Source organism: Glycomyces buryatensis, assembly GCF_004912275.1.
GTDB lineage: Bacteria > Actinomycetota > Actinomycetes > Mycobacteriales > Micromonosporaceae > Glycomyces > Glycomyces buryatensis.
In genome coordinates this window covers 7,443-65,113 of sequence record NZ_STGY01000016.1, presented here as the reverse complement: position 1 = coordinate 65,113, position 57,671 = coordinate 7,443, and the positions used below count along the sequence as shown (strand labels likewise).

The following is a 57,671-nucleotide window of genomic DNA, read 5'->3' as shown; positions in this document are numbered from 1 at the left end:
CGCATCGCCTCCACCATGGACGAAGAGCGCCACCATCTCGACCTCTTCAGAATCGTTCCCGGGCAGGGGAATCCCGATGCGGAACCCTGGCCCGTCGTACTCCCCTCGGCCGTCGTTGTCGAAGACGATGCCAGGCAGTTGCTCGACCAGGACCTCACGGACTTCGCCGACCATGCCCAGGCTCGGCGGCTCCCAGCCGCCGGGGATGTCCTCGACTTCCTCAACGTCCTGCGGCACTCGCATGATGTACACGTCCCAACTCATGCCGCGAGTCTAAATCCGTGTCGCACCTCCCGAGCCGGCCCGATTCGCGCAATGGAAACCCCTTCGGAAATCGGTGGCTTTCGGCGCCACGGGCCGTCGCCAGGTCCTGCCCACTCGACGGGTTCGAGGCGTCGGACCACAGCGACCGACCGCCGATGCGAAGACCGTCATGCAGCTGCAATGGGCGGCCCTGAACGGCCGCTTCGGCATTCGGGAATCCTGAGCCGGGCGCACGGCCGTCCGTTACGTCTGAGCATTCTGGGGCAGAACCCGCTAGTCTGCGAGGCGTGGACATCTTCGAGGAGCAGCGGGGCCTATTGCAGGCGGTGGCCTATCGCGTGCTCGGGACCGTCACCGACGCCGAGGACATCGTCCAGGAGGCGTGGCTTCGCTGGAACGGCGTCGCCGCCGACGAGGTCGACGACCCCACGGCCTACCTGGTGACGGTGACGACGCGGCTGGCGATCGACCGGCTGCGCAGCGCTCAGGTGCGGCGCGAGTCCTATGTCGGCCCGTGGCTGCCGGAACCGACCCTGACCAGCGGCGATGTCGCCGATGAGGTGGCCTTGGCCGACACGGTCTCCTCGGCGATGCTCCTGGTCCTGGAGTCGCTGTCCCCGCTGGAGCGGGCGGTGTTCGTGCTGCGTGAGGCCTTCGGCTACTCGCATGCCGAGATCGCCCGCATCATCGACCGCAGCGAGGAATCGGTGCGGCAGACCGCGAAGCGCGCCCGCGACCACGTGGAGTCGAAGCGCCGCAGGTACGACACCGACTCCGCGACCCGGCAGCGGGCGACCGCCTCCTTCATGGACGCCTGCGCGGGCGGGGATCTCGACGCCCTGATCGGCATTCTCGCCCCGGACGTCACGCTGGTGTGCGACGGCGGCGGCATCGCCCCGGCCCCGCGCAAGTCGATCCACGGCCGGGACCTGGTGGCCCGCGCGCTGGTCACGTTCGCCGGCCGGATGCCCGAGGACCCGCACGTCGAGTTCGCCGAGGTCAACGGCGGCCCGGCGATCATCGTCCGCTCCGGCACGCTGCCCGCGGCGGTCATCATGCCGCTGCTGGTGGACGGGGAGATCCAGGAGATCCACCTGGTCAGCAACCCCGAAAAACTCGGGGCAGTGTGATGACGGTCACAGCAACTCACGTTTTCGGGGCCTGTCCCGTCCTTGGGGCATGAATGACATCCTGATCATCGGCGCCGGTTACACCGGCATGATGGCCGCCGTCGGCATCGCTCGCCGCACCAAGGCCGCCAACGTCACCCTGCTCAACCCGACCGACCGCTTCAATGAACGCCTCCGGCAGCACCAGGTCGCCGCCGGACAGGAACTCGGCGACCACCGGATCCCGGATCTGGTCGAGCCGGCGGGTGTCCGGTTCGTCGAGGGCTGGGCCGCCGAGATCGACGCCGCGGGCCGCCGCGTCGTCCTCGGCGACGGGCGCGAACTTCACTACGACACGCTCGTCTACGCGGTCGGCAGCAGCACCCCGGCCGTGGACCACGCCTACACCATTGCCGACCCGAAACTCGCGGATGCGCTGCGCGACAACGCGACCGGCGTCCTCACGGTCTGCGGGGCCGGCCTGACCGGCATCGAAGCGGCGACCGAGGCCGCCGAGGCCTACCCGCGGATGACGGTGCGCCTGCTCAGCCGCGGCGAACCCGGATCGATGATGGGCCCGAAGGCCCGCGCCCACCTGAACCGGGCCCTCGACCGCCTCGGCGTCGAAGTCCGCACCGGCGTGACCATCTCCAAGGTCCTGCCCGGCGCGATCGAACTGGAAGACGGCGACCGGCTCCCCACCGACGTGACACTGTGGACGACCGGGGTGAGGGTCGCACCGCTCGCCGCGCAGGCCGGGATCACCACCGACGACACCGGCCGGGTCGTGGTCGACGCGACGCTGCGTTCGGTGTCGCACCCGGAGATCTTCGCGATCGGTGACGCGGCGGCCATCCGCCAGGGCTACGGGACGATCCACGGCACCTGCCAGAGCGGCATCCCGTCCGCGGCCCACACCGCCGAATCGATCACGCGCCAGCTCAAGGGCAAGGCCCCCAAGTCGTTCCGGTTCGGCTACATCCACCAGCCGGTCTCCTTGGGCCGCAAGGATGCCGTCATCCAGTTCACCAACCCCGACGACACGCCCGGACGCTTCTACCTCAAGGGCAAGGCGGCGGTCTTCTATAAGGAGTCTGTGAGCGGCAGCCCGCTGAAGTTCTACCGGATGCGCATGGCGGTCCCGGCCAAGCTGACCGGGCGGACCGGCGGCCGCCGCAACCGCCTGCCGTAGGGGCTGATCCCCGAGGCGGTTCAGCGGTGGTGGGCCAGTTCCTGGTGGGCGTTGGAGCTGCCGCTCGGGTCGGTGTGGATCGTGGCTCTCGTCAGTCGGGGGATCCGATGGATCAGGCGGTGCTCCGCCTTCGCCGCGATGGCGTGGGCCTGCGACACTGTCAGGTCCGCGTCCACCTCCAGGTCGGTTTCGGGCGTGGAGGCCGTCGGCCACCAGCGCCGCCGAGCCGATTCGCCTGCCGACGCCGATGCGGTAGCGGGCGACCATTTCATTGCCGATGAAGCCGATGAAGCCGATGAAGCCGATGAGCCCGGCGGCGGCGGCCACGGCCCAGAGATGGCCGACGTCGGCGGGACCCGTGAGCCGGTCGATCGCGGCGATGCCCGCCGCCACCGCCGATGCGGCGATGACCAAGACGATGAAGATCCCCGCCAGGTCCTCGGCCCGCCCGTACCTGTAGGTGTAGCGGCGATTGGCCGCTCGGCGTCCCACCAGGAATGCGATGCCCAGCGGAATCGCGGTGAGGGCGTCGGCGACATTGTGGAGCGTGTCGCCCAGCAGGGCGACCGAACCGGTGAAGAAGACGACCACCGCCTCACCGGCACCCCCCACCACGACTGATTCCGCCACGCATCCCCCGTTCGCGCACCGGTTCCCGAATTCAGCCATGAGCGCGGGACGAACGCGGCAAAATCCACATAGTTCAGCTATGAGGCCGGCGCGACCGGCCGGAGGGTAGGCGCGGCATGAACATTAGGGCACCAGTCGACATGGTCCTGGTCGAATTCCCCGGTAATCAGTTCCGAGGCGAGATCCTCGCCGAATTGGAACGGCTCGTGGACGACGGCACCATTCGGGTGCTGGACGCCCTGCTGGTCCGCAAGGACCCGGACGGCACCGTCACCTGGCTCGAGGCCGAAGACGCCGACGACGACCGCCTGGCCCGCCTCGTCGGTGACTCGATCGACCTGCTGGCCGAGGAGGACGCCGAGGCCATCGCCGATGAACTTGAACCGAACTCGTCGGTCGGCATGCTCGTGTTCGAGCACGCCTGGGCCGGAAAGCTCGCCGGGGCGATCCGGGGCACCGAGGGGCGAGTCCTCGACTGGGCCCGAGTTCCCCCCGCCGCGATCGACCAACTCGCCACCACGTCGAATTAGGGGGATTCACCATGATGCGCAGACGAGTCGGCCGGCCGGGCCTCATCGGAACCATGGCCAGGACCGCGGTGATCGCCGGTACCGCCGGTGCGGTCAACCGGTCGATGAACAAGGCCGCGAACAATAGGGCGCAGACCCAGGCCGAAGCCGAGGCCTATCGGGCGCAGCAGTCGACACCGGCGCAGCCCGTCCCGCCCGCGCCGCCTCCCGCGCCCACCGCGCCGGTCTCCAGCGGCGACGACGTCATCTCGAAGCTCAAGCAGCTCGGCGAACTGCACGCCGCCGGGATCCTGTCCGACGAGGAGTTCGGCGCCGCGAAGGCCAAACTGCTCGCCTGAGCCCGGATCCCGAGCGGCGTTCCGGAGCCGGACCAGAAGCAGGATTGCACGATCGCCGAGGGGACCGAGTCACCATGGACGTTGACCCGCTGAGCGACGGCGAACGCGCCGAGCTCGAACGGCTCCGGGCCGAGCGCGCGGCCGCGAAGGACGGGGCCCGCGTTCCGGGCCGACGCGGTGCGCGCTGGGCCGGCTCGACCCTCGTCATGTCCCTGGCCGCGCTCCTGGCGCTCGTCTCGGCCGTGGTCGTCTTCGCCCGGGACGAGGTCCTGGACACCGACCGCTATGTGCAGACCGTCGCGCCGCTCGCCGAGCACCCCGACGTCCGCGAGGCGATCGAGACCCGGCTGTCCACCACGATCAACGAGAAGATGGATTTGCGGGCTCTCACGACCGAGGCGATCGACTCGATCCAGGTCCGAAGTGATGCCGACGCACTGGCCCGGCTCGATCTCCTCGCCGCGCCGATCGCCTCGGCGGTGGAGGGCTTTGTCGGCGACCAGGTCCACACCGTCGTCTACAGCGATCGCTTCGCCCAACTCTGGGAGAACGCCAACGAGACCGCGCACCGCGGCATCGCCGCGATCCTGCGGGGCACGGAGACCGAGACGCTCGCACTCGACGGCGACATGCTCTACATCGAACTGGGCCCGGTCATCGAGGAGGTCAAATCCCTGCTGGTAGCGCGGGGCCTGACCATCGCCGAGCGGATGCCCGAGTTCTCGGTCCAGTTCCCGCTCATGGAGATCCGCGGCCTGGCCAACGCCCAGGGCATGGCCTCCCTGCTCTCCACGCTCGCCTGGGTGCTGCCGCTGGCCGCGCTGGCGCTGCTCGCGGTCGGCGTCTACATCGCTCCGAACCGGCGGCGGGCCCTGGTCATCGGGTCGCTGCTGTTCGGGGTCGCCATGGTCGTCTTGATCGTCGCCGTGGCGGTGGGGCGGGCGGTCACGCTCTCGAACCTGCCCGAGACGGTCCATTCGCCGCAGGCGGTCGCCGCGGTGTACGACATCATGGTGCGATTCCTGACCGCCAGCGCCCAGACCATGCTGGTGCTCGCGCTCCTCGTCGCCATCGCCGCCTGGCTGGCCGGACCGGGTGCCTTCGCCTCGGCCCTGCGCGGCGGACTGACGCAGCTGCGCGACGCGGCCGCGTCGGGACTCTCTCGGTCGGGACTCCAGCTCGGCCCGGCCGCGCGATTCGCCGCGCGAAACCGCCGGCCCCTGGAGGCCGCCGCGGCGGCGCTGGGCCTGCTGTGGCTGATCCTGTGGTCACACCGGGGCATGGAGGGGACCCTGTGGGTCGCGGCGACGGTCGCCTTGGCGGTCATCGTGATCGAAGTGCTCGGCAGAGTCGAAACGGTCGAACCGGTCGAAGCCGAGCCGCACGGGGCATGACGAAGGCCCGCCGTCCTCGGGACGACGGGCCGAATTCGGACTCGAATCAGGATGCGGTGCTGGTCTGCGCCAGCACTACCGCCAGCGCCCAGATGACGAAGACGTCGAGCGCGAGGACGACCAGCGACCACAGCGGGTAGTACGGCAGGAAGAAGAACTGGTCGATCGCCGACAGGACCGCCAGACCGATGCCGACGCCGTAGGCCCAGCTGTGTCCCATGAGGACGAATACGCCGACGAGGATCACCACGATTCCGATGATCAGGTGGATCCATCCCCAACCGGTGGTGTCGATCGCGTAGACGTAGTCGGCCACGTCCACGAAGACCTCGTCCTTGGCGATCGCGGCCATGCCCTGGAAGAGCTGGAACAGCCCGGCCGTGAGCATCATGCATCCGGCGAATATCGCGCCCGCCGTAGCCCAGGCGAGCCTGCCTTCCCCTTCATCGGTCATTTCGGACTCCCTTCACCCCGTGAGCCCGCAGGCGCGGGCGTCGATCGCGGGCGGAAAACCGTCCGCTCAGTCTTGTTTAACGCCTCAGTGGACATTCCGGGATGAATTACGGAAACTCCCTCAGACCTCGACCGGCAAGGTGAGGAGCAGGAGCGCCCCGCACACGAGCGCGACGATGCCGAGGGTCGTGAGGAACATGAGCGGGCGCTTCGCCCTGGCGCGCGAGCCGACGCCGGCGAAGAACAGGACGAGCGCGAAGATCACGGCGGTGAGCACGTAGTTGTCCGAGCGCTGGTTGGCCTCCCTGGCGGTGGCGGACAGGTCCTCTGCCTGATGCTGGAAGTCGTCGGCCACGTCCTGGGAGTCGAGTTGGTACTCGGGCATGTCGAACGGTGTGGGCGGGGCGTCCGGGGTGATCAGCGGCCGCGTGTCGAGCCAGGCTTCGACGGCCACCTGGAAGTCGGGCCTGAATCGCTCGAACATGAATCCGGAGGCCTGCCGAGCGTCGGGTTCGTAACTGCCATCGGGGGCCGGGGTCGTCCCGGCGAGGATCTCCTGGTTCAGGGCGTTGAGCCAGGAGGTGAACGAGACGACGTCCATGAGGCGTTCCTGGCCGGCATCGGTGGAGGCGCGATTGGACTCGACCCGGACCGCCCCGGCCTGGGCGTAGGAGTTGGCCTGCACGCCGCTCCACTTCGCGCTCTGGAATCCGGCCCAGGCCGTGCCGACGGCGGCCAGCGACATCATGATCGCCGGTGTCAGGTCGACCCAGCGCGGCACCGACACCGGCCGGTTCCCGTCCGCTTCCGGCGCCGCGGCGGCTTCCGGCACCGCTTCCTCATTCGGCTCCGAGTTCGCCATCGTCAACCCCCGAACACCCGGCACCCGCGGCCCTTGCGGGCCAGGGTGCTTTTTATCGGAGCTTATGGCCAGAGCAGACTGAACGGGATGAATCGCCCGGATCTGATAGGGCCGAGCCGAACGGGGAACTCCTCTGATGCCGGCCGAGTTCTTCGTTTTGCGGGGACCGTTGTCCCTGTTGGGGGAGGGTCGCCGCAGCGAAGAACTGAACGAGTACGAGAGCGAAGGAGTCAGCAATGTCAGCCGCAGACCGGAACCCGCAGAAGATCATCGTCGGCGTGGATGGATCGGACTCGTCCATCAATGCGCTGAAGTGGGCCTTCGGCCAGGCCGAGCTCACCGGCGCTACCGTCGAGGCGATCCACACCTGGCACGTCGACGCCGCATATGGCGCGGCCGCCCTCATGGTTCCCACCAACGAGTTCGCCCTCGGGGCCAAGAAGACGCTGGAGGAGGCCGTCTCCAAGGCCTCTGGTGGGACGCCGCCGGTGCCCATCGAGGAGCGCGTCTTCGAGGCGCCCGCCGCGAAAACCCTCATCGAGGAGTCGAAGCATGCGTCGCTGCTGGTGGTCGGCAGCCGCGGACACGGAGGCTTCGTCGGGGCATTGATCGGCTCGGTGAGCCAGTACTGCGTCAACCACGCCACCTGCCCGGTCGTCGTGGTCCGCAGCGCCGGCTGAGAACGAGACACCCAGAACGGGATCGGCGGCGTCAGCGAGGACGCCGGCCGGGATCACCTGACACCCCCTAGCGTGGAGGCATGGCACGAATTACCGACACCATGCTCGAACGGTCCACCGAGTTCATCTGGCTCACCGGCAGTGTCCTCGAACAGCGCCGAATGGAGCTGTTCCTGGGCGGCGGGAGCCGGGACGCCGCGCTCGCGGCACTGGAGGCGTACCGCACCGCTGACGGCGGCTTCGCCTTCGCGCTCGAAACCGACGTCAAAGGCCCGAATCCGCAGCCGCTCACGGCCATGACCGCCCTGGAGATCCTCGCCGAGATCGACGCGCTCGACCAGAAGGCGGCCGCGCCGATCTGCGGCTGGCTCACCCGCCACACCGCCGCCGACGGCGGCGTCCCCGACCTGCTGCCGACCGTCACGGCCTATCCGAGGCCGCCGTGGGTCGAGGCGCCGCCGCAGGATCGGGGCGGCCTCCTCACCACCGCCCGCATCACCGGCCTGCTGCTCGAACACCGAATCGAGCATCCGTGGATCGCGGGAGCGACTGCGTTCTGCCGCAAGGCGATCGACGAACTCGAGGCGACGCACCCGTACGAGGTCTACGGCGTCAATCTCTTCCTCGACCACGTCCCGGACCGGGACTGGGCGATCGCCGCCTCAAGGCGAATCGGCCAGATGGTCCGCGACGGCGCCCTGGTGCTGCTCGACCCGGCCAACCCCGATCGCATCTCCCCGCCGCCCGGATACGCGGTGGAGGAGTTCGCCTTCGCCTGCGACTTCGCGTCGCCGCACAGCCTCGCCGCCGCGTGGTTCACCGCAGACGAAATGCGGATCGCCTTGGACCACTTGGCATCCGAGCAGCGCGAGGACGGCGGCTGGCCGATTCACTACCGGCGCTGGCATCCGGCGATCGAGCAGCAGGCGCGGCCCGGGTTCACGCTGGCGGCATTGAAGACGCTGCGCGCCTGGGATCAAGCGGTCTGAGCGGCGAATTCGCGTGGGCTCGAGCGAGATCGGCGCCGCAGCTGGCGCAGTCGATCCATCGTTTCGGCGCGACCCTTGCGGGTTCAGACATGCCGGTGGGCGAAGCTGTCGCGGATCCTGTCGATGAGCCCCAGGCCGGGGTCGACGATCATATTGGCCGGCGGCTTGTGCGGAGCGTGGGGATGCGGCCGCGTGGGGGCGTGCTCCTTCGCGATGAGGACCTTCGCGCCCAAGTTGTCCAGTTCGCCCTGCGTGAGGCTCCGGCGCAGGCGGGGGAGGAGATCGGACTCCTCCTCGGAGACGTGGTGGCGGATGTCCTCGATGAGCTCTGCCAGCAGCTCTTCGAATTCGGGGCTGTCGGGCCCGAGTCCTTCGAGGCGCTTCATGACCGCTTCGGCCTCGCCGTGCGCTTGGATCGCGTGGTCGGCGACCTCGTCGCCGTCATCGAGCCGCTCGCGCGCGATCGGGTACATGTACTGCTCCTCGACGACGGCGTGGCGCACCAGCACGGCGATGATGTGATCGGCCAGCTCCTTGCGGCCGTCGGCCTGCCCCTTGTGCCGCTCCAGCTCGCGGAACACCGCTTCGATAACGCGATGGTCCTTGAGGATCACGTCGACCAGGTCGGTGTTGTCTTCAGCGTCGAACATGGCTCCTCCGATCCGCGCAGATGCGATCGCCTACGGTGTACCCGGGCTCGACCGGTGGAAACCCGGCCGGCCCACGCGTACTCCTCAATGAGGTCGCATCCCGGAGCGGGCGCGGCCGATCGAGGCCCGGCGGGCAACATCCGAGCACCGCGGGCCGACCTCACCAGGACTCGCGCTCCTTCCGCTCCGCGGGCGCGGGCTTGGGCTTGCGCGAAGGCACCCAGGGCAGCAGCACTCCCAAGGCGACCATCGCCACGCCGAAACCGACGTGCAGCCAGTCGTCGGCGGTGTTCATCGGCAGGAAGTTGCCCGCGTCGGAGCCGCCGACGAAGAACCCGTAGATCCCCAGCAGCAGGTACAGCAGCCCGCCGCCGAGCAGGAACAGGCGCGCCCCGGCGACGTACCACGACATGAACATGCCCAGCAGGCCCAGGAACAGGTGGACGAGGTTGTGCAGGACCGAGACCTCGAAGATCCCGAACAGCTGCGCCTCCGACTCGTGTCCGGCGAACGTGATCCCGTCGAAGCCGGTGGTGATCCCCGGTAGAAATCCGAGCACGCCGACGATGACGAACGCCAGGCCCACAATGACGGCCCCGTCCTGAACGGGCGCGGTCTCCCACTTCTTGAGTCGGGCACGGTGGTGGTGCCGCGTCGCCTCCATGGTTGTCGCCTCCTCGAACCGTGCGATGTCTTCGCGTCGCCCTGCACGGATACCCGCACCGACCTCGCCGGAAACCGCCCGGAGGCGGGCTCAGGAGCGAGGCAGGGTGGACAGAATCAGGTCCGCGTAGGCATCGCGCTCCGCTTCCTCGGATGCGAACGCTGCGAACATCCGTTCCAGCGCTTCAGGTCCCAAGATCGGCAGCGGCCCCTAGACGCGTGCATCGAACCGCGCCTCCTGAAGCAGCAGAACGGAGGCCGCGTCGAATGCCGGTGGCTCACGGCTCATGACTTCACTGCGTCATCAATGAGCGAATTCTTGGGTTCCCGTCGGCTCAGCCAGTACTACTGCGGCACTTGCGGCTCGGGACGGGTCCCGGCGCGGTGTGCTTACATTTCGGGGCGGGAACGGCTAAACGGCCCAACCCTCACATCCACCCCGAAAGGATCACAGTAGACATGAAGAGGAAGCATCTGATCCGCCTCGGTGCGGGCGTTGCCGCAGGTCTCGGCGCCGTCGCGCTCGCCTGGACCGGCATCGCCGCCAACGCGGACGAGCCTGCGACCGACGACGTCGAAGCCAAGATCATCGGCGGCCAGCCCGCCGAGGAGGGCGACTACCCGTGGCTCGTCGGCGTCGGCTCCGACGGCGAAGGCTCTCCTTACGAGCGGCGGTTCTGCGGCGGCTCGGTCATCACCGAGACCGTCGTCCTCACCGCCGCGCACTGCGTCGAAGACGAAGCTGCCGACGACCTGGCGGTCTTCTCCGGCTCGGTCGACCTCGAATCGGACTCGCTGGTCGAGACCGCAGTGGCGGACCTGCACGTCTCCGAGGACTTCAACGACCCGATCACCTTCTCCAATGACTGGGCGCTGCTGCTGCTCGAAGAGCCGATCGACGTCGAGTCGATCGAGCTCAGCCAGAACCCCACCGAGTACGACACCCTGGAGGTCGCCGGCTGGGGCGACACCGGTGAGGGCTACCCGACCGTCGCCCAATGGGTCGAGGTGCCCTTCGTCGATGACGAGGACTGCGCCGAGGCTTACTCCGACGAGTTCGACGACGAGACCATGCTGTGCGCGGGCGACCTGGAGAACGGCGGGGTCGACTCCTGCCAGGGCGACTCGGGCGGCCCGATCATGGCCCCCGCCGAGGACGGCGGCCTGATCCTGGCCGGCATCGTCAGCTGGGGTTACGGCTGCGCCGAGGCGGGCAACCCGGGCGTGTACTCCGAGGTGGCCGACTTCAACGACCCGATCGAGGAGGTCATCGAGGGCTGGGAGGACGGCGAGTAGTACCTGCGAGGGAACTGCTCAACTGAGCCGCTGAGGGGCCGGGGGGGATGCGTCCTCCCGGCCCCTCAGCGCGTCCGAACCGGGCGTGTTGATCAATGGTTCAGTCCGATCGACCGCCCGTCCCGCGTGTGTCAGACGACGGTGTCGGCCGTGACGGACTTGAGCCGGCTCACGCGCCCAGACTCGGGTGCAGGTCACGATGTCCCGTGTGGGCGCGAAGACGACGACCTACCAGATGAGTCCATCTAGATGGTTATGGCCAGAGAGCAGGCGAGCGATGCGGTCCTGCGCCGCTTCGCGTATGTCAGGCTGGGGGTGGTGTGCGTGTAGCGCGAGCTCCCTGTGCATGTCATAGAAGAGCAACCGCTCGCGCAGATGCTCGCGCTCGAACAGCTCCGGATACGCGCCGTACAGCCATCCGGGGACCTCGGTGAGTGTGGTCTCGTCGAGCCCTTGTTCGTCGGGTGTGGGTGGGTACTCTCGCGCTTTCGCGCACCAGCGCAGGATCGTATCGAGCTCGACATCCGCTGGCTGAGCCGACGCCTCCGCGAAGTCGATGAGACCGGTGACGCGTCCTTGGTCGACGATCACGTTGGATCCATGTAGATCACCATGGACGAGGACAGGTTCGTCGGCGGCAAACAACGCCAGCCGCTCCTGGATCCAATCGGCGACGTCCGCGAGCAGGCGCGAGTCATGACCGGGCAGTCGCCGGGCAGCCTCGACCTGCTGGAGCGCCGCACGCACTACGGGTGGGTGGAACGCAGCCCACGGCTTGCCGGCGAGCGCGTCGGCCAGCCAGGGCGGCAGCAGGTCGGCCGGGACACGAACACGGTGAAGAACGCGCAACGCCAAGCCGAGGCTCTCGATGATTGCTTGGCGCGTGTGCGAGTCCGCCGCCGGCCATACCTCGTACAGGGTTCGGCTGGGCAGGCGTTTGGAGACATACCACGGCCCGTCCGGGCCGTCGCCGTGGGCAAGGATCCGGGCGTGTGGGACCTCGCTGCCGGCGAGCAGATTGACGACCGTTGCCTCATGGCGATACGCGTCGCGGAACCGTCCGTCGTTGTTCAGTCGTACGACGTATTCGTCGCCGACCCACACGCGGCTCACCCAGCCGGCCTTTGGAAGAAAGCGCCCGGTTGCTGGCAGACCAGCGGAAGCCAGCGTCCTCAGCAGCGTCGGGTCGGTAGCCGGCTTGTCGACGAACGGTGTTGATTGGTCGCACACGTACCAAGCCTCGCACACATCGGTTCACTAGACCGTTAGCCGACCCAGACTCCGAGCAGAGGGACAGGCCCACCAAGGGCCTGGTCCCTCACTGCTATCCACCTTCAAAACCCCAGCCGGACCAGTACTGCGTGGCCCGCGCCGTTCGGGTCGGTCTTCAGGCGTCAGCGATGAAGAGGTGGCGGGCAGCCCGGGCGGGCGTTGCCGGCGTCCCTGTCCCGGTGTTGGGCGGGGTTCAGACGGGCAGCGACGGAAGGGTGGGGAGGGTGGCCCCGCGACACGCCCGACCGCGGGGTACGTGGCACTTGAGCTGGGAAAACACTCTACATTCACCCGATCGAGTGATGCCAGCGAACCCGTCATGTGTCACCATTGAGGCATAGAACAGGAACACTAAGACAGGCGAACTGTTCGAGACACAGACTCTCCGAGGAGGTGAGATAGATGGCCACCAGTCACACCACTACCGCACAGGCCGGTTCCGACCGGCGGGGCAAGTCCGAGGCCATCCACACCGTCCTCGATGAAGCCGCCTCGACCATCAACGCCTTGCACGCCACGGTGCTGGCCTCGGTGATCGATGCGAAGACCTGGAACATCCACCGCGACTTCGACGGGTTCTCCGCCCTGCGGGAATGGCTGGTCGCCACCTTCGACTTCCATCAGCAGATCGCCTCGGACCTGGCCGCGATCGCCAGGCGTGCCAAGAAGTTCGCCCTCCTCGCCACGGCGGCGACTTCGCAGGCGGCCAGGATCGACCCGGTCGCCTACGCGGTGCGGCAGTTGGACAAGACCCCCGCGATGCGCCTCTACGCGCGGACGCCCTACCGCGAGGCCGTGGCCTCCCCCTTCGACGGTGCGGTCTCCTGCGCGACCCCTGAAGCCCTGGTGGTCCAGTACTGCGCGCACGCGCCCTTCAAGGACCTGAAGGCGCACCTGGCCGAGATCGAAGCGTCCCTCGCTGAGAGTGCGGAGCTGTTCGAAGGGCTCGGGGAGCAGTCCCTGCAATACCTCGAACTGTCCGAGAACGCCAGCGGCATGTGGACTCTCGCCGGGCAGTTGTCGGCCGATACCGGTGCCCTGTTCGCCAAGATGCTCACCACCTCGGTTCCCCCGCCCCGCCAAGACGAAGCCGACACCGACGGGGACCTGCCCGCGGCGGCGAACCGGAACGCCGAAGCCCTGCACCAGATGCTCGCTTCCTATGGCACCGACCCGGCCGCGCCGAAGCGGCACGGGCACACCGCGACCCTGTCGCTGTCATGCGATCTCCAGACCCTCCGCGGGGAAGTAGACCTGACCCAGGAGCCAAGCCGCACCCCACGACTGGACGGGCAGCCGATCTCCCTCGCCAAGGCCCGTCTCCTGGCCTGCGAAGCCGGCATCATCCCGATGGTGTTCGACTACGCCACGGGGGAAGTAGTCGAGCTCGGCCGCGAGGAACGCCTCCCCAACACCGCCCTCCGTAGGAAGCTCGAAGCCGAGCAGCAGGGCGGGTGCGCCTGGCGAGGCTGCGACCGGCCGGTCGCCTGGTGCGAAGCCCACCACATTGCACACTGGGCTGACGGCGGGAGCACGAACGCCGAGAACCTGATCCTGCTGTGCCGGTTCCACCACGGCCGTATCCACACCCCCGGCTGGACCGTCGCCAAGACCGGCCCGGGGCAGGCGTTGATCGTCCACCACGACGGCCACGAAGCGGCCCCGGCCGACATGGGCGAATACTCGGCAGGCGAAGGCAGCACCGGTAGTGGCTGCGGGTATGGCTGTGAAGACCACCGCAGCAGCATCGATCTCGATGAGGACTTCAGGAACGGGCCCGATGATGCCTTTCCCACCGGCCTCTACCCCGAGGAACACGCCCAAGTCCCAGGCCGGGACTTGAGGGATGTTCTCGACGCCTATGCGCTCCACCGGATCGGCATGGACCTCAAGCAAGCCAAAGCCAGGGCACGGGAACGCTTCCGCCAACCCTCCACCGCCGAAGCCGAACCGGTCACGGCCGCCCCACCAGGCGACCGGTTACGGTGCCCCGCCGCCAGGCAGTAATGGCGGCGGGGGAAGCGGACCAACCAAGGACCGCAGCCCGACCCACCCGGCAACGGGACCAACGGGATCGGGCCCTCCGCCGTGCCCAGAGGCCGAACCAACCTTCCACCGGGCTCCCCAGAGCCGCACCCAGCTTGCACCGGCCCACCCGAAGACCCCCACCCCCGGCAACAAACGCCAGCCACCCTCCACACCTCTCCATCGCTGACCGCCCTGACCGCTACCATCACCGGACCCGAAGGCCAGCGGCCGAGCCGAGGGGAATCCCACCACTCCATCGCTGATCCGTCTGAAGCCCAAGCCGCACGACCCGCATCCTGCTGTCGGGCGTGCCGCCCACCGGAGCTCCGGCAGCTCCGGAGGCCCTGCCTCGCCAACGGACACGGGCCCCTTCCCACACCCTCGTCGCTGCCGCCATTTGCGCAGCCGGGCCATCTACCGGCGTCGTCCCCGCCAGCGCCCCCGTCCCCAATGCAGGCCTCCCCATGCGCGACAACACCATCACTGAACCCACCAGCGAACTCACCGCCCGCCTACCGCCGCCCGCGCAGGCGCCCTCACAAAGCAGCATTGCAACTAGGGGACTCCCGGGCCAAGCGGTCGAGACAAAGGGGCCCGCGTTCGGCGCGGGCCCCTCTCCTTCGATCGCTCCCTCAGTCGGTCCACTGCTCCGCGGGGGAGACCCCCGGGATCGGGAGGCCGATGAGGGCCAAGGGGATGAAGTAGCCGATCTGGCCGAGGATCGCGGTGATCGTGGTGATCTCGCGCTCGTCGTAGTGCTTGGCGGCTTCGGCGTAGAGCTCGTCGGAGACCCTGCCGCGGGAGGTGGCCGGGGTGTGGACCGCTTCGGCGAGGGCCAGGGCGGCGCGTTCGGCGTCGGTGAAGCAGGTCGCGTCCCACCAGGTGGCGACCGAGTCGAGGCGCTCCTTCGAGTTCTCGGACTCGCGGACGATCCGACTGGTGAGGTACGAGCTTCCGACGATCTGACCGACCCGCAGGCCCATCAGGTCGGCGGTGGTCTGCGGGATGACCCCGTCGTTCACGCTGTTCACGGCCTGCGCGACCTTGGCGATCGCGGGATTGTGCTTGATGGGGCTGGAGAGGCGGGACTTGAGGCTCATGATGTTGGTCCTTTCTCGACCTTTGCTTCCTGATTCACCTCCATGACGGATCCCGGAACTTGGATGTGACCGCCCCGCGGAAGTTTTTTCGCGGCGGCGGTCAGATGAGAAAGCGGGCCCCGGGGTTTCCCCGGGGCCCGCTCTAGTCGCTCTTCCTTAACGACCGCTTCTGCGCTTCGTCTCCGGGTTCCCCAGGACGCGCGGTGAGACGATCACCCGGTCGATGTTCGGGGCCCAGGCGTCCGCATTGCCCAGCCGCAGGGTTTCATCCCCAGTGGACAGCGTGACGGCGATGGTCCGCTCCCAGAAGCTGTCCCACGAGTAGGTGTAGCGGAAGTAGGCGTCGCCGACCGGCGTCGTCCCCTCCTGGACCTCCAGGCGGCGGTCGACCACCTGGGGGTTGTAGTCGTGGTCGCCGGACAGCTCCGCGTTCGCGTAGTGGACGGTCACGTCGTAATCGCCCGGCTCGGCGAAGCCGTCGCGGGGGAGTTCGATCGCGTTGCCCGACCCGTTGCCGATCCACCCGACATAGGCCATACCGGAGGCGTTGGAGCCCGAGCCGTCTTCCAGGATCTCCACGGCCGCTTCACCGTGCAGCACGGCGTCCTCGGCCTCGATCGCCACGGAGGACTCGTCGGCGGTCCGGGCCCGTACGGTCGTGAGCGACCCGATGGTCGCGCCCGACGAGCCGAGCTCGATCTCATTGATGCCCTCGACTAGGTGGACCCTGGCCGTCGAGGTCCAGCGCCCGGCTCCGGAGGCCTCCACGGTGACCGTCGGCCTTCCGTTGACGGCCAACCTCACCGACGCGGCGGCGGTGGACGCCCAGTCCACCACCAGGTCGTAGTAGCCGGTCTCGATCGCCGTCGCGTACAGGTCGGCTCTGGCGCCGCCGCTCAGGGCCGCTCCGCCTCGGATCGAGCCGTCCCAAACCAGCGCGGCGCCGTTGTACAGGCGGAACACCGAGGCCGGGTACTGCGTCGGCTCACCTTCCTCCACTGAGGTCAGTGAGACCTTGTCGAGGGTGATGTCCGAGTTCGGCAGGACGGCCGCGCCGTCGGCGCTGGCGCGGATGGACAGGGTGTGGGCACCCGCGCTCAGTTCGACCAGGACCTCGGCGCTGCCGCGGTACTGCCACTGGCTCGTCGCGTTGAGCCCCAGGTCGGCCGTGTACTGGATGGTGTCGGCCAGGGAGCCGTCGACGAACAGCGCGTGCCTGCCGGGGATGCCGGGGGCGCCGCCGATGACCTGGAGGCGGTAGGTGCCGTCGTGGGGCACCTCGACCGCCCAGTCGGCGCGGGAGCCGACCTTGTTGAACGAGCCGACGTCTTGTCCGCCGGAGGAGAGGAACTGCCAGCCGCCGTTGCCTTGGGGGTCATGGGAATACACCGTGGCATCGGTGATCGCCAGGTCCTCGGCCTCGATGGCGGCGGTCCAGGGCTGGGCCGCGGCCGAGCCCTCCACGTCGCGGGACTGCTCGGGGGTGAGCACGAGCTGGTAGCCCGCGTACCGGTCGTAGCTCGCCACGTCCAGGCGCAGCGTGCCGCCGTCGAGGGAGACCCCGTCCGCGGTGGCGATGACGCGCGGGTTGCCCGCTAGGCCTTCGGCGCCGATCAGCGCGATCTCGCGGACCTCGACGTCGACGCGGTCGCCGAAGACGGCGGCGTCGAGCCCGCTCAGCTCCAGTGCGACGTCGTCGCCGGTACCGCCCCACAGCACGGTGGCGCGCCGGTTGGCCTCGTCGATGGCCCCGATGCCCTGGAGGGTGTCGACGGCATTGAGCGCCGGGGGATTCACCTGGACGGTCTCGGAGCCTTCGAGGTCGCCGTACCACTTGAACATCCACCAGCCGGCGTTCGCGCCGTTCGGGCGGGCCGAGTTGTCGGAGAAGTTCCCGGCGTAGTTCCAGTACGCGGTCTGGGCGTCCACCTTGGTGTCCTCGAACATGCTGAACCACTGGACGAGCTGTCCGGGGACGCTCATGTCGCGCAGCATCCCGTACTCGTTGATGTTCACCGGGATCGGGTCGATGCCGAGGGACGCTTCGAGTGCGCGGTAGTCGTCGAAGTGGCCCCGGTAGGTGCCGAGGTTGTCGATGCCCAACTCGTGCCAGATGGTGATGTCCGGCAGCGAGCCGTTCTCCTTGGCGAAGGCGAGGATGTCGGCGCTGCGCTGGGGCTGCCAGCGGGTGTCGGCGGCGCTGGCGATGCGGGCGTGCCCGAGGCCGTGGCGCTCCCAGACCTCCTGGATCTTCTCGTAGGCGGCCTGCCAGTCGGCGAGGAACTGGTCCTTCTGGTTCGGCCAGTCGGTGTACCAGTTGCCGTCCGGCTCGTTGAAGGGGATCAGGATGTAGTCCTGGGGGCGATCGGAGTCCGTCGCGACGGCCTCGGCGACGAACTCGACGATTTCGAGGTAGTCCCAGACGCCGTTGCCGCCCTCGGTGTAGGTGCCGTCCTCCTGGTTGTACGTGCGGGTGTCCCCGGGGCGCCTGCTGCCGTGGTAGGGCCAGTCGGGGTAGTAGTCCTGGACGTAGATGTACATGTCCTTGCCGTGCTTGGTGAAGAATCCGTCCTCGACCTTGATCGCGTCACCGGAGGGGTGCTGCGTGCCGTAGGGGGCCTTCTGCGAGGTGTTGGTGAGGTGGGCGCCGTTGATGAGCGCCTGGGTGGGTGCTCCCTCGTCGCCCAAGCCATAGAGCGTGCCGGTGGCACCGCCGCGGAAATCGCCTGTGCGGGTGGCGAAGTCCACGCCGAGGGTTCCGGTCTGGGCGAACGCGGGCCGCACCGAGATCCCGGTGGCGGCGGCCGCGGCGGCCGCTGCAGCTGCTGCCAAAGTCGTCCTTCTCCTCATCGATCTGTCCTCTCCTCATTGAGACATAGTCACGACCTTCGATCGCAGGTAGACCGTACCGATTTTTGATAACGATTTCAAGACACAACTTGAAATCGATTTCAAATATGGCTATCGTTTCGACTGCAATCGCGACCAGGCGGTCGTCTCATGGCCGCCGAGACAAAGGGGTGCCGTGACTGAGCAGTTGTCTTGGGGCAGTTCCCATCTCGAGCTCCGATTCGAGTGGGACACCGACTCTCCCGTGCGCACCGTGCGCCTGACGAGAGGCGATGAGGAGCTGGCCGTCCATGCGATGCCGCTGGTGGAGATCCTGACGGCCGACCAGGGCCACGTGCCCGCGTCCGACCGACTCGTGCACACCGAACTGGGCTCGCACCTGCGCTACTCCTCCCACGCCGAAGAGACCTTCGAAGGCGGCCGCAGACTCCAGATCACGCAGGTCGCGGACGGTGTCGAAGCGCTGATCACCCTCGAATCGCTCGACGCTGCCCCCGCCGCGATCCGCTCCAGCGTCACCGTCGCGGCCACCGGCGAGCGCCCGATCGTGCTCCGATCGGTCGCCTCCCTGTCGATGGGCTTCACCCCGCGATACGGCGCGGACGACAAGTTCGACGGCTGGCAGCGCCTGTCCGGCACCGGCGACTGGCTCGGCGAGGGCCGCTGGACCCGTACGCCGCTGCGCGGCCCCGACTTCCCGCCGCTCGCCGAGGACCTCACCGGGCACGACCCGCGCGGCGCCCTCACCGTCACCTCCGACGGGACCTGGTCGACCGGCCGCCACCTGCCGGTCGGCGCCGTCGAATCCGCGGACGCCGGGCTCGCCCTCATCTGGCAGATCGAGCACAATGGCGCCTGGCGCTGGGAACTCGGTGAGGACACCGCTGGCGGCTACTTCGCCCTCTCCGGCCCGACCGACGCCGACTCGTCCTGGACCCGGCTCCTCCGCAGCGGCGAAACCTTCACCACCGTGCCCGCGACCATCGCGGTCGGAACGGCCTTCGAGGACGCCCTCGCCGCCCTCACCGACTTCCGCCGCGCCGCGCGCCGCGAACACCCCGACAACGCGGCCATGCCCGTCATCTTCAACGACTACATGAACACCCTCAACGGCGACCCGACCACGGACAAACTGCTTCCGCTCATCGCCGCCGCCGCCGAGGCGGGCGCCGAGACGTTCTGCATCGACGCCGGCTGGTACGACGACTCCGGCCACTGGTGGGACACCGTCGGCGAATGGCTCCCCTCCACCACCCGCTTCCCCGGCGGCTTCGGCGAGGTCATCGACGCCATTCGCGACGTCGGCATGGTCCCGGGCCTGTGGCTCGAACCCGAGGTCGTCGGCGTCCGCAGCCCCATCGCCGATTCCCTTCCGCGCGAAGCGTTCCTGCTGCGGCACGGCCAGCGCGTCGTCGAGCACCACCGCTACCACCTGGACCTGCGCCACCCCGCCGCCGTCGCCCACCTCGACGCGGTCGTCGACCGGCTCGTCGCCGACTTCGGCGTCGGCTTCTTCAAGTTCGACTACAACATCAACCCCGGCCCCGGCACCGACCACGAGGCCGACAGCGTCGGCGACGGCCTGCTCGGCCACAACCGGGCCCACCTCGCCTGGCTCGACAGCCTCCTGGACCGCCACCCGGACCTGGTCATCGAGAGCTGCGCCTCCGGCGCGATGCGCATGGACTTCGCGGTCCTGTCCCGCCTCGCCATGCAGTCCACCTCGGACCAGCAGGACTTCACCAAGTACCCGCCCATCGCCGCCGCCGCGCCGATCTCGATCCTGCCCGAGCAGGCCGCGAGCTGGGCCTACCCGCAGCCGTCCATGACGGACGAGGAGGCCGCGTTCTGCCTCGTCACCGGCCTGCTCGGCCGCTACTACGTCTCCGGCCACCTCAACGAGATGACCGGCGGCCAGCGCGACATGGTCGCCACCGCCGTCGCCACCGCCAAGGACCTGCGCGCCTTCATCGCCGCCGCCCACGCCCACTGGCCCGCCGGACTGCCCGGCTGGACCGACCCGTGGGTCGCCCTGGCCCTGCGCCACGGCGGCGAGGAACTCGTCTCGGTCTGGCGCCGCGGCGGCCCCGCCGCCACCGAACTGCACTTCCCCCACCTGGCCGGAAGCGACATCACCGTTCAGACCGTGTTCCCCGCCGACCTTCCCGAATGGAAGACCGACTGGGACGCGGCGACCGGCACCCTCACCGTCCAGGCGAACGACACCGACATCGCGGCGCGCACCCTGCGCCTGACCGCACATTCCCTCTCACGGAAATAGGAGCAATTCAATGAAGAACAAGTTCCGCAACGTGCTGGCGCTCGCCGCCGCCGGAACCCTCGCGCTCTCCGCGTGCTCGGACCCCGGCGCCGACACCGGCTCCGGCGGCCCGGTCGACTGGCCCGCGCAGGACGCCGACCTCTCCGGCACCACCCTCACCATCTGGGCCGCCCAGAACTCGAACACCGTGCCCGACAGCGTGATCGCCGGCTTCGAAGAGCTCACCGGCGCCGAGGTCGAGGTCGTCACGATCCCCGACCCCTACGAGCAGGGCGTCCAGACCAAGGTCGCCACCGGCGACAAGCCCGACCTGGCGTTCTGGCAGCCCACCGCCTCGCAGCTGACCGCGCTCAACGCGTCCCAGAACCTCCAGGTCCTGGACGACGCGCCGTGGCTCGACTCCTACCAGCCCGAGCTGCGCGACATGACCGGCCTGCTGGACGACACCCGCTACGCCGCGCTGATCACGACCCCGGCCGTCGAGGGCGTCTACTACAACAAGGAGGTCTTCGAGGCCGCCGGGATCGACCCGGCCTCCATCACCGACTGGGACTCCTTCATCGAGACCGCCCGCGACTTCAAGTCCGAGGGCACCACCCCGTTCTACGAGATGGCCGCCGACCAGTGGGCCACCCAGTGGTGGGTGCAGACCCAGCTGGCCGACGCCGCAGCCGACGGCCTGTGGGACCGGGTGAACTCCGGCGAGGAGAAGTTCACCGACCCGACCATCCAGGGCGCCATCGACAACTTCAAGGCGCTCATCGACGAAGGCCTGTTCAACGAGGACATCAAGACGGCCACCTTCGAGGACCAGGGCGAGGCACTGCTCAACGGCGACGCCGCCATGGTCATGCAGGTCAACTCCTACTTCGGGCAGCTTCAGTCGCTCGCCGACACCGACGAGCTCAACCAGAAGATCGGCTTCTTCCCGATCTCGCCGTCCGGCAACGTCGGCACGTTCATCCCGGACCAGTCGAATGCGCTGGTGGCGTTCAAGACCGGTGACGAGCAGCGCGAGTCCGCCGCCCGCCAGCTGCTGTCCTACTGGATGGGCGACGGCTACGAGGAGTTCGTCAATGCTCAGTCGACGGTCTCCCTCCAGGAAGGCGTGGAGACTCCCGCCGGCGTGCCGGACGCCCTGCTGTCCGTGAGCGAATCGGTGGGTTCCTCGGTCGGTTCCATGCAGGCGCTGGCGATCGCCAACCCGGACCTGTACATCTACCTGGCCGACATGATCCAGGGGACGAAGACCCCGGTCGAGGTCGCCGAGGCGACCCAGAGCCAGTTCGCCGAGCTCGCGAAGGCCCAAGGCGCCGAGGGCTTCTAGCCCAGTTCACGGGGCGCCGGCCCGCGCCGGCCGGCGCCCTCGATCCCTAGGTGGGTGGTCGCCGATTGTGCAGGAGCATTGCCCGGTCTATTTTCCCGCTCCCGTCGTTATCGAACGTCCGCTTACAACTCTCGGTAGGCGAACATTCGGCCGCCTAGGGAGCGGAAAAATATCCTAGCGCACTGCGGACCTCCCCAATCGACGACCACCCACCTAGCCGCGTCAGCCAGAAAGGAATCGCCAGCACCGTGGCCACGAACCTCAGTCTCACCAAGGGGGCGCCCCGCTCCCGCCGTCAGGACCATCCGCTGTGGTTCCTGATCCCCGCGCTCGCGATCCTGGTCGTGTTCTTCTTCGTGCCCACGTTGTTCAACTTCGTGTACGCGTTCACCGACTGGTCGAGCTTCAAGAGCGCCATCAACTTCGCCGGGGTCGACAACTTCACCTCGTTGTTCTCCAACGGCACCCTGCTGAACTCGCTCAAGGTGACGCTGATCTACGCGGTGCTGGTGGCGATCCTCCAGAACGCCTTCGGGCTCGGGCTGGCGCTGCTGCTGGAGCGCGACACGCGCGTCAACCGCGCCGTCCGGGTCGCGTTCTTCGTCCCGGTGATCATGTCGGCGCTCGCGGTCGGCTACATCTTCCAGGCGCTGCTCAAACCCGACGGGGCGCTCAACTGGATCCTGGGTTCGCTCACCGGTGCCGAGGTGACGATCCCGTGGCTGGGCAGCACGACCTGGACGATCGTGGTCGTCGCCGTCGTGCACGCGTGGAAGTGGATGGGCCTGTCGATGCTCATCTACCTGGCCGGGCTCAAGACCATCAACGAGGACATCCTGGAGGCGGCCCACCTCGACGGCGCGAGCCGCTGGACCATGTTCCGCTCCATCAGGTTCCCGCTACTCGCCCCGGCCGTGACGTTCAACGTCGCGACGGCCCTGCTCGGTTCGATGAACGGCTTCGACATCGTCCAGGCGACCACCGAGGGCGGCCCCGGCGGGACCACCGAAATGCTGAACATCTTCATCTTCCGGACCTTCGGGCAGGGACTGTTCGCCCAGGCCACGACCATGAGCCTGGTGCTGTTCCTGATGGTGACCATTCTGGCCTTCCCCGTCATCCGGTACCTCCGCAAGCGAGAGGACGTCCTGTGACCGTCACTGCTCCCACCGCCACCGCCACCCGCACGTCCTCCCCGAAGCAGGACCGGACCCGCTCCGCCGGAAGCACCGTGCTGGCGCCGGCCAAGGGCCCGCGCGGGCTCATCCAGCCGATAGCCGCGATCCTGACGGCGCTCCTGGTTCTGGGCGTCCCGTTCTGGCTGGTCATCGCGACCGCCTCCAAGAACCAGTCGGAGGCCTTGAACCCCAACCTGTCGGCGCCGACCGACTGGCAGCTGTTCGAGAACTTCGGCAGCGTCTTCAGCGACGGCCGGATGATGGCCGGCTTCTTCGGGAGCCTGCTGGTGATGGTCCCGTCCGTGTTCGGGGTGCTCATCCTCGGTTCGATGGCCGCCTGGATCCTGGGGCGCCGCGGCGGGAAGCTGCTCGCGGCCGTCTACGCGCTGGGCATCAGCGGCATCGTCCTGCCGCCGGCGGTCGTCACGATCGTGCTCCTGCTGCGCCAGCTCGGCCTGGCGGGCACCGCCGTCGGCATGATCGGCGTCTACATGGGCATGTATCTGTCCACTGTGATCTTCTTCGTGACCGGTTTCGTCCGCACGATCCCGCCCGAGCTGGAAGAGGCGGCGCGGGTCGACGGGGCCGGGCCGGCGCGGGTGTTCGCCCGGATCATCCTGCCGCTGCTGCGGCCGGTGCTGGCCACCGCGACCATCCTGATCTGCCTGTACATCTGGAATGACGTGTTCTACGCGCTGTTCGTCGTCGGCGGGCGTCTCGACACGCTCCCGCTGAACCTCTACCAGGTCGCCAGCGCCGGGCTCTATCTCCAGAACTGGCACCTGATCTTCGCCTATATCATCCTTATGAGCCTGCCCCTGCTGATCACTTTCGTGATCGCGCAGCGCAAGATCATCTCTGGCATCACCAGTGGAGCGGTGAAATGAGCAAGAGCATCAGTGGAGCCGTGAAATGATCCGCTCCGGCAGGGGAGTGGGGCAATGAGCGCCGCCTTCGGCGGTGCGGTGCGATGAGCCTCAGAAAGGCGGCGAACGGAACGGCCATGGGACCCAGGAACCCGACGATCAGCGACGTGGCCGAGCGGGCCGGCGTCTCCGTCCCGACCGTGTCCCGGGTGCTGACCGGCGCCGCGCGGGTGAGCCCGCAGAAGCGGGAACTGGTCGAGGCCGCCATCGCGGAACTCAACTTCCGCCCCAGCTCCGCCGCCCGGGCGCTCGTCTCGCGCAAGTCCCGGACCATCGCCGTCATCGCGGGCAACACCTCGCGGTACGGCTACGCCGAGACCATCCGCGGGGTCGAGATCGCCGCCCGCGCCGAGGGCTACACGGTGATGATCATCGTGGTCGAGAGCGCCGACGAGGACGAAGTGGACCGTGCGGTCTCGGTGGTCCTGACGCAGACGCTCGCGGGCGTCGTGGTGCTCAAGTTCGACCCTCCCGGCGTGGCGGCGCTGAAGCAGATCCCGGCGGCGCTTCCCGTCGTGGCATTGTCGGGCACCCGGGAGACCGGGGTGCGCCAGGCGGTCCTGGACGAGGCCGCCGCGGCCGAGGAGCTCACCGACTACCTGCTGGGGCTCGGCCACCGGACGGTGCACCACGTGCGGGTTCCGCCGTCGCGCCGGGTCGACGGGCGCACGACCGGTTGGAAGCGCGCCCTCACCACGGCCGGGGCGCCGGTTCCGCCCGTGCACGATGCGACCTGGGATCCCAAGAGTGGCATCGCCATCGGCCGCGACCTCGCGGCCGACCCGAGCGTCACCGCCGTCTTCTGCGGCAACGACGAGATCGCCATGGGCGTCATGCGGGGCATTTCCGAAGCGGGCCTGCGCGTCCCGCAGGACATCTCGGTCGCGGGATTCGACGACCACCCGCTCGCCGAGCTGTGGTCGCCGCCGCTGACGACCGTGGAGCAGGACTTCTCCGGACTGGGCGGCCGCGGCTTCCAGCTGCTGCTGGAGGGCGTGGACGGCACCGGCGACCGCCGCTACTCGTCCGAGCGGCCCCGGCTCATCCTCCGCGACAGCACCGCGCCCCCGAGCCCGGTGCGCGGCTGAGTGAGCCCGATGCAGAGACAAGCCAGCCCGGCGCGAAGAGACGAGTAAGCGTTTTCTATCGTGAGTTGGCTGCACAATACAGTGAACGATCACGCCCCGAGGAGTACCTGTGTCTGACCCCGTCGATGAACGCCTCGATGGATTGCGCCGCCGGCTGGGAGGCCTGGCCTACGGCGGCGACTACAACCCCGAGCAATGGGACCGGGAGACCTGGAAAGAGGACGTCCGCCTGATGCGCGAGGCCGGGGTCAATCTGGTCACCGTCGGCGTCTTCTCCTGGGGCCTGCTCGAACCCTCGCCCGGCGTCTTCGACTTCGGCTGGCTCGACCAGATCATGGACCTCTTGGCCGGGAACGGCATCAACGTCGACCTGGCCACCCCGACCGCCGCCCCGCCGTCCTGGCTCGCCCACCGACACCCCGGGACCCTCCCGATCGACCCCGAAGGCCGCCGCACCGGCTTCGGCGCCCGCTGCCACTACTGCCAGTCGTCCCCGGTGTTCCGCGAGTACGCCGCCCGCATCACCGAAAAGCTCGCCCAGCGGTACGCGGGCCACCCCGCGCTCGCCATGTGGCACATCGGAAACGAGTACATCGGCTACCAGTGCCACTGCGAGGCCTCCGTCGCGCACTTCCAGCGCTGGCTCGCCGACCGCTACGAATCCATCGAGGCGCTCAATGACGCCTGGGGCACCGCCTTCTGGGGCCAGCACTACGAGACCTTCGACCACATCGGCGCCCCCGCACCGCGTTCACGCCTGATCTCCGGCCCCAACCCCGGCCAGGTGCTCGACTACTGGCGGTTCTCGGACGCGGCCGCGCTCGAATGCTTCACCGCCGAACGGGACATCGTCCGCCGCCACACACCCGACCTGCCGATCCTCACCAACTTCATGGGCTCCTTCAAGAACCTCGACTACTGGAAGTGGGCCGCCGCCGAGGACATCGCCGCGATCGACATCTACGCGGGCCCGCTCGCCCCCGACGGTGAGGTGAAGGCCGCCTACAACTTCGACCTCATGCGGTCCCTGCGCGGCGGAAAACCCTGGCTCATGCTGGAATCGGCCACCGGCCGCAACCTCTCCGGCGGCCGAAACCCGGCCCGCCCGGCCGGTCAGATCCGCGCCCGCTCGCTCCAGGCGGTGGCACGCGGCGCCGACTCGGTCATGTTCTTCCAATGGCGAGCCTCCCGGGCCGGCGCCGAGCGGTTCCACTCGGCGATGGTTCCCCACGGCGGCACCGGAACCCGGACCTGGCGTGAGGTCGTCGCGCTGGGAGAGGACGTGGGCCGACTGGCGAACCTGGCCGGCGGCCGCTGCGACCGCGCCGAGGTGGCAATGGTCTGGGACTGGGAGAGCTGGTGGGCCCTAGAAGGATTCGACCACCCGTCCTCGGACCTGCGCTGGACCGAGCGGGTCATGGAGCACTACCGGCCCCTGTGGGGAGCCAACGTCCCCGTCGACTTCGTGAAGCCGACGGACGACCTGAGCGAATACCGCCTGGTGGTGGTCCCCAACCTCTACCTGACCGACGAAGCGGGCACCGCGAACCTCACCGACTATGTGCGGGAAGGAGGACACCTGCTGATGTCCTACTTCTCCGGCATCGTGGACGAGTTCGACCGGGTCCTGCCCGGTGCCCACCCGGGGGCCTTCCGCGAACTGCTCGGCATCGAGATAGACGAATTCGGCCCGCTCCCCGAGGGCCGAACCAGCGGCATCGACCACGATGGCCACATCGGACGAGTGGTCGACTGGCAGGACCACATCGTGTTGGACGGAGCGCAGGCGCTGGCGGTCATCACAGACGGCGAGCTGCGGGGCCGGCCCGCGGTGACGAGGAACGGCTTCGGCTCGGGGACGGCGACGTACATCGGCGTCTCGACGGACCGGGAGACCATGCGCCGCATGGTGCTCGACTGCGTGAGCGATGCGGGCGCGAAGCCGCTCATGGACACCCGGGACGGCGTGGAGGTGGTGCGCCGCCGGGACAAGGACGGCCGGGGACACCTCTTCGTGCTGAACCACAATGCCGAAGCGGTGGAGATCGACCTGAAACAGGACGGGCGCCTCAACCTGCTCGAGGGTCAGGGAACGGCGGCGGGAAGGTTCTTCCGGCTGTCGGGCTACGGGGTGGCGGTCCTCAGCGAGGAGACGGAGCAGCGCTGAGCCGACGGCTCGGCGAATTCCGGAGTCATACCCATGCCATTCCAGCCCGATGACCGCCGCACCAGGCCGCTCCATTCCTCCACGCACCGAGGTCGAAGCAAGCGTCCGGTCGACACCTTGGCCCTGGTCGCGGCAGGTGCGGTCATTGCTGTCGTGACAGGGCTCTACTTCACGGGGCACGTCTCGGGCGAGGTCCTGGCGCTGATGTCGTTCGTGGCAATGGTGGTCGCCTTGCCCGGTCTGCTCATCCGCAAACGCGCACCGATGCAAGGTTGGCCCGCGGCGATGGAGCGGGCCCGATTCGACCGGAAGACTCTTTCGCCCTATCTGCCGGCCTTTGACGAACTCGACGGAGTCCCTTCCATGTTGCGAAAGACTCCCCGGATTTTGCGGTACTTCAACGCCTCCGCTGACCGCGGCAAAGCCGAGGCCGCCCTTGACGAACTGCTCTCACTCGGCCCGAACGCCTGGCCGGCGTTCGATCAAGCCGTTCGGAACTGGACTCGATTCCGCTCCGGCGGCACCGATCTCGCCATGGTCGGTGCATCCATGCCCGAGACGACGCTGGGACTGGCGCTGGCGATGGCATCGGGCGACGGTTACCGTCGTGCCGAGGTTCTGGAGTATTCGAACCTGGCTGAACATCCGCGGCTGTACCCGATGCTGCTGATGCGGACGGTCGACCATGTCGCACAGGTGCGCGCCCTCGCTATTGCGCTGCTGCCTGGTCTCCTTGCCGCAAGCGATGACGAAACGCTTGGTGCGATGCTCACGGTCGCTTGCCGACTCAGGGACCGAGCAGATGCGGCACCGATGCTCGGTCTGATCATCGAGGCGCTCCAGAATTCCAACGACGAAACACTCCTCGCCGTCCTCGCCGAATCGGATGGGCGGTCCGCCCGATGGGCCGGGAGGGCACTGACCGATCAGCGGCGCCTCCAGGCGCCGCACTTGACAGCGATCGCGACCGGACGATTCGACGATCGACTGCAGGAGGCCTGCGCAGAGGAGTTGGCGGATCAGGCCGTGTCGCTGGGCAGTCCAGACGCACTGCGGCCCCTGATGGAAGCTCGCTCCGGCCGCGTCCGCGCGGTGGTGCTGACGGGATTGGTCCGCCTCGAAGACTTCTCGGGGATCGAGGGGTTCCTGACCGATCGCAGTGCAGCAGTTCGCGCCACCGCACAGTGGGGTCTGCGCCGCGCGGGCCAAGATCCGGCCGCTCATTACCGTGCGCTCCTGCAATCGCCCATGATTTCGCCGAAACCGACCATCCAAGGTCTGGGCGAATGCGGCCAGAAGACGGATGCGGATCTGGTGGTGCCCTTCCTTGCCGACCCGCGCCCGCAGACCCGGGCAGCGGTCGTCAACGCACTCAAGCACCTCCACGCAGACCGCGAACTCTCCGGACTCCTGACCGATCCCGCGCCGTCAGTGACGCGCGCCGTGGTCGGATATCTCTTGGAACGGCGGACACTCCCGTCCCCTGCCGCCCTTCGCGAACTCATGCGACACCGCCATCCGGTCAACGTACGCAGGTCGGCCGCATCGCTCCTTCGTGAGCACGGGATCTGGCACCGAATCTGGGTCGAATTGACCTTGTACGACGACCCCGACACGCGACTGTCAGAGGACGGCCTGCGCGAACTGGACTACATGTGCCGTTACGAAGTCGCGTCGGTCACCGCGCCGATCGACGACCGACTACGTGGCGATCTCCGCGCGCTGGTCCAGACACGCGCGAACGAGTTGTACCCTGACACCCGCGAAACCCTGCAGTGGCTCCTGAACACCGCACGACCGCGGGCCGGACCGCAACTTGAACCCGGGCCCGAGACGGCTTGATGTTCCGTCCCTCTCGGCCGTTCATGCCTCGCATGGCAACGGCCGATCCGCCCCGACGAGAGAGCGGACCGGCCTGGGAATTTCTGGTTGGGACCTCGGACCGGCTAGCCGAAGGTCACGACCAGCCTCCCGTCCGAGGCGAAGGACCAGCGCAGTGTGCCGCTGTATGAGGAGCAGCGCGAGCCGTTCGAGCCGGACCAGAATTGGTTCGTGCCGTCGGCGGAGCCGATGATGCGGTCGGTCGAGCCGCTATTGCAGGAGGTGTTGTTGGTGAACACCGAAGAGCCGCCGTCGAAGTTGAAGTTTCGCTCTTCATTGTTGGTGCTGACATTGCCGGAGATCGTCATCGATCCCAGGTTTCGGTTGTAGGTGAACCCGTGCTTGCCGTTGTCGATGGCGAAGTTATTGCGGATGATGTGGTTGACCGAGATGTCCTCGCCACCCAGCTTGAAGCCGTTGCGGTCGCCGTTGCCGGCCTGCGAGCCGTTCGACAGCGTTCCATTGCCCCAGGCGAGCGAGTTCTCGATGGTCACGACGCCGATGGCCCCGGTGTCCGTCTTGGTGTAGAGGTCCCATCCGTCATCGATATTGTGGTGGGCCACGGTGTTGCGGAAGACGTTGCCGGACCCGACGGTCAGCTTGGCGGCGAAACCGTCCGCGTCCTCGCCGTCGGAGTCGGCATTGTCGTGCGACTCGGAGGTGATGACCAGGTTATTGGCCGGCCAATCGGCCTTCGGCGTGGTCGAGGCCGCCCGCGAGATCTGGAGGCCCGAGTCGCGGTTGAAGCGCGTGACGACCCGTTCGAAGACGTTGTTGCTGCCGCCCACGGAGATCCCGTTGTCACCGGCGCGTTCCACGATGATGCCGCGGACGTGCCAGTAGTCGCCGTTGACCGAGAGCCCGCGGGCGGTGGTGGCCTCGCTCTGCGCCGAGAAGTTCAGCACCGGGGTCTCGTTGTTGTACGCGAACAACTGGGTTCGGTCACCTGAGAGACCGTTGTTGTTCTCGCCGATGACGACGGTCTGGGAGTAGTTGTAGGTGCCGCCGCGCAGGTAGATGGTTCCGCCGGCCGCGACGCGGTCGACGGCGGAGGCGAGCGTGGTCGGGTTCGAGATGGTTCCGGCGGCGCCGGAGGTGCCGCTCGGCGCCACGTAGATCGCATCGCCCTGGGGCGGCGGGGTGGTCTCGCCCGGGTCGCCGCCCAGCTCGAAGTCCACGAAGTCGATATTGGCGAGTCCGTCCGCGCCGGTGGCGACCAGGCGGATGGTGTTGTTGCCGGCGTTGACCGGGACGGTCACGGTCTTCGTGGTCCAGTTGGCCCACGCGCCGGTCACCCCGTAGGAGCCGGCCGATTGGACGGTGGCGCCGTTGACCACGAGGTTCGCGGGCCGGTCGCCGGAGCCGCCATTGGCGTACCGGATGCCAAGGGTGGCCGTTCCGGCGCCGGAGGAGTTGATCGTGAACTGCGCGGCCGCGCCGTCGGCGTTGGTGGAGTTGCAGAAGCCGCTGCCGGAGTAGCCGGCGTGGTTGGAGTCGATGGTGCCGCCGCAGGTGGCGGGCGAGGTCTCCGCCTCGTAACGGGTGGAGGCCGCTTGTGCCGAGTTCATCGCGATCACCGTGGCGGCAATGGTGACCAGGCCGGTCAGCCCGGCCACCACCGTCGCTCTCACTCTTCTTCGGGACATGGCTGCGCTCTTTCTCAAGGAATTCAAGGGGGGATTGCCGAGGGTTATGCGGCGTGGCGGTCACGCCGGTCAGATCAGTGTAGAGATAGAACTGTCCATATTTCAATACATCGATGCAAACGATTGCAGGAAATTTTTCGGCGACCGCGCGCCGCCGCTCCATGCCGTCGAACCATTGGGTGCACAGCCGAACGCGCCGCCTCCCCGCGTTGGCGGAGCGGCGGCGCGCGGTCGGTCCCGGTCAGGCCCTGGTGCGGCCCACGTAGACGTTCTGGGCGCGGTAGTACGTGTCCCCGCTCGGGCCCGAGGATCCCGACGAGCCCTCCATCTGGAGGTTGATGATGAGGTTCATGGGCTTGCCGACGAAGTTCGACCCGATGTGCGAGCCCTTCCACACGTCGTCGAGGTAGTAGTGGATCTCGACGTCGGTGGCGTTGATCTTGGTCATCCAGATCCGGTACTCGTGCCAGCTGCCCGGCGAGCTGACCGGGACGATCGTATTGTCCCAGCTCCCGTCGTAGGTGTTGAACCAGTTCCGGTTGTCGCCCTTGAACTCCAGGATGTCGCTCTCCGGCGGCCAGGAGTTCGCTCCGGTGATCCAGAACGCCGGCCAGGTGCCCGCCGTCGACGGCGCCTGGAACTCGCCCCTGATCTCGTAGTCGGGGAAGGTGTCGTTGACCGTGATCTGGTCCTTGGCGTGGATCGCCGCCGAGTGGTAGTGGATCGGCAGGTACGGATCCTTGTCGCTGGTTCCCTCGTCCCAGTCGATCCGGGTGGCCTTGATGTTCAGGACGCCGCTGGGGGAGAGGTACAGGTGGTTGTTGTCGGTGGAGCCGGCGTACATGCGGGCGGTGCCGTTGTGGTCGGATCCCCACGGGTACAGGTAGTTCCACTCCGACTCGAGGGTCTGCCGATTGGCGAACGAGCCGTCGATGAGGGTCTCCCAGGCGGCGGCCTGGGCGTCGTCCTCTTCGGACTCGGCGGCGGACGCGACGCCGACCGATCCGGTGAACAGGAGCGCGAGGGCGAAGACCGCGACCGCGGCGAACCGGACCCGGACGCCGCCGAATCGAGCTCTGCGGATTTCTTGAGTGGGGGAGGTCCGTCGCGTCATGGGAGCCGCCTTCGGGTCGGTCGCCTCAAAAGCGGGAGGCGAGCAGGTTCCGGACTTATCCGACACCTTAGCTAAACCATCGAAGGAAGTCAATATGTACGGTGTGGACCGAAGACGTTCGGAATGGACCTGCCGGAGCGAACAGGCTGTGGGAGAACGAGGCCGACCAGCGGGCCGACCGCGTCACCGCTTGACGGCGATCCCGGCCATCATGGTGCGCTCGTGGGACTCCAGGTCCTCGAACTCGGCGACCGGCTTTTCGGGGTCCTCGGGGAACCAGCGGGCGATGTAGTCCAGTCCCGGCGGGACCATCTCCATGCCCTGGAAGCGCGACCGGACCTCATCGAGCGGTCGGGCCCAACCATTCCCGAGGGTCTCCAGGCAGGCTCGCGACAGCGCGTGCTGGGCCGGATCGCCCGTGTCGGGCCAGTCGGTGATGAACAGGTGCGAGCCCGGAGCGAGGGGCTCCATCAGCGTCGCGATGATGTCGTCGGGGCCCTCGTCATCGGAGATCAACATGATCATCCCGATGAGCATCACGCCTACCGGCCGATCGAAATCCAGGTACTCGTGGACTACGGGGTCATCCAGAATGGCCTGGGGATCGCGGAGGTCCGCGGTGACGACCGTCGTGTTCTCATTGTTGGCCAACAGGGCCCGGCCGTGCGCGAGCACCATCGGGTCATTGTCCACGTAGACCACCCGGGTGGCGGGGTTGATCTCCTGCGCGGCCTCGTGGGTGTTCTGCTTGGTCGGCAGCCCGCACCCGATGTCGAGGATCTGATCGATCCCCGCCTGGCGCACCATGTACTGCACGCCCCGGATGAGCGCGGCCCGATTCGACCACGCGACCTGTTTGGCCTGCGGAATGTGCCACATGAACGTCTGGGCGGCCTCGCGGTCCACCTCGAAGTTGTCCCGCCCGCCGAGGATCGCGTCATAGACGCGCGCGACCGACGGCACGGTGGTGTCGATGCCGGGTGGGGACCACCCGGCGGCTGGTGAAGTCAACGTCGATGGTCCTATCGGCGCGAAGGGTCGAATGGGAAGAATCGAAGCAGCCCCACCGCCACAGGCGCGGGGCATCACTTTCAGGCTACTCCTCGTACGCGACGAATAGGATTCCCCACAACCCCAACTGTCGGATCCCTTGCCGAGGCTGGCCCCGACGCACCCGACCCCGTACGGTAGCCGATTATGGATCATCAGACTCCGCCCGCAGACACGGGTACCGGCCGGATCTGGGTCGAACCCGCCGAATACGAAGTGAGTCAGAAGCCCGTACCCCCACGAAGGCAAAGCATCCGGCGCGCGCCCGCACCCGCACCGTGCTGGCACCGCGTCAGGCTCCACCAGTTGCAGCCCTCCTGGCAAGCGCTGTTCGCACTGGTGGTGACCTTGGTCTTCGCCTCGCTCGTCTCGGCCGCCGGTCTTTTCTTCGCCGGCGCGGTGTCACTCCTGTGGGGAATGGTCTCCTACGACGTGCTGTTGACGGCCATCGGAACGGCAATGCTCATCTGCATGGCATTCGCGATCGGCGCGTTCGTCTCCTGTATTCGGACCTGGAGGCGCCTGCACCGACCCGGCACCGGTGCGCTCGCAACCTCCACTGCGGGCGCCCTGGTCACCCTGGCGCTGGCGATCCTTGTCGCATCGGCCATGACCATTCCCTGGGTGCTGGCTTTCACCGTGTCGCCCCTGGCCATGGCCTCGGTCCTCTGGTACCTCTGGCTGGTGCTCTACGACCGATCGACTTGCGTGGAGTACCCGGTGCTCCCGCCGCGGGTGCAAGCGATGCTCAAGCGCCCCTGAGGGATCCCGCGACGGGGTGAACCCGACCGTGATCTGTCCAGGTGGCTCCCGAGGTCCGTGACGATGACCAGCCCGTATTCGGGCCGGCGGGAGAGGTACCGTTCGAAGATGGAGACCGCGGTGATCAGGGTGTTCCTGCTCGATGACCACGAGGTGGTCCGGCGGGGTCTGTGCGAGCTGTTCGGGCGCGAGGCCGACATCGAGGTGGTCGGGGAGGCCTCGTCGGTGGCCGAGGCGCTGCGGCGGGTGCCCGCGAGCCGCCCCGACGTGCTGGTGGTGGATGCGCGCCTGCCGGACGGGGACGGCATCGAGGTGTGCCGCCGGGTCAGGGCCGCGGACGACCAGGTCGCCGTCATCGTGCTCACGTCCCATGAGGACGATGAGGTGTTGTTCGCGGCGATCGAGGCCGGGGCGGCCGGGATCCTGCTCAAGCAGGTCCGGGGCACCGAACTGGTGGACGCGGTCCGGACGGTGGCGGCGGGGGCGTCCCTGCTGGACTCGCGCGTGACCGGCGCGGTGCTGGAGCGGCTGCGCTCGGGCCCGGGACGCTCGCCGGAGCTCGAGTCCCTTTCCAGCCAGGAGCGGCGGATCCTCGAACTGATCGGCGAGGGGATGACCAACCGGGAGATCGCCGAGCAGGTGCACCTGGCCGAGAAGACCGTGAAGAACTACGTCACGCGCATTCTGTCCAAGCTCGGGCTCAAGCGCCGGACGCAGGCGGCGGTGCTGGCGAGCCGGCTGTTCGGCTAGGGCCTGTCCCGGGGCCGATGTGGTTCAGCTGCCGCTCCCTCGCGGCGGCGCGGTCGAGTCGCGGATGATCAGCTCGGTCGGGAGCGAGACGTGGGCGGCCGGGCGGGAGGCATCCTCGTCGCCGGCGGTGTACTGGAGCAGCAGGTCGACCGCGGCGGTGCCGGCGTCGGCGGTCGGGACGTTGATGGTGGTCAGGCGCGGCCGGGTCAGGCGGCCCAGGACGGTGTCGTCGATGCCGATGACGCTCACGTCGCCCGGGACGGAGACCCCGAGCGCGTCCAGGCCCTCGATGATGCCGATCGCGATGAGGTCGTTGTAGGCGAGCACCGCTGTCACGCCGGTGCGGACGATCTCCGCGGCGACGGCCATGCCCGCGTCCTCGGTGGGGGTGTTGGGGCCCAGGACGGTGACCGTGCCGCGGTCCCCGGCGGTCGCGCCGACGGTCCGGCGGATCTGGGTGTTGGTCCACGATTGGCGCGGGCCGGACACGTACGCCAGCCGTTCGTGGCCGAGATCCAAGAGGTGGCGAATGGCGACGCGCGCGCCGTGGACGACGTCCATCGTCACCGATGGAATGCCGGTGACCTTGCGGTTGACCAGGGCGATCGGGATCGTCTCGGAGAGGTTCTCGATCTTGGCGTTGGCGATGCGCGGCCCGCACAGGATGACCCCGTCGACCTGCTTGGCCAGCGCGTCGACCAGCTCGGCCTCGATAGCCGGGTCCTCGGAGGCGTCGGCGATGAACAGGTGGTGGTCGCGGGAGCGGGCGGTGTGCTCGGCGGCCTTGATCATGGGTGGAAAGAATGGGTTGGCGATGTCGGCGACGATGAAGCCGATATTGCGGGTGCGGCCGGTGGTGAGCGCCCGGGCGACGCGGCTGGGCCGGTAGCCCAGGATGCGGGCCGCCTCCAGGACCCGGTCGCGGGTCTCCGGACGGAGTCGGTGCGGCATCGAGAACGCGCGGGACACGGTCGACATGTGCACCTGCGCCTCTCGGGCGACGTCTTTGATGGTCACGGCCACTGAGGGGGTCCTGTCGGTTCGATTGGATCGATAATCTTCCATTAAAGTACGCAAACGATTGCTCCCCGGGCAAGCCCAGGGGGGGACCGAAATCGTTTCGGCGCGTCGGCGGCCGCCCGATCCGAGTCGATCGTATTGCGAATCAAGTATTGACTTCTCTCAATGTTTATCGTAGGGTGTCGTGCAATCGTTTGCACACAAATCCCCGCAGATCGGGCCCAATCGGGTCCGGCGGAATCAGGAGAAAAGGAACAGTGGAACCAACCTCGGACAACTCATTCAATGGACCCCGTACCTCGCGTCGGAGGCTCGCCAAGCTCGGCGGCGTCGCGCTCGCCGGCATCGCGCTCCCGACCGGCGTGGTCGCCGCCCTCAACCCGGCATCGGCCTCCACCGAGGAGTCCGCGGGCGGCACCGCACTCGGCGCGGCACAGAGCGATTCCCCGATCGGCTACGCCGCCCAGAACGGCGGCACCACCGGCGGCTACGGCGGCGCGACCGTCAACGAGGTCACCCTCTCGGAGGCCGGCGGCGCCGGCGCGCTCCAGGACCTGCTCGACGCCCACCAGGACACCCCCGACGACGGCCTGGTCGTCCACATCGACCAGACCATCGGCGCGGGGGACTTCGAGAAGCTCGACGTCAAGGACGTCAGCAATGTCTCGCTGCTCGGCGTGGGCACCTCCGGCGTGTTCAACGGCGTCGGGATCAACCTCTCGTGGGCCACCAACATCGTCATCCGCAACCTCACGATCCACCACGTGGCCGAGGGCGAGGGGGACGGGATCGGCATTCAGAGCGCGAGCTCCAACGTCTGGATCGACCACAACGAGATCTACAACGACTACCCGGACGTCGACAAGGACTTCTACGACGGCCTGATCGACGTCAAGGGCGAGTCGCAGTACATCACCGTCTCGTGGAACTACCTCCACGACTCCTGGAAGACGATGCTGACCGCCTCCAGCGACTCCGAGGGCGCCAACGGCGACTACATCACGTACGCGAACAACTTCTTCGACAACGTGAACTCGCGCGTGCCGCTGATCCGCCGCTCGCACGTCCACTTCCTCAACAACTACCTGTTGGACGTGGTCGAGACGGCGGTCAACTGTCGCATGGGAGCCGAGGTTCTGGTGGAGGGCAACTTCTTTGAGAACGTCGGCGACGGCGAGGCCGACGAGACCACCGGCGACATCCACGGACCGGTCGGCTGGTGGTACGGCAGCGACGAGCCGGGGTTCTGGAACCTGGTGGACAACGTCTACGAGAACTCGCCGAGCGATCACCTGACCTCGACCGGGTCCTTCACCGTCGACTACGACTACACAGCGCTGACCCCCGACGAGGCCAAGGCGCAGGTCTCGGCGGGCGCCGGAGTCGGCCAGATCTAATCCGCGTCCGCAGCGCGTCGGGGCGGCCGTAACTGAGCGATCCGCCTCGGCCCCAATTGAATCCGACGACGGCTCCCGGCCTGTGCACCATGGTCGGGAGCCGTCTTCGCGTGCGCGTCCTCGGTTTTGAACGTCCCGGCGGCGGCGTCGGGCCGGTTTGACCCCGGCGCCTAGGATCGGCACTGATCCCTAACTAGGAGGAACGCCGGTGGCCCCCCGATTGCCGATCGCGCAGCGATACCGGCTCGACGAGTGCATCGGCGAGGGCGGCATGGGCGAGGTCTGGCGCGCCTTCGACACCGTGCTCAAGCGCGAGGTCGCCGTCAAGCTCTTCCGCGCCGGCGGCTTCGAGAGCGAGGACCGCGCGAGAGCCCGCTTCCAGCGCGAGGCCCAAGCGATCGCGGCGCTCCGGCATCCCGGCATCGCCGTCCTCTACGACTACGGCGAGGACTACGGTCCCGAGGGCTACCGGCCCTACCTGGTCATGGAGCTGATCGAGGGCCGCCCGTTGAGCCGGGTCATCGCCGACGGGCCGTTGCCGACCGACCGGGCGATGCGCATCTGCGCCGAGGTCGCCGATGCCCTCGCCTTCGCCCACCGGGCGGGGATCGTCCATCGGGACGTCAAACCCGCCAACATCATCGTCGACCCCGAGGACCACCCGCGCCTGCTCGACTTCGGCATTGCTCACGTCAAGGACGACGCCACGCTCACCGGCGCCGACGTCCACCTCGGGACGCTCAGCTACGCCTCGCCCGAGCAGATCGACGGTCTTGGCGCCGGCCCCTCCTCCGACATCTACTCGCTCGGCGTGGTCGCCTACGAATGCCTCACCGGCCGGCCGCCCTTCACCGGCTCCAGCATCTCCCCGATCATCAACGGCCACTTGCACAAACCCCCACCGCCCCTGCCGAAGTCCACGCCGAAGCTCGCGGTCCGCGCCGTCATGGGCGCTCTGGAGAAGGACCCGCCGCAGCGCTGGGCGAGCGCCGACGAACTCGCCGCCGCCTGCCGCGGGCAGGCCCCGAAACCGTCACTCGCGCGGCGACTGCTTCACCTCAAGGGCGGTACCAAGGGCCGAGTCATCGCGCTCGCCGCCGGGGCCGCGGTCGTGCTCCTCGCCGCGGTCGGCGCCACGATTCCCTACTGGGACGATTCATCCGAGAACGACCAGGGCACCCAGGCCGAGCCCGCGTCCTATGACCTGGACGAAGCACTGGAAGCGGGAGCGTTCACCCAGGTCGAGCCCGCGATCCAGGCCCACGGTGACGAGATCGGCGCGATGGTGACCCTCAAAGGCCCCCTGGGGGAGCCGCTGCTCGGCACCACCACCGGCCAGGGTGCCGAGGTCCGCTTCTGGGATCTCGAAACCGGTGAGCTGCATGCCGAAGCGGACTACCCCGAACCGATCAAGGATTTCCTCCCCGCTTCATTTCCCGACGGCACCTCCCGCCTGATCGCGATCGGTGCCGAAGGCGGCGTCCACGTCGCCGACGTCGCCGACCTGGGGGCCGTACCCGAGCATGTCGCCACCGTCGACACCGACGCCTGGCCGAAGGCCGAGCAGTTCAGCACCTACGGGGAAGCGGGCCGTCAGATCCTCATCGGGCTGACCCCCAAGGGCGCCAGGCGGGTCGACCTCGGCGACGGCACCTCCAGTCGCGGTATGCGATTCGAGGGCGCCGGCGAAGCCGATCGCTCGGCCCTGGTGGGCTTCCGGGGTCGCGCCGCCGTCGCGATCGTCGGTGAGAACGGCCGGACCGTCATGTACGACGCGGTCACCGGCGAGCCGAGCTCGGAGGAGTTCGGCCCCGGCGAAGCCTGGAACGAGGGCACGGACACCGCCGACGGCCTCTGGGTGGCCTATCAGGGCGTGACCCCGTACGCGCTGGTCCACAACGCCACGACCGGGGAGTACCAGCGGTGGAACCTGGCGAACCTGAACGCGCTGTCCGCACCGGCTCCCCTGGGGCCCTTCGACACCGACTACGACACGGAGCTGGTTCCACTCGGGGGCAAGGGCCATCTGCTCGCTGTCGCGGACGAGGAGGCCTACGTCCTCAGGACCGCGGACGGTGAGCGGACCCCGCTCACCGCCGAGGACGCTCCCGAGGCGATCCCGGTGACCACCGCCTACACCGAGGTCAAGGCCCACGCGCTGGCCGTCATCGGCTACAACGACGGCACCATACGCATCTGGAACCTGGGCACCTGACCTACCCGCCCGCCGCAAGCCCGACGGCAAGGCGGCCTCACGGCGAGAGCGCCGTCGGCACTCCCGCGTTCCCCACCTTTTGAACACGGCCCTTGCGGGGCACAGGCGCCGTCGGCACTGCCACGTGCTCCACCTTTTTGAACACTGTCTTCGCAGGACTGGAGCACCGTCGACACGCTCGCGTGACTTCATGTGAAAACTTTCACAAGGTTGGGGACGGTGCCGGAAACGGACGTACGGTCGAGCCATGTTGGCCTCAGGCATAGCCCTCCACCTGTCCGATGTGGCCGCGTCGGCCCCCGATCCCGCCGGGCTTCTCCCGGCCCGCAACCAGATGGCGCTGTCACTCGGCTGGCACATCATCCTGGCCTGCTTCGGCGTCGCCTTCCCCGCGATCATCTTCGTGATGCACCTGCGCGGCATCAGAAAGAACGACCAGGTCGCGCTCGACCTCGCCAAGAAATGGGCCAAGGTCTCCGCGGTCCTGTTCGCCATCGGCGCCGTTTCCGGCACCGTCCTCAGCTTCGAGATGGGCCTGCTGTGGCCCGGCCTCATGGGCACCTACGGCGACGTCCTCGGACTGCCCTTCGCCTTCGAAGGCCTCGCGTTCTTCGTCGAGGCGATCTTCCTCGGCATCTACCTTTACGGTTGGGGCCGAATACCACCGAAACGCCACGTGCTCATGGTCCTGCCCATGGCCGTCACCGGCATCATCGGCACCTACTGCGTGCTCGCGGTCAACGCCTGGATGAACGTGCCCACCGGATTCAATGTCATTGACGGCGAGATCACCGACATCCAGCCTTGGAAGGTCCTGTTCAACGCCCACGCCTTCAGCCAGTTCGCGCACATGTGGGTCGCCGCCTACATGGTCGTCGGCTTCTCCATCGCCGGCGTCTACGCCGTCGGAATGCTGCGCGGCAGGCGCGACCGCCACCACCGGCTCGGCTTCATCGTCCCGTTCATCTTCGCCACGATCGCGGCCGTCATCCAGCCCTTCGTCGGCCACCTCCTCGGGCTCGGACTGGGCGAGCGCCAGCCCGCCAAGCTCGCCGCCTTCGAACTCGCCGAGACCACCACCGACGGCCCCTCGCCGCTGCGCCTCGGCGGCGTCATCATCGACGGCGAAGTCAAAGGCGCGCTTGACATCCCGTACCTCGGATCGATCATCTCGCAGAACTCGCTGACCAAACCGGTGCCGGGGCTCGACACCATCCCGATCGAGGACCAGCCGCCGATCAACCTCACCCACCTGGCATTCCAGTCCATGGTGGGCATCGGGACCATGCTCATGCTCGCCGTGCTCGTGTACTGGTTCATGCGCTGGCGGGGGACGGACCTCATCGGCAACCGCTGGTTCCTGCGCGGCGCGGCGATCGCCGGACCGCTGGCCGTCGTCGCCATGGAGGCCGGATGGATCGCGACCGAGGTGGGCCGCCAGCCATGGATCGTCTATGGCGTCATGCGGACCACCGAGGCCGCCGGGGATTACACCTCGAGCCTGTGGCTGCTCTACGGGGCATCGGTGGTGCTCTACGGCGGCATGACGATCGGGGCGGCGATCATCCTGCGGTCGATGGCGAGGCGCTGGAGGGCCGGCGAGGGCGACCTGCCGAGCCCGTACGGCCCGAAGCGCGCGACGGCATCGAAGGGGGAGCAGCGATGAGCCTCGAAGTAGTTGTCGCGGTCGCACTGTTCTTGGGAGTCATCGCATACGCGGTGCTCGGCGGCGCCGACTTCGGCGCCGGATTCTTCGACCTCACGGCAGGCGGAAGCCGACGGGGCGCGCCGACGCGCACCCTGATCGACCACAGCATCGGACCGGTGTGGGAGGCCAACCACGTCTGGCTCATCTACGTGCTGGTGATGTGGTGGACGGCCTTCCCGACCTCGTTCGCGGCCGCGATGACGACGCTCATGGTGCCGCTGCTGTTGGCGCTCTTGGGGATCGTACTGCGCGGGGCGAGTTTCGCGTTCCGCAAGAACGCCGAGACGATGGGCCAGGCAAGGCTGTTCGGCTCGATCTTCGCGGTCTCGTCGGTGCTGACGCCGTTCTTCCTGGGCTCGGTCGCAGGAGCATTGGCCTCGGGCCGGGTTCCGGCGGGCGGGAACGGGGACGTGTGGACGTCGTGGCTCAACCCGACCTCGGTATTCGGCGGGGTGATCGCGGTCGGAACGTGCGCGTTCCTGGCGGGCGTATTCCTGACGACCGATGCTGAGCGGGGTGGCCGGGAGCGACTGGCCGAGCAGCTGCGCGCGAGGACACTGCTTGTCGGGATCGCCACGGGTGCAACAGTGTTCGCGGCACTGATCCCGCTGAACCTGGACGCGCCGACCCTGATCGACGGGTTGACGGGAAGGGCCGCGGCGCTGATGGCGCTGTCGGCACTGGGGGGAGCCGCGACGCTGGTGCTGCTGTGGAGGAGAAGATACGCGGCGGCCAGGCCGGCGGCGGTGCTGGCGGTGGCCTCGGTGGTTTCGGGCTGGGGCCTGGGCCAGTACCCGTGGATCTTGGTGGACGAGCTGACGATCAAGGAAGCGGCCGGGGCGACGGCGACCCTCCAAGGGCTACTGGTGGCGGTGGCACTGGCGGGAGCCATCGTGGGCCCGGCTCTGTTCTACCTCTTCCGCCTGACGCAATCGAAGGAGTGGACTCACCAAGAGGACCACTAGCAGAAAACGTCGCACCCCTAGAGCACCGTTGAATCTGGGGGTCTTCACGCGCGACACGCCCGACCGCGGGGGCCGCAACGTGCCACCCCGTCCACCACCCGTAACCCGCTTTCCTTGTCTTCCTTCCCGAGCGGATGCGCACATGCGCATCCGCTCGGTATTTCACCTCACCATCCCAAAAGGTCCTTCAGGGTTGCTTAATGGAAATGAATGCCATTATCATGTACACATTGGCTCCCCCGCCCCCCGACCGTGAAGGACCCCCGATGACCACCACCCGCCTCCGGCGGCACGGCCTCGCGCTGGCCGCCGCGGCTCTCCTCGCCACCCTGGCCGCCCCGGCTCCAGCCGCGCAGGCCGCCACCCACGACGGCCGCACCGTCCTCTCCATCGGCCACACCGACGCCATGCAGACCTACTACGAGAACGGCGAACTCGGCCTCCGCGTCAAGGACGACACCGGCGACTCCCCGGTCTACCGCGACCCCGACGATGTCCTCTTCCAGGTCCTCCCCGAGGCCGAGACCCCCATTCCCCCCGGCGACGACTGGTCCTTCCTCGGCGACGTCGGCGACCCCGTGTGGATGCTGCCCCTGACCCAGGACGCCGACCTGCTCTGGCCCGGCTGGAGCACCGAGCCTCTGTCCAAGGGCCAGTTCAAGAACGACCAGGTCTCGATGAGCCTGACCTCCGTCTCCGGCCCCGGTGAGGTCATCCTGTGGTCGGTTGGGACCTTCGGCGCACCGAACGTCACCTTCAACTCCCGCGACGGCCTCGCCGACGCCATCAATGTCAATGTCCCCGCCCACGTCCACTCCTACTGGGGCTTCACCGCGACCGGTTCCTACACCCTCACCTGGGAGGTCAGTGGCACCCTCGCCGACGGCACCGAGGTCTCGACCGGGAACGTCGACTACCGCTGGCAGGTCGGCGAACTGCCTTCAGGCTCCGACCCTGACCCAACCGACCCAACGGACCCGGCCGCGCCCGATCTGACCGACCGCCTGGTGCTCGACGAGGGCCACGTCGACGTCTTCTCCGCTCACCTCGACGGCCAGGACCTCACCCTCCAGACCAAGGACGACACCAGGCTCCACTCGGGCACCACCGCCTACCGCGACCCCGACGACATCGCCTTCCACGCCGTCCCCGAATCGAAGATCACCCTCGGCTCGGACATGCCCTACGACTGGCAGCACCTCGGCGAGGCCGGCGACGAGGTCTGGTGGCTACCCGACACCGACATGCAGGGCATCCTCTTCGCCGGCTGGAGCACCGAGACCATCGGCAAGGGCGTCCTCGCCGACGAGGCACTGGACCTCACCATGACCGGCCTTTCCGGCCCTGGCGACCTCGTCATGATGCAGGTCGACGGCTTCGGCGCCGCCAACGTGCAGGTCGACACCGAACAGTCACTGCCGCAGACGATCACGACCGGCACCAAGACCCACGCCCACACCAACTGGTACTTCACCGAACCGGGCGTCTACAGCCTCACCTGGCAGGCCGAGGCCACCCTGGTCGACGGGACCGAGGTCGCCTCCGACCCCGAGACCTACGTGTTCGTCGTGGACGAATGGCCCGCCGACGACGGGGATGACGGGGATGACGGCGACGACGATGGAGACGGAGATGGAGACGACGGCGACCCGGGCAGCCCCGCCCTGGAGAACACACAGGTCATCACCGCCACCATCGACGCCGACAATGGCGGCCTCATCCTCAGCGTCGATCCGAACGACCGCAATGTCGATCTCGGTGCGGCGACCCTGAACAACACCGCGACCCGCTGGACCTCCACCGGCGGCCTGCGTCCGGTCACCGTGACCGACACCCGCACCGCCGACCCGGGCTGGAACGCCTCCGGCCAGGTCGGGAACTTCTCCTCCGGCGACTACGCCTTCGACGGCGGCCACCTCTCCTGGACCCCCGGAATCTCCTCCACAGGGGACTCCCAGGAGGTGAGCCCCGGGCCCTCCGTGGACGGCCTCCTCGACGGCGGCCAGGGCCTGAGCGTCTCCCAGCTCCTCGCCTCCGCCTCCGCCGGAAACGGCAACGGCACGGCCGTGCTGGACGCCGACTTGCGGCTGGACCTCCCCACCGACGTCGAGTCCGGGACCTACACCGCGCTCGTCACCTTCACCGCAATTTAGACAATAGAAAAGGAACTCCCTTGCGCACCATCGCGAAATACTCCACCGTCGCGGCTGCCGCGGCCGCCGTCCTAGCGGTCGTAGCCGCCCCCGCCGCGTCCCAGGAAACCTCCGGCACCTTCACCGTCCTCGACCAGGGCCACGTCGACGTCTTCGGCCTCGCCTACGAGAACGGCGAGCTCGACCTCCACGTCCACGACGAGGAAACCGCCACCGAGTACGCCCCCTCCGAGGTCGTCCTCGCCGCCGTCCCCGAGTCCAAGACGACCGTCCCCGCCGGCGCTGAATACGACTTCCTCGGCGAGGAGGGCGACGAGATGTGGCTCCTCTCGGACACCCATGTCGAGGGCGTCCTGTTCGCGGGCTGGGGAACCGAGGAGATCGCCGCCGGCGACTTCGCTGACGACACGCTCACCATCACCGTCCACGACGCCTCCGGCCGGGGCGACGTCGACCTGTACACCGTGGACGGCTTCGGCACCCCGGACGTGCTCTTCGACTCCGACGCGGGCGCCGGCTCCTGGGATGTCGGCGCCGCCAGCCACGGCCACCTGAACTGGGCGTTCTCCGAGCCCGGCGCCTACCAGCTGACCGTCGAGGCCGAGGGCGTCGACGCCGCCACCGGCGAGACGGTCTCGACCGGCGAGGTCGACTACTGCTTCTGGGTCCAGGCGTAGCCCATGCGTACTCACATCTTCAGGGCCACGGCGGCGCTCATCGCCACGGCCGCGGCGATCCTGGTCGCGGGTCCCGCTGCGGCGCAGACGGTCACGATCTCCCAGGGCCACATCGACGCGCTGTCGTTCACCTATGACGACGCCGCCAACGCCCTCGACATCAATGTCGAGGACCACGCCGCGGCGGCCGTCTACGACCCGGCCGAGGTCGTCTTCGACGTCAATGACAACCACCAGGTCACCCTCGGCTCGACGATCAACTGCGTCGGCGCCTCGGGCGACCGGATCTGGGTGCTCCCGCGCCTGGAGACCGCCGGTCGCATCTGGGCCGGCTGGAGCACGCAGGACATGGCCCTGTCGGACTTCGGCGGCAGGCTCCAGCTCGAGCTGGTCAATGCGGTCACCCCGGCGGGCGGCAGCGTCTCCGTCTACGACCCGGCCTCCGCCGGCGTGGTGAACGTCCGCCTCTCCTCCGACTCCGCCTGCGACCCAGGCGGAACCGCCGTCACCGAATCGCACCACCACCCGCAGTGGTCGTTCACCGCCCCCGGCTCCTACCAGTTGACCTTCCAGGTCAGCGGCACCCACGCCACGGACGGCGCCGTCACCTCCGCCCCGGTCACCTACACCTTCGACGTCGGTGGCGCATAACCAAAAGGCCTTATCCACTCCCCATGCGGGGCGGTCTTCCTGCAAAGGCCGCCCCGCCCAAGCGCCACACGAGAGACCCCCGTGAGCACCAACCTGCACCGAATCGCCGCCGCCCTGGCCGCCGCCTCGCTGACCTCGCTCGTCGCCGTGCCCGCCTCCGCCCAAGATCCCGAGGAGGAAGCGGAGTCGGCAGCCGTCACCTGGGGCGTCACGCCCTCCAGTCAGGACGGACCGGACGGCCGGGCCGCCTTCGACTACGAGCTGGATCCCGGCGAGACCCTCATCGACTTCGTCGGCATCTCGAACTTCGCCGCCGAGCCGCTGACCGTCACCGTCTACGCCTCCGATGCGTACACGACCGCCGCGGGCACCTTCGACCTGCTGCCGAGCGACCAGGCGCCGGAGGACGTCGGCACCTGGGTGGGCTTCAACGAGACCGAGCTGACGATCGAGCCTGAGACCCGAGTGGACGTGCCCTTCGCGATCTTGGTGCCGCCCAACGCGACCCCCGGTGACCACGTCGGAGGGATCGTCGCGGCCGTGTCCGAGACCGGCGAGGAGGGCGGCAATGAGTTCACCGTGGAGCGACGCGTCGGTGCCCGCATCCACCTGCGCGTCTCCGGCGAGCTCGCCCCGAAACTGGAGCCGGAGATCGATGAGGAGACCTACCACTACGAGGTCAACCCGATCGAGCCCGGCGACCTCAGCTTCGAATACGAGGTGGAGAACACCGGGAACGTGCGCCTCGCGGGCGATCTGGTTGCGCGCGTGGGCGGGCCTTGGGGGATCTTCGAGCGCGAGATCCCCGTGGCCGAGCTGCCGCAGATCCTCCCCGGCGACACCTTCACCGGGACCGCGGAGCTCGAACGGATCTGGCCGCTGCTGCGACTCGACGTCGAACTCATCGTGATACCCAAGGCGGTGAACGAGGCCGACGCCGAGACCCGGCTGTCGTCCGGCTCGGTCGAGGAATCGCTGTGGGCACCGCCGTGGCCGCAGGCGGCCGTACTCGCCGCGCTGGGGCTCATCGTGTGGATCGCGGTGAAGGTTCGGAAGCGCAAGCGGCGCAAGGCGAGCGAGGTGGCTTCGACGCCGGAGCCCAAGCCGGAGACCGAAGCCGATTCGGAGCTGGACCTCGAGTCCGAGTCCGACCCTGAAGCCGGGCCGAAGGTCGATGTCGACCCCGATTCCGAGAAGGAACCCACCGGATCATGAAACGAACCCTGACCGCCATTTCGGCCGCCGCGGTGGTCGCGTCCCTGGCCCTGGCCGGTTGCACCGCCTCGGCCGCGGACGACGGCGACCTCAATGTCGTCGTCACCACCGAGATCATCGCCGACTGGGTCGCCAACCTCGGCGGCGACCGCGTCACCGTCACCTCCATCGTCCCGCCCGGCGGCGACCCCCACTCCTACGAGCCGAGCCCCACCGACGCCACCAAGGTCGCCGGGTCCGAGCTCGCCCTCACCAACCACCTCCTCCTCGAAGAGCACGCCCTCATCAAACTCTTCGACTCCAATGTGCCCGAAGACGTCCCCAACCTCTCCCTCGCCGAGAACGCCGAACCATACGGCGCCAAGCTCATCCCGCTGGTCGAGGACGTCGGACTGGACGTCATCTGGCTCGGCTTCGGGGTGCGCGGCGAGACCGTCGACCGGACCGCCGAGATCGACATCGACCTGGTCGAGGCCACCGGTCCCGGCGACGTGACCATGTTCCTCACCGACGCCTTCGGGCAGCCCGAGATCTACTGGAACACCGCCGACGGACTTGACGGCGACTCGATCACCCTGCCGCCCAACGCCCACACCCACGTCAACTGGACCTTCACCGAACCCGGGGTCTACGAGCTCACCACCGCGGCCACCCTCACCGACGACGGGAAGACCACCGAGGCCGGCGAGACCACCTACACCTTCGCGGTCGGCATCAACCCGCGCGACGTCGACGAGGGCGCGACCGTCCTGGACGACGGCCACACCGACCTCACCGTCGACCTGGACACCGGCGGCTTCGTCGTCCGCGACGACGAACGCGGTGACCTCGCCCCCGAGGACGTCGTGATCGACGTCCCCACCCGCTCCATCGAGCAGATCCCGGCCGAGGAGCCCTTCGCGTTCCTCGGCGAGGCCGGCGCCGACATCTACCAGCTCCCGCAGGCCGTCCTCGGCAAGCACGTCCACGGCGAGATCGACCCGCACATCTGGCAGGACGTCGCCAATGCCGTCGCCTCCGTCGAACTCATCTCGGACGCCCTCTCCGAGGCCGACCCGGAGGGCCGCGACACCTACGAGTCCAATCGCGACTCCTACATAGAAGCGCTCCAGGCGCTCGATGCCGAAGTGGCCGAGACGATCGCGACGATCCCCGAGGCCGACCGGCAACTGGTCACCACCCACGACGCCTTCGGCTACCTCGCCGACGCCTATGGGATGCAGGTCGCCGGCTTCGTCGTCCCCAACCCCGCCGCCGAACCCAGCGCCCAGCAGGTCGAGACCCTCACCGAGACCATCGCCGACCTCGACGTCAACGCCGTGTTCGTCGAGCCCAACCTCCACGCCAGGGCCGCCGTCCTGAGCCAAGTCGCCGAAGACCAAGGCGTCGACGTGTGCACCCTGCACGGCGACGCCCTACCGCAAGAATCCCCGACCTACATCGACATGATGCGGCAGAACGCTTCCGAGCTGAGCCGCTGCCTGGGAGGCGCAGCATGAACACCCCCGTCCGCCCACTGACCGCGGCCCTGCCCGCGGTCGTTACCGCAGCCCTGGTCGCCGCGGTCGCGCTGGCCGTGGCAAGCCCGGCATCGGCCCAGAGCGCTGAACCCGAGGGCATCGCCGAGTTCGAGGCCACCGGCTCGGGCTTGGCGATCGACGCCCCCACCGAGTTGTCCACAGTGCCTTCGTTGGTGCCCGAGCGCGAGGACTTCGCGTTCCTCGGCGACCCCGGCGACCTGGTATGGGTTGCCGGCACCGAGGACGGCGCCACCTACCCGACGCTCGACGCCACCGACGTCGAAGCGGACCTGACCGTCTCGCTCGACAAGGTCGAGGGTCCAGGCGAGGCCTGGCTGTATACCTTCGCCGGTCCCGGTGTGGCCGAACCGCTCGCCTCCACCGCCGACGACCAGGTCTTCACCCTCGCGGCCGGGACGACGGCCGTCGTGGTCCTCGCCGTGGACCAGCCCGGTCAGTACACCGTGGAGCTCACCGCCAAGGAGAAGAGCGGCCACGGATACGCGCCGCTCGCGACCTTCGGCGGCCACGCCCAGTCCGGTTCCGGCTCGGCCAGCGCCACCTATGCCGTGTCGGCCGCTGAGGCCACCGCCTCGGAGGTTCAGAACACGCTCGCCGATTCCGGTGACGCCGAAGGCAATGGGCAGGCGGAGGCGAGCTGCGTGGAGATCGGCTCGGGTCACGTCGACATCGGCCCGCGCCTGGTGGACGGCGAATGGACCGCCCAGATCAGGGACGACACCGGCTCCGAACCCACCTGGCGCGAGCTGTCCGATGTGGTGCTCACGATTCCCGACTCGGCGCTGTTCCCCATCCCCGAAGGCGACGCCTACGGCTTCCTCGGCGAGGCCGGCCAGGACATCTACATGCTCCCGCAGACCCAGTCGTCCGACATCGTGTGGCCGGGCTGGAACACCCAGGACTCCACGGTCATCGAGGCCATCCCCGGCGCGGTCGACTGGAATCTCACCGACGTCTCCGGACCCGGCGACTTCACCCTGTTCCTGACCAGCACCTTCGGCGGCGCCGAGGTCCTCTTCGACTCCGGTGAGGCCCTGCCGCAGACCGTCTCGATTCCCCGCAATACCCACGCGCACGGCAACTGGACGTTCTCCGAGGCGGGGGTCTACCAGCTCACCATCGAGTTCACCGCCAAGACCGCCGCCGGCGAGGAGTACACCGACGACGCGGTAGTCCAACTGGCCGTGGGCGACTCGGCCGACGCGGGCGAGGCGTGCACCGGTGGCGGCAGCGGCGACACCTCCGACAAATCCGGTGGGGACGACGGCGACGGCGACTCCGGCGGGTTCCTGCCCACCACCGGCACCGGCTGGATCCTGTGGGGCCTGGGCGCCGCCGCGCTAGCCGTGATCATCGGCGTAATCATCATGGTCGCCACCCGCAAGCGCAAGGCCGCCCTCGTCACCGGAGACGCCGATGCGAGCTAAAGACTCCAGTTCGGACACGAAGGGCCTGACCGTCGAATCCGTGGCGGTCTCCCTCGGCGGCAGCCGCGTCCTCCACGACGTCGACCTGGCAATCAACCCCGGCGAGACCGTCGGCCTCATCGGGCCCAACGGCGCGGGCAAGACCACCCTCCTGCGGGCCGTCCTCGGCCTCATCCCGACCGACACCGGGACGCTCCGCGCGAACGGCAGGCCCGGTTACGTCCCCCAGAAACACGAATTCACCTGGGACTTCCCGATCACCATCGCCGCCGCGGTCCTCAACGCCCGCACCGCCACCCGCTGGCTGGGCGCCCCGACCCGCACCGACCGCGAGGCCGCCGCCGAGGCGATCGAACGGGTCGGCCTGGCCGAGTTGGCCCGGCGCCCGGTGGGGGAGCTGTCTGGGGGGCAGCGCCAACGGGTCCTGGTGGCCCGGGCCCTCGCCCGCAGGCCCGCACTGCTGCTGCTCGACGAGCCCTTCACCGGCGTCGACGTTCCCACCCAGGAGCTCCTGGTGGAGTTGCTGGCGCAGTTGGCGACCGAGGGCACCGCGATCCTCATGACCACCCATGACTTGGCGCAGGCCCAGTCGACCTGTTCGCGGATCTGCCTGCTCAACCGCACCGTCATCGCCGACGGCCCGCCCGAGGCGCTGGCCGATCCCGACCTGTGGCTGCGCGCCTTCGGGGTCGCCACGTCGGAGCAGCTGACGTCCATCCTGAGCCCGAAAGGGGCCCGCACGTGATCGAATGGCTCGCCGAACCCTGGTCGCACGTGTTCATGCAGCGCGCCTTCGCCGTGGCCGTGATGGCCTCGGTCGTCTGCGTCGTGGTGGGCGCGTTCGTGGTGCTGCGCGGCATGGCCTTCATCGGCGACGCGGTCGCCCACGCGGTGTTCCCGGGCGTCGCGGCCGGGTTCGTCCTCCACATCAACCTGTCCCTGTCGGGGGCGGCGGCCGGAATCGCGACGGCGCTGGCGATCGTCCTCATCAGCCAGAATCGGAGGTTGAAGGAGGACACGGTGATCGGGATCTTCTGGGCGGCGGCGTTCGGGCTGGGGATCGTGATGGTCTCGACGCAGGACTCGTACACCGGCGACCTGGCGTCGTTCCTGTTCGGACAGATCCTGGCGCTGTCGGACACGGACGTGAAGATCGTCGGCGGGGTCGGGGCCGGCCTGGTCGTGCTGACGTTCCTTTTGCGGCGCCAGCTGATCGCGGTGAGTCTCGACCGGGAGACCGCGAAGGCGTCGGGGCTGCCGGTGATGGCCCTGGACATCGCTCTGTACGTGATGGTGACGATCGCGATCGTCATCTCGCTTCAGGCGGTGGGGAACATTCTGGTGCTGGCCCTGCTCATCACGCCGGCGGCGACGGCCCGGATGCTGACCGAGCGGCTGGGCCTGATGACGGCGGTCGGCTGTGTGATTGGAGCGTTCAGTGCCGTTGCGGGCCTGTACTTGTCGTACTACTACAACCTGGCGGCCGGCGGCCTGATCGTGCTGGTCGTGACGGCGCTGTTCCTGCTGGCATGGCTGCTGGCCCCCAGGCACGGGGTTGCGGCCAAGCTGCGGGCCCGGGCCATGCGGGCGTTAGGCGTCGGCGGCGGTCCGAACTCAGGTCCGGCCCGCCGCCGGTGCGCCACCCATCTGGATTCACCGCAGGGTCGGCGTCGTCTCGGATTCGAGGTGGGTCAGCTTCGCCGGGTTGCGGACGTAGTAGACGCCGGTGATGATGGAGTTCTCCATCTTGAGCGCCATCACGCCGTCGATCTCGCCATCCAGGCGCAGCAGCAGGGCCGGGTTGCCATTGACCACGGTGGGCTCGCAGGTGAGCGTGCCTTCGAGCTGGGCGAGTTTACCGATGGTCATGCGCACCACCTTGTCGGCTCCGGTGACCGGCCGCAGCACGGCCTGCTTGACGCCGCCGCCGTCGGCCATGAGGACGACGTCGGGGGCGAGCACGTCGAGGACGCTCTGGAGGTTCCCCGTTTCGAGCGCCTGCCGGAACCGCTCCAGCACCGCCCGGGCCTCGCTCGCGGAGACCGCGGCGCGGGGGCGGCGGGCATCGACGTGGAGGCGGGCGCGGTGAGCGATCTGGCGGACGGCCGCCGGGCTCTTGTCGACCGCGGCCGCGATCTCGTCGTAGCTGACGTCGAAGGCCTCGCGCAGCACGAAGACGGCGCGTTCGGTCGGCGTGAGCGTCTCGAGGACGAGCATGAGCGCCATCGACATGCTCTCGGCGAGCTCGACGTCCTCGGCGACGTCCGGCGCCGTGAGCACCGGTTCGGGCAGCCAGCTGCCGACATAGGACTCCTTGCGGCGGCTCATGGCGCGCAGCCGGTTGAGCGCCTGCCGGGTCGTGATCCGGACCAGGTAGGCGCGATGGTCGCGCACCTGGTCCAGATCGACCTTGACCCAGCGCAGCCAGGTCTCCTGGAGGACGTCCTCGGCATCGGCGGCCGATCCGAGCATCTCGTAGGCGACGGTGAAGAGCAGGTTCCGATGGGCGACGAACGCTTCGGTCGCCGGGTCTGCTGCTTGGTCGCTCATGGCTGGATCCTCTCGTTTTGGGGCGGCGCCCCGCAGCGGGGGCGCCGCCCGGTGAACGGGCGCGCAGCCTGGTCTTCTACGACGCCCTGGCAGCCTTCGGTGATGATTCGTTGGCCTTGGCCTGCAACCGTTCCCGACGACCGCCGTCCTTGACCAGCCAGCTGTGCGAGCCGGGCTTCTGCGCCTCCTTCTCCATCTGCTCGATGGGGCTGTGGCAGGCGAGCTCCTTCATCTTCGCGCCGGCCCGGCCGCTGACGCGGAGCCACATGGCGGTGTCGTCCTTGTGCGCGAACTGGAAGACGCCGTCGCGGCGGCCCAGACTGACGCACATGGCGGCGATCCCGAAGGTCAGGTCCTCGGGCTGCTCGCCCGCGATCCGGCTGAGCACGGTGTCGGCGACCTTCGAGCCCGACGGCAGCGCGGCCTGGCAGCTCATCCGCACCGGCATGCCCGATGGCGCCGACGCGTCCCCCGTCGCGAAGACGCGGTCGTCGCTCACGCTCGTCAACGTCTCGTCGGTGAGCAGGCGGCCCGCGTCGTCGGTGCGCAGCCCACTGCGGGAGGCCAGGTCAGGCGCGCTGAATCCGACGGTCCAGATGGTCACCGCGCTCGGTACCTTGCGGCCGCCGGCGAGTTGGACGTTGTCAGGCGCCACCGCCATTGCCCGCGACTCGGGGCCGTCGAGGACGTCCACCCCGAGCTTGGCCAGCCCCTTGGCGACCGAGCGGCGGCCGTTCGGGTGCAGGTACGGGCCGAGCCGCGTGCCGCACAGCAGGGTCACGTTCCGGCCCAGCTCCGCGAGTTCGGCGGCGGTCTCGATGCCGGACGGGCCACCGCCGACGACCGTCACCGGGGCCGATTCGGGCACGTCCTGGAGGACCGACCGCAGCCGCTGCGCCTCTTCCAGGCTGGAGATCGGGTAGGCGAACTCGGCGGCGCCGGGCACGCTCGGAGCGGCGCTGCCGCTGCCGACCGCGTAGATCAGGTAGTCGTACCCGGCGGTGGTGCCGTCCTTCAGTTCGATGGTGCGCTCGGGCGCGTCGATCCGGGTGACGGTGTCGATCACGAGCTTGACGTCCCCGGAAAGCACCTCGCGGTATTCCACGACGGCGTCGTCGGATCCGCCCACCAGTTGGTGCAGCCGGATCCGCTCGACAAAGGTCGGGCGCGGGTTGATGAGGGTCACTGTCACATCGTCGCGCTGGGTCAGGCGGTTGGCGGCCATAACGCCGGAGTAACCGCCGCCGATCACGACGACCTCGATGTTCTCGGTCATGGTGTCTCCTTCGTTTCTCGGGGTTCGCCCACAAGACACCGCATGACCGATTGTTGTGACACCGCGTGAGGCGGCTCACCCCCTAGGCCTGAGAACCGACCAGGAGGATTACCCGGCCCTGGGCGGAAGGGGGAGCGGCAGCGCCGGGAGGCCGTCGATGCTCTTGCCGTTGAACTCCTTCGTCTCGCAGTACTCTGCGAACTCCTCTTCCGACTTGCGGCCCCAGAAGCTCTGGAGCAGGGTCCGGTCCTCGCGGTAGTCCATGAAGGGCACCGAGTATCCGCACGAGTCGCTGACCTGCTCGGCGCTGACGAGGATCACGGCTCGCACGCCGGGGTCGTCGGCCTCGCTGAAGTGCTCGGCCATGAGGGGCTCGAAGCGGGGGTCGTCGCGGTAGACCGCCTCGCCGTGGCCGTGCACGCGCAGGATCTTGGGCGGGCCCTCGAAGGCGCACCACATGAGGGTGATGCGGCCGTTCTCGCGCAGGTGCGCATGGGTCTCGGCGTGGCTGCCGCCGTAGTCCACGAAGGCGATGGTGAGTTCGTCCAGAACGGCGAGCGAACCCTTGCGGCCCTTGGGGGAGAGGTTGATGCGGCCGTTTGCGGAGAGCGGGGCGGTGGCGACGAAGAAGACCGGCTGATCATCGATGAAGGTGCGGATTCTGTCGGTGATCCGCTCGTAGACCGTTCCCATATTCTGTCCTCACTTCAACTTCAGTCGGTACGCTTTCGACGTGAGCCGTGAACACCATTATGAAGTCAATGTCCGCTGGACCGGCAATACCGGTGCGGGGACGGCCAAGTACCTCGAGTACGGGCGGGACCACGAGGTCTCGGCCGCCGGGAAGCCCCGTCTTCTCGGCACTGCCGATCCGGCGTTCCTCGGTACGGCCGATCGCTGGAATCCCGAGGAACTGCTGGTGGCCTCGCTGTCGCAGTGCCACATGCTCACCTATCTCGCGCTGTGCGCCCGGGATCGCATCGTCGTTTACTCCTATGAGGACAACGCCACCGGGGTCATGACCGAGGAGCGGGGCAATAGCGGGCGCTTCGCGGAGGTCGTCCTCAATCCGACCGTGGTCATCACCGACCTCGAGCAGATCGACCGGGCAACCGAGCTGCACCACCAGGCGAACCAGACCTGCTTCATCGCCAAGTCCGTCAACTTCCCGGTCCGACACCGCCCGATAGTCCGCGCCGACTGAACCGCCGCTCAAGCGAGGAGGCCATCGGAGTCATCGGCGGCCCGATCGCCGGTGGGGCCCAGTTCGACTGTCCCGAATGGGCTCCGGCTGCGTCCGACCTGGTCGCGCGCCTGCGAGCTGGCTGAATCCTCCGGGAAAGCGACCCACCGCCGCCCCGGACGCGAGACAATCGCACCGATTGAGCTCCCACTGAGACCCACTACGAAAGGAGCACGCCGTGCGCGCCATTACGATCGCAGGATTCCATGCCGAGCCTGAGCTCACCGAACGCCCCGTACCCGAGCCCGGCCCGGGGGAGGTCCTGGTCAACCTGGCCGCCGCCGGGGTGAACCCCTTCGATATCAAGCTGGTCGACGGCGCGCTGCGTGCCGTCGTCGATCACCCCTTCCCGATCGTCCTGGGCTCCGACGGCGCCGGCACCGTCGAGCGCGTCGGCCCCGACACCACCGGGTTCACCGAGGGAGAGCGGGTCTTCGGCCAGTTCATGGACGTGGCGCACGGGCGCGGCTCCTTCGCCGAGTACGCCGTCGTAGGCGCCGGCAAACTCGCCCCGATCCCCGAGGCGATCTCGTTCGACGCCGCCGCCGCGCTCCCCACGGCCGGTTCCGCCGGCCACGACTTCGTGGAGGAGACCGGCATCGGCCCGGGTCAGACACTGTTCATCAACGGTGCCTCCGGTGCCGTGGGCCAGGCGGCCGTGCAGCTCGCCGTCGCCAAGGGCGCCCGGGTCGTCGCCACCACCAGCCCGGCCGCCGCCGACTACATGCGGGAACTGGGCGCCTCGGTGCTCATCGACTACACCGCGGCCCCGACCGTCGGCCAGGTGCGCGCCGCCTGCCCCGAAGGCGTCGACGCGATCATCGACGTCATCACGCTGCCGGGCGAGCTGGAGGAGATCCTCGGGCTCTTGAAGGACGGCGGCATCGTCGTCAGCTCCAATGGCGCGGTCGACCGCGACGAGCTGGAGGATCGCGGCCTGCGCGGCACGAACGCCTTCGCGAACGCGACGCCCCGGACGCTCTCGTTCCTGTCCGAATCGGTCGCCGACGGCGACCTGAAGATCCGCATCGCCGAGACCACGCCGCTCGCCGAAGCCCCGGCCGCCTTGGAGCGCTTGAAGAACGGCGAGGTCAACGGCAAGATCATTCTCTCCATTTAGGATGAACGCGCACCGCAATGGACGCGTCGCTCGCTCGTCCGGGCGGCGCGTTCACCGTGTGCAGGTTGCCGCATTGTGAAAAATGCCGCCATCTACCGTAAGTCTTGACTAATGCCACCAATCGCCCCTATGGTAAAAGCGTTTTACGTATTGAATCCATTCAATACGTAAAGCGACGGCCCGCGTACGCCCGGCACCTGCGCGCGGTCGCCGTCGTCGCGTCCTCGACGCGGCGGCACCCTCACACGACCGCTAGAGTCGCACGGCGGCTCACCAAATTGGAGAGACAGCATGTCCATCCGAAACCCCAGGCGGAAGGCCCTCATCGCGGGCCTGGCCGCCTCGGCCGGCGTCGTCACGGCGACAGCGCTCGTCTTGGCCCCCATCGGCAATGCCGAAGAGAGCGGCGACGGCGAGGTCGCCCAGACCGGCCACCAGATGGAGGCCCTGGGCCGCGGCGTCACCGTCGTCCCCACCGACGGCGGCAACCTCATCAGCTGGCGCCTTCTCGGCACCGACGAGGCCGACACCGCCTTCAATGTCTTCCGTGACGGCGAGCAGATCAATGCCGAGCCGCTCACCGGGGCGACGAACTACGTTGACTCCGAAGGCGACGGCGAGTACAGCGTGGCCGCGGCCGACGGCGACCCCGAGGCCGCCGAGGCCGTCTTCGGTGACGGCGGCTCGCTGGACATCCCCATCGAGCGGCCCTCGGGCGACGGCTTCACCTACGAGGCCAACGACGCCAGCGTCGGCGACCTGGACGGCGACGGCGACTACGAGTACCTCGTCAAGTGGTACCCCGACAACGCCAAGGACAACGCGCAGGAGGGCGTCACCGGCAACACCATCATCGACGCCTACCAGCTCGACGGCACCCGGCTGTGGCGGATCGACCTGGGCCGCAATATCAGGTCCGGGGCGCACTACACCCAGTTCCAGGTGTACGACTACGACGGTGACGGCGCCGCCGAGGTCGCCATGAAGACCGCCGATGCCACCGTCGACGGCGAGGGAGCCGTCATCGGTGACGCCGATGCCGACTACCGCAACTCCGGCGGATACATCCTCGACGGTCCCGAGTTCCTCACGATCTTCAACGGCGAGACCGGTGCCGCGATCGACACCATCGACTACAACCCGCCGCGGGGCAACGTCGCCGACTGGGGCGACGACTACGGCAACCGCGTCGACCGCTTCCTGGCCGGCACCGCCTACCTCGACGGCACTACGCCCTCGATGATCTTCGCGCGCGGCTATTACACCCGCTCGGCGATCTGGGCGGTCGACTTCGACGGCACCAGCCTCTCCGAACGCTGGATCTTCGACTCCGACGACGCCGGCGGCGAGTACGAGGGGCAGGGCGCGCACAGCCTGTCCATCGCCGACCTCGACCAGGACGGCAACGACGAGGTCGTATACGGCGCCATGGCCATTGACGACAATGGCAGTGCACTGTGGAACACCAGGTACTACCACGGCGACGCCCTCCACGTCTCGGACTTCCTGCCCGAGAACGACGGCCTCGAGGTCTTCATGCCGGCCGAGCACTCCGACCAGCCGGCGGACCGCCTGATCGACGGCGAGAGCGGCGACGACATCTTCACCAATCCGGCCAGCGGCGGCGACAACGGCCGCGCGGTCGCCGGAAACGTCTCCGCCGACAACCCCGGTGCCGAGTTCTGGTCCGCATCCGTCGGCGGCCTTCGCAACGGCGCCAACGAGGTCGTCGGTGACAAGCCGAGCTCGATGAACTTCCTGTCCTGGTGGGACGGCGACGGCGAGCGCGAGCTGCTGGACGGCACCACCATCTCCGACTACGCCGACGGCGAGCTGCTGAGCGGCAGCGATGTCGCCTCCAACAACGGCACCAAGTCGAATCCGGCCCTGTCTGCCGACTTGTTCGGCGACTGGCGCGAAGAGGTCATCTGGCGCACCTCCGACAGCTCCGCGCTGCGGATCTACGCCACCCCGTTCGAGACCGACCTGCGCATCCCGACCCTCATGCACGACCCGCAGTACCGGGTTGCGATCGCGTGGCAG

At 68.4% G+C, this 57,671-nt stretch carries 47 protein-coding genes and 2 pseudogenes (1 of these 49 only partly in view); 33 read left to right on the top strand and 16 right to left on the bottom strand.

Annotated elements, in window-relative coordinates:
• Nucleotides 1–264, bottom strand: partial view of a hypothetical protein gene (locus FAB82_RS04645; RefSeq protein WP_136533373.1) — the 5' portion only. Its footprint begins 171 nt before the window's first position; only the first 264 of its 435 coding nucleotides appear in the window; the start codon lies at nucleotides 262–264; its stop codon lies off the left edge, out of view.
• A gap of 287 nt (nucleotides 265–551) precedes the next feature.
• On the opposite strand from FAB82_RS04645, the gene FAB82_RS04640 reads away from it, so the two are divergent.
• On the top strand, nucleotides 552–1,394 hold the full coding sequence (locus tag FAB82_RS04640) for an RNA polymerase sigma-70 factor (protein ID WP_246039444.1): 843 nt from the start codon (nucleotides 552–554) through the stop codon (nucleotides 1,392–1,394).
• A 49-nt stretch (nucleotides 1,395–1,443) separates the two neighbouring features.
• Entirely contained in the window at nucleotides 1,444–2,565 is a 1,122-nt protein-coding gene (locus tag FAB82_RS04635; RefSeq protein ID WP_136533371.1) for an NAD(P)/FAD-dependent oxidoreductase, read from the top strand.
• A 20-nt stretch (nucleotides 2,566–2,585) separates the two neighbouring features.
• On the opposite strand, the pseudogene FAB82_RS28530 reads toward FAB82_RS04635, so the two are convergent.
• A pseudogene (locus FAB82_RS28530) lies at nucleotides 2,586–3,162 on the bottom strand (cation efflux transmembrane domain-containing protein); the annotation flags it as partial.
• Between the two features lie 149 nt (nucleotides 3,163–3,311).
• Between FAB82_RS28530 and FAB82_RS04625 the strand changes: the two are divergent.
• The 3 genes from FAB82_RS04625 to FAB82_RS04615 all read left to right on the top strand — a co-directional run bounded on the left by FAB82_RS04625 (nucleotide 3,312) and on the right by FAB82_RS04615 (nucleotide 5,457).
• The gene (locus FAB82_RS04625; RefSeq protein ID WP_136533370.1) at nucleotides 3,312–3,725 is read left to right on the top strand and encodes a DUF6325 family protein; all 414 of its coding nucleotides are present in this window, start codon (nucleotides 3,312–3,314) and stop codon (nucleotides 3,723–3,725) included.
• An 11-nt stretch (nucleotides 3,726–3,736) separates the two neighbouring features.
• The gene (locus FAB82_RS04620; protein WP_136533369.1) at nucleotides 3,737–4,063 is read left to right on the top strand and encodes an SHOCT domain-containing protein; all 327 of its coding nucleotides are present in this window, start codon (nucleotides 3,737–3,739) and stop codon (nucleotides 4,061–4,063) included.
• 74 nt (nucleotides 4,064–4,137) lie between these two features.
• Nucleotides 4,138–5,457 (top strand): hypothetical protein, encoded by a 1,320-nt coding sequence (locus tag FAB82_RS04615; protein WP_136533368.1) that lies wholly within the window; start codon nucleotides 4,138–4,140, stop codon nucleotides 5,455–5,457.
• A 46-nt stretch (nucleotides 5,458–5,503) separates the two neighbouring features.
• Here FAB82_RS04615 and FAB82_RS04610 read toward each other — a convergent pair whose 3' ends face one another.
• Entirely contained in the window at nucleotides 5,504–5,911 is a 408-nt protein-coding gene (locus FAB82_RS04610) for a DUF7144 family membrane protein (protein WP_136533367.1), read from the bottom strand.
• Nucleotides 5,912–6,031: 120 nt separating this feature from the next.
• A complete protein-coding gene (locus tag FAB82_RS04605) occupies nucleotides 6,032–6,772 on the bottom strand; it encodes a hypothetical protein (RefSeq protein ID WP_136533366.1) in 741 nt (246 codons plus the stop codon).
• 236 nt (nucleotides 6,773–7,008) lie between these two features.
• On the opposite strand from FAB82_RS04605, the gene FAB82_RS04600 reads away from it, so the two are divergent.
• Together FAB82_RS04600 and FAB82_RS04595 are read left to right on the top strand one after the other, a co-directional pair.
• Nucleotides 7,009–7,452 carry a universal stress protein gene (locus FAB82_RS04600; protein WP_136533365.1) on the top strand — a complete coding sequence of 148 codons (444 nt, stop codon included), beginning with the start codon at nucleotides 7,009–7,011 and terminating at the stop codon, nucleotides 7,450–7,452.
• An 80-nt stretch (nucleotides 7,453–7,532) separates the two neighbouring features.
• A complete protein-coding gene (locus FAB82_RS04595) occupies nucleotides 7,533–8,441 on the top strand; it encodes a prenyltransferase/squalene oxidase repeat-containing protein (protein WP_136533364.1) in 909 nt (302 codons plus the stop codon).
• An 83-nt stretch (nucleotides 8,442–8,524) separates the two neighbouring features.
• On the opposite strand, the gene FAB82_RS04590 is transcribed toward FAB82_RS04595, so the two are convergent.
• Both FAB82_RS04590 and FAB82_RS04585 read right to left on the bottom strand, forming a co-directional pair.
• Nucleotides 8,525–9,091, bottom strand: coding sequence for a hemerythrin domain-containing protein (locus FAB82_RS04590; RefSeq protein ID WP_136533363.1), 567 nt, complete (start codon nucleotides 9,089–9,091; stop codon nucleotides 8,525–8,527).
• 160 nt (nucleotides 9,092–9,251) lie between these two features.
• Nucleotides 9,252–9,755 (bottom strand): DUF4383 domain-containing protein, encoded by a 504-nt coding sequence (locus FAB82_RS04585; protein ID WP_136533362.1) that lies wholly within the window; start codon nucleotides 9,753–9,755, stop codon nucleotides 9,252–9,254.
• A 458-nt stretch (nucleotides 9,756–10,213) separates the two neighbouring features.
• On the opposite strand from FAB82_RS04585, the gene FAB82_RS04580 reads away from it, so the two are divergent.
• Nucleotides 10,214–11,050, top strand: coding sequence for a serine protease (locus FAB82_RS04580; protein ID WP_136533361.1), 837 nt, complete (start codon nucleotides 10,214–10,216; stop codon nucleotides 11,048–11,050).
• A gap of 228 nt (nucleotides 11,051–11,278) precedes the next feature.
• Here the strand turns inward: FAB82_RS04580 and FAB82_RS04575 are convergent, their stop codons facing one another.
• Nucleotides 11,279–12,280, bottom strand: a complete 1,002-nt coding sequence (locus tag FAB82_RS04575) for a phosphotransferase family protein (protein WP_136533360.1) — start codon at nucleotides 12,278–12,280, stop codon at nucleotides 11,279–11,281.
• Nucleotides 12,281–12,724: 444 nt separating this feature from the next.
• Between FAB82_RS04575 and FAB82_RS04570 the strand changes: the two genes are divergently transcribed.
• Nucleotides 12,725–14,329: an HNH endonuclease signature motif containing protein gene (locus FAB82_RS04570; RefSeq protein WP_136533359.1), complete on the top strand. Its 1,605-nt coding sequence runs from the start codon at nucleotides 12,725–12,727 to the stop codon at nucleotides 14,327–14,329.
• 653 nt (nucleotides 14,330–14,982) lie between these two features.
• On the opposite strand, the gene FAB82_RS04565 is transcribed toward FAB82_RS04570, so the two are convergent.
• A complete protein-coding gene (locus FAB82_RS04565; RefSeq protein ID WP_136533358.1) occupies nucleotides 14,983–15,450 on the bottom strand; it encodes a carboxymuconolactone decarboxylase family protein in 468 nt (155 codons plus the stop codon).
• A gap of 156 nt (nucleotides 15,451–15,606) precedes the next feature.
• Complete coding sequence (locus FAB82_RS04560; RefSeq protein ID WP_211116373.1) at nucleotides 15,607–18,282, bottom strand: carbohydrate-binding protein; 2,676 nt, start codon at nucleotides 18,280–18,282, stop codon at nucleotides 15,607–15,609.
• Between the two features lie 193 nt (nucleotides 18,283–18,475).
• On the opposite strand from FAB82_RS04560, the gene FAB82_RS04555 reads away from it, so the two are divergent.
• The 7 genes from FAB82_RS04555 (at nucleotide 18,476) to FAB82_RS04525 (ending at nucleotide 29,109) form a co-directional block, all read left to right on the top strand.
• A complete protein-coding gene (locus FAB82_RS04555; RefSeq protein ID WP_211116372.1) occupies nucleotides 18,476–20,581 on the top strand; it encodes an alpha-galactosidase in 2,106 nt (701 codons plus the stop codon).
• 10 nt (nucleotides 20,582–20,591) lie between these two features.
• Nucleotides 20,592–21,908 (top strand): ABC transporter substrate-binding protein, encoded by a 1,317-nt coding sequence (locus tag FAB82_RS04550; protein WP_136533356.1) that lies wholly within the window; start codon nucleotides 20,592–20,594, stop codon nucleotides 21,906–21,908.
• A gap of 248 nt (nucleotides 21,909–22,156) precedes the next feature.
• Nucleotides 22,157–23,062, top strand: coding sequence for a carbohydrate ABC transporter permease (locus FAB82_RS04545; RefSeq protein WP_211116371.1), 906 nt, complete (start codon nucleotides 22,157–22,159; stop codon nucleotides 23,060–23,062).
• A gap of 77 nt (nucleotides 23,063–23,139) precedes the next feature.
• A complete protein-coding gene (locus FAB82_RS04540; protein WP_136533376.1) occupies nucleotides 23,140–23,973 on the top strand; it encodes a carbohydrate ABC transporter permease in 834 nt (277 codons plus the stop codon).
• Nucleotides 23,974–24,089: 116 nt separating this feature from the next.
• The gene (locus tag FAB82_RS04535; protein ID WP_136533355.1) at nucleotides 24,090–25,100 is read left to right on the top strand and encodes a LacI family DNA-binding transcriptional regulator; all 1,011 of its coding nucleotides are present in this window, start codon (nucleotides 24,090–24,092) and stop codon (nucleotides 25,098–25,100) included.
• Nucleotides 25,101–25,209: 109 nt separating this feature from the next.
• On the top strand, nucleotides 25,210–27,267 hold the full coding sequence (locus FAB82_RS04530; RefSeq protein WP_136533354.1) for a beta-galactosidase: 2,058 nt from the start codon (nucleotides 25,210–25,212) through the stop codon (nucleotides 27,265–27,267).
• Nucleotides 27,268–27,384: 117 nt separating this feature from the next.
• Nucleotides 27,385–29,109: a HEAT repeat domain-containing protein gene (locus tag FAB82_RS04525; RefSeq protein WP_136533353.1), complete on the top strand. Its 1,725-nt coding sequence runs from the start codon at nucleotides 27,385–27,387 to the stop codon at nucleotides 29,107–29,109.
• A 104-nt stretch (nucleotides 29,110–29,213) separates the two neighbouring features.
• Here the strand turns inward: FAB82_RS04525 and FAB82_RS04520 are convergent, their stop codons facing one another.
• From FAB82_RS04520 to FAB82_RS04510, 3 genes are all read right to left on the bottom strand, one after another.
• Nucleotides 29,214–30,794, bottom strand: a complete 1,581-nt coding sequence (locus tag FAB82_RS04520) for a carbohydrate-binding protein (RefSeq protein ID WP_136533352.1) — start codon at nucleotides 30,792–30,794, stop codon at nucleotides 29,214–29,216.
• A 241-nt stretch (nucleotides 30,795–31,035) separates the two neighbouring features.
• Entirely contained in the window at nucleotides 31,036–31,908 is an 873-nt protein-coding gene (locus tag FAB82_RS04515) for a glycoside hydrolase family 16 protein (RefSeq protein ID WP_211116369.1), read from the bottom strand.
• Nucleotides 31,909–32,091: 183 nt separating this feature from the next.
• Nucleotides 32,092–32,919, bottom strand: a complete 828-nt coding sequence (locus FAB82_RS04510; RefSeq protein WP_211116368.1) for an SAM-dependent methyltransferase — start codon at nucleotides 32,917–32,919, stop codon at nucleotides 32,092–32,094.
• Nucleotides 32,920–33,105: 186 nt separating this feature from the next.
• Here FAB82_RS04510 and FAB82_RS04505 point away from each other — a divergent pair, with 186 nt between their 5' ends.
• Nucleotides 33,106–33,720 (top strand): hypothetical protein, encoded by a 615-nt coding sequence (locus tag FAB82_RS04505; protein WP_136533350.1) that lies wholly within the window; start codon nucleotides 33,106–33,108, stop codon nucleotides 33,718–33,720.
• A gap of 120 nt (nucleotides 33,721–33,840) precedes the next feature.
• Nucleotides 33,841–34,470, top strand: coding sequence for a response regulator (locus FAB82_RS04500; RefSeq protein WP_136533375.1), 630 nt, complete (start codon nucleotides 33,841–33,843; stop codon nucleotides 34,468–34,470).
• Between the two features lie 24 nt (nucleotides 34,471–34,494).
• Here FAB82_RS04500 and FAB82_RS04495 read toward each other — a convergent pair whose 3' ends face one another.
• Nucleotides 34,495–35,493, bottom strand: coding sequence for a LacI family DNA-binding transcriptional regulator (locus FAB82_RS04495; protein WP_136533349.1), 999 nt, complete (start codon nucleotides 35,491–35,493; stop codon nucleotides 34,495–34,497).
• Nucleotides 35,494–35,747: 254 nt separating this feature from the next.
• On the opposite strand from FAB82_RS04495, the gene FAB82_RS04490 reads away from it, so the two are divergent.
• The 12 genes and pseudogenes from FAB82_RS04490 to FAB82_RS28525 all read left to right on the top strand — a co-directional run.
• A complete protein-coding gene (locus tag FAB82_RS04490; protein ID WP_136533348.1) occupies nucleotides 35,748–36,887 on the top strand; it encodes a pectate lyase family protein in 1,140 nt (379 codons plus the stop codon).
• Between the two features lie 208 nt (nucleotides 36,888–37,095).
• Nucleotides 37,096–39,102, top strand: a complete 2,007-nt coding sequence (locus FAB82_RS04485; RefSeq protein WP_136533347.1) for a serine/threonine-protein kinase — start codon at nucleotides 37,096–37,098, stop codon at nucleotides 39,100–39,102.
• Between the two features lie 247 nt (nucleotides 39,103–39,349).
• The gene (locus FAB82_RS04480; RefSeq protein WP_168801414.1) at nucleotides 39,350–40,768 is read left to right on the top strand and encodes a cytochrome ubiquinol oxidase subunit I; all 1,419 of its coding nucleotides are present in this window, start codon (nucleotides 39,350–39,352) and stop codon (nucleotides 40,766–40,768) included.
• Nucleotides 40,765–41,775: a cytochrome d ubiquinol oxidase subunit II gene (locus FAB82_RS04475; protein WP_136533346.1), complete on the top strand. Its 1,011-nt coding sequence runs from the start codon at nucleotides 40,765–40,767 to the stop codon at nucleotides 41,773–41,775. The genes FAB82_RS04480 and FAB82_RS04475 overlap by 4 nt, the downstream gene beginning before the upstream one ends.
• A 266-nt stretch (nucleotides 41,776–42,041) precedes the next feature.
• Nucleotides 42,042–43,928 (top strand): choice-of-anchor M domain-containing protein, encoded by a 1,887-nt coding sequence (locus FAB82_RS04470; protein WP_136533345.1) that lies wholly within the window; start codon nucleotides 42,042–42,044, stop codon nucleotides 43,926–43,928.
• A 20-nt stretch (nucleotides 43,929–43,948) separates the two neighbouring features.
• Nucleotides 43,949–44,605, top strand: a complete 657-nt coding sequence (locus FAB82_RS04465; RefSeq protein WP_136533344.1) for a choice-of-anchor M domain-containing protein — start codon at nucleotides 43,949–43,951, stop codon at nucleotides 44,603–44,605.
• Nucleotides 44,606–44,608: 3 nt separating this feature from the next.
• Nucleotides 44,609–45,256, top strand: coding sequence for a choice-of-anchor M domain-containing protein (locus tag FAB82_RS04460; RefSeq protein WP_136533343.1), 648 nt, complete (start codon nucleotides 44,609–44,611; stop codon nucleotides 45,254–45,256).
• Nucleotides 45,257–45,337: 81 nt separating this feature from the next.
• The gene (locus tag FAB82_RS04455; protein ID WP_168801413.1) at nucleotides 45,338–46,471 is read left to right on the top strand and encodes a WxL protein peptidoglycan domain-containing protein; all 1,134 of its coding nucleotides are present in this window, start codon (nucleotides 45,338–45,340) and stop codon (nucleotides 46,469–46,471) included.
• Nucleotides 46,468–47,970: an anchored repeat ABC transporter, substrate-binding protein gene (locus FAB82_RS04450; protein ID WP_136533341.1), complete on the top strand. Its 1,503-nt coding sequence runs from the start codon at nucleotides 46,468–46,470 to the stop codon at nucleotides 47,968–47,970. Before FAB82_RS04455 ends, FAB82_RS04450 begins: the two co-directional genes overlap by 4 nt.
• Nucleotides 47,967–49,439: a TIGR03773 family transporter-associated surface protein gene (locus FAB82_RS04445; protein WP_136533340.1), complete on the top strand. Its 1,473-nt coding sequence runs from the start codon at nucleotides 47,967–47,969 to the stop codon at nucleotides 49,437–49,439. The genes FAB82_RS04450 and FAB82_RS04445 overlap by 4 nt, the downstream gene beginning before the upstream one ends.
• Nucleotides 49,429–50,184, top strand: coding sequence for an anchored repeat-type ABC transporter ATP-binding subunit (locus tag FAB82_RS04440; protein ID WP_136533339.1), 756 nt, complete (start codon nucleotides 49,429–49,431; stop codon nucleotides 50,182–50,184). The genes FAB82_RS04445 and FAB82_RS04440 overlap by 11 nt, the downstream gene beginning before the upstream one ends.
• 35 nt (nucleotides 50,185–50,219) lie before the next feature.
• A pseudogene (locus tag FAB82_RS28525) lies at nucleotides 50,220–51,101 on the top strand (anchored repeat-type ABC transporter permease subunit); the annotation flags it as partial.
• On the opposite strand, the gene FAB82_RS04430 reads toward FAB82_RS28525, so the two are convergent.
• From FAB82_RS04430 to FAB82_RS04420, 3 genes are all read right to left on the bottom strand, one after another.
• Nucleotides 51,093–51,989, bottom strand: coding sequence for an RNA polymerase sigma-70 factor (locus FAB82_RS04430; RefSeq protein ID WP_136533338.1), 897 nt, complete (start codon nucleotides 51,987–51,989; stop codon nucleotides 51,093–51,095). The pseudogene FAB82_RS28525 and the gene FAB82_RS04430 sit on opposite strands and share 9 nt — an antisense overlap.
• A 76-nt stretch (nucleotides 51,990–52,065) precedes the next feature.
• Nucleotides 52,066–53,265: an NAD(P)/FAD-dependent oxidoreductase gene (locus tag FAB82_RS04425; RefSeq protein WP_136533337.1), complete on the bottom strand. Its 1,200-nt coding sequence runs from the start codon at nucleotides 53,263–53,265 to the stop codon at nucleotides 52,066–52,068.
• 108 nt (nucleotides 53,266–53,373) lie between these two features.
• A complete protein-coding gene (locus tag FAB82_RS04420; RefSeq protein WP_136533336.1) occupies nucleotides 53,374–53,958 on the bottom strand; it encodes a pyridoxamine 5'-phosphate oxidase family protein in 585 nt (194 codons plus the stop codon).
• Between the two features lie 40 nt (nucleotides 53,959–53,998).
• On the opposite strand from FAB82_RS04420, the gene FAB82_RS04415 reads away from it, so the two are divergent.
• From FAB82_RS04415 to FAB82_RS04405, 3 genes are all read left to right on the top strand, one after another.
• Nucleotides 53,999–54,469, top strand: coding sequence for an OsmC family protein (locus FAB82_RS04415; protein WP_136533335.1), 471 nt, complete (start codon nucleotides 53,999–54,001; stop codon nucleotides 54,467–54,469).
• Between the two features lie 217 nt (nucleotides 54,470–54,686).
• A complete protein-coding gene (locus FAB82_RS04410) occupies nucleotides 54,687–55,628 on the top strand; it encodes an NADP-dependent oxidoreductase (RefSeq protein WP_136533334.1) in 942 nt (313 codons plus the stop codon).
• Nucleotides 55,629–55,919: 291 nt separating this feature from the next.
• The coding region (locus FAB82_RS04405) for a rhamnogalacturonan lyase (protein WP_168801412.1) at nucleotides 55,920–57,671 on the top strand (1,752 nt) is incomplete at its 3' end.

What these genes read in the sequence shown, in the direction of transcription:
- FAB82_RS04635 (WP_136533371.1), top strand. Translation starts at nt 1,444, where the DNA reads ATGAATGACATCCTGATCATCGGCGCCGGTTACACCGGCATGATGGCC.
- FAB82_RS04625 (WP_136533370.1), top strand. Translation starts at nt 3,312, where the DNA reads ATGAACATTAGGGCACCAGTCGACATGGTCCTGGTCGAATTCCCCGGT.
- FAB82_RS04620 (WP_136533369.1), top strand. Translation starts at nt 3,737, where the DNA reads ATGATGCGCAGACGAGTCGGCCGGCCGGGCCTCATCGGAACCATGGCC.
- FAB82_RS04615 (WP_136533368.1), top strand. Translation starts at nt 4,138, where the DNA reads ATGGACGTTGACCCGCTGAGCGACGGCGAACGCGCCGAGCTCGAACGG.
- FAB82_RS04610 (WP_136533367.1), bottom strand. Translation starts at nt 5,911, where the DNA reads ATGACCGATGAAGGGGAAGGCAGGCTCGCCTGGGCTACGGCGGGCGCG.
- FAB82_RS04605 (WP_136533366.1), bottom strand. Translation starts at nt 6,772, where the DNA reads ATGGCGAACTCGGAGCCGAATGAGGAAGCGGTGCCGGAAGCCGCCGCG.
- FAB82_RS04600 (WP_136533365.1), top strand. Translation starts at nt 7,009, where the DNA reads ATGTCAGCCGCAGACCGGAACCCGCAGAAGATCATCGTCGGCGTGGAT.
- FAB82_RS04595 (WP_136533364.1), top strand. Translation starts at nt 7,533, where the DNA reads ATGGCACGAATTACCGACACCATGCTCGAACGGTCCACCGAGTTCATC.
- FAB82_RS04590 (WP_136533363.1), bottom strand. Translation starts at nt 9,091, where the DNA reads ATGTTCGACGCTGAAGACAACACCGACCTGGTCGACGTGATCCTCAAG.
- FAB82_RS04585 (WP_136533362.1), bottom strand. Translation starts at nt 9,755, where the DNA reads ATGGAGGCGACGCGGCACCACCACCGTGCCCGACTCAAGAAGTGGGAG.
- FAB82_RS04580 (WP_136533361.1), top strand. Translation starts at nt 10,214, where the DNA reads ATGAAGAGGAAGCATCTGATCCGCCTCGGTGCGGGCGTTGCCGCAGGT.
- FAB82_RS04570 (WP_136533359.1), top strand. Translation starts at nt 12,725, where the DNA reads ATGGCCACCAGTCACACCACTACCGCACAGGCCGGTTCCGACCGGCGG.
- FAB82_RS04565 (WP_136533358.1), bottom strand. Translation starts at nt 15,450, where the DNA reads ATGAGCCTCAAGTCCCGCCTCTCCAGCCCCATCAAGCACAATCCCGCG.
- FAB82_RS04550 (WP_136533356.1), top strand. Translation starts at nt 20,592, where the DNA reads ATGAAGAACAAGTTCCGCAACGTGCTGGCGCTCGCCGCCGCCGGAACC.
- FAB82_RS04535 (WP_136533355.1), top strand. Translation starts at nt 24,090, where the DNA reads ATGGGACCCAGGAACCCGACGATCAGCGACGTGGCCGAGCGGGCCGGC.
- FAB82_RS04520 (WP_136533352.1), bottom strand. Translation starts at nt 30,794, where the DNA reads ATGTCCCGAAGAAGAGTGAGAGCGACGGTGGTGGCCGGGCTGACCGGC.
- FAB82_RS04515 (WP_211116369.1), bottom strand. Translation starts at nt 31,908, where the DNA reads ATGACGCGACGGACCTCCCCCACTCAAGAAATCCGCAGAGCTCGATTC.
- FAB82_RS04505 (WP_136533350.1), top strand. Translation starts at nt 33,106, where the DNA reads ATGGATCATCAGACTCCGCCCGCAGACACGGGTACCGGCCGGATCTGG.
- FAB82_RS04480 (WP_168801414.1), top strand. Translation starts at nt 39,350, where the DNA reads ATGTTGGCCTCAGGCATAGCCCTCCACCTGTCCGATGTGGCCGCGTCG.
- FAB82_RS04475 (WP_136533346.1), top strand. Translation starts at nt 40,765, where the DNA reads ATGAGCCTCGAAGTAGTTGTCGCGGTCGCACTGTTCTTGGGAGTCATC.
- FAB82_RS04470 (WP_136533345.1), top strand. Translation starts at nt 42,042, where the DNA reads ATGACCACCACCCGCCTCCGGCGGCACGGCCTCGCGCTGGCCGCCGCG.
- FAB82_RS04460 (WP_136533343.1), top strand. Translation starts at nt 44,609, where the DNA reads ATGCGTACTCACATCTTCAGGGCCACGGCGGCGCTCATCGCCACGGCC.
- FAB82_RS04450 (WP_136533341.1), top strand. Translation starts at nt 46,468, where the DNA reads ATGAAACGAACCCTGACCGCCATTTCGGCCGCCGCGGTGGTCGCGTCC.
- FAB82_RS04445 (WP_136533340.1), top strand. Translation starts at nt 47,967, where the DNA reads ATGAACACCCCCGTCCGCCCACTGACCGCGGCCCTGCCCGCGGTCGTT.
- FAB82_RS04440 (WP_136533339.1), top strand. Translation starts at nt 49,429, where the DNA reads ATGCGAGCTAAAGACTCCAGTTCGGACACGAAGGGCCTGACCGTCGAA.
- FAB82_RS04430 (WP_136533338.1), bottom strand. Translation starts at nt 51,989, where the DNA reads ATGAGCGACCAAGCAGCAGACCCGGCGACCGAAGCGTTCGTCGCCCAT.
- FAB82_RS04425 (WP_136533337.1), bottom strand. Translation starts at nt 53,265, where the DNA reads ATGACCGAGAACATCGAGGTCGTCGTGATCGGCGGCGGTTACTCCGGC.
- FAB82_RS04420 (WP_136533336.1), bottom strand. Translation starts at nt 53,958, where the DNA reads ATGGGAACGGTCTACGAGCGGATCACCGACAGAATCCGCACCTTCATC.